This window comes from Bradyrhizobium sp. CCBAU 53340, assembly GCF_015291645.1.
Taxonomy (GTDB): Bacteria; Pseudomonadota; Alphaproteobacteria; order Rhizobiales; family Xanthobacteraceae; genus Bradyrhizobium.
Window position 1 is genome coordinate 1,359,767 of record NZ_CP030055.1, and the last position, 56,388, is coordinate 1,416,154.

The 56,388-nt window shown below is 64.7% G+C and carries 52 protein-coding genes and 1 pseudogene (2 of these 53 only partly in view); 27 read left to right on the forward strand and 26 right to left on the reverse strand.

All coding sequences use genetic code 11. From position 1 onward, the window contains the following. On the forward strand, positions 1-602 hold the 3' portion of the coding sequence (gene aqpZ, locus XH89_RS06365) for an aquaporin Z (protein ID WP_194466255.1). The gene continues 121 nt to the left of window position 1, outside the view; the window shows 602 of its 723 coding nt (coding positions 122-723); its start codon lies off the left edge, out of view; its stop codon occupies positions 600-602. A 37-nt stretch (positions 603-639) separates the two neighbouring features. Here aqpZ and XH89_RS06370 read toward each other — a convergent pair whose 3' ends face one another. Beyond that, entirely contained in the window at positions 640-1,746 is a 1,107-nt protein-coding gene (locus tag XH89_RS06370) for a 5-(carboxyamino)imidazole ribonucleotide synthase (RefSeq protein WP_194466256.1), read from the reverse strand. Beyond that, positions 1,743-2,231 carry a 5-(carboxyamino)imidazole ribonucleotide mutase gene (gene purE, locus XH89_RS06375; protein WP_194466257.1) on the reverse strand — a complete coding sequence of 163 codons (489 nt, stop codon included), beginning with the start codon at positions 2,229-2,231 and terminating at the stop codon, positions 1,743-1,745. The genes XH89_RS06370 and purE overlap by 4 nt, the downstream gene beginning before the upstream one ends. A 141-nt stretch (positions 2,232-2,372) precedes the next feature. On the opposite strand from purE, the gene XH89_RS06380 reads away from it, so the two are divergent. Beyond that, positions 2,373-3,092, forward strand: a complete 720-nt coding sequence (locus XH89_RS06380) for a GGDEF domain-containing protein (protein WP_194466258.1) — start codon at positions 2,373-2,375, stop codon at positions 3,090-3,092. Positions 3,093-3,094: 2 nt separating this feature from the next. Here the strand turns inward: XH89_RS06380 and XH89_RS06385 are convergent, their stop codons facing one another. From XH89_RS06385 to XH89_RS06395, 3 genes are all read right to left on the reverse strand, one after another. Then, positions 3,095-3,346, reverse strand: a complete 252-nt coding sequence (locus XH89_RS06385; protein ID WP_148753968.1) for a hypothetical protein — start codon at positions 3,344-3,346, stop codon at positions 3,095-3,097. 19 nt (positions 3,347-3,365) lie between these two features. Then, on the reverse strand, positions 3,366-3,584 hold the full coding sequence (locus XH89_RS06390) for a hypothetical protein (RefSeq protein WP_194466259.1): 219 nt from the start codon (positions 3,582-3,584) through the stop codon (positions 3,366-3,368). Between the two features lie 119 nt (positions 3,585-3,703). Beyond that, complete coding sequence (locus tag XH89_RS06395; RefSeq protein ID WP_018641547.1) at positions 3,704-3,910, reverse strand: YdcH family protein; 207 nt, start codon at positions 3,908-3,910, stop codon at positions 3,704-3,706. Between the two features lie 328 nt (positions 3,911-4,238). Here XH89_RS06395 and XH89_RS06400 point away from each other — a divergent pair, with 328 nt between their 5' ends. After that, positions 4,239-4,421 carry a YdcH family protein gene (locus tag XH89_RS06400; protein ID WP_057757317.1) on the forward strand — a complete coding sequence of 61 codons (183 nt, stop codon included), beginning with the start codon at positions 4,239-4,241 and terminating at the stop codon, positions 4,419-4,421. A 175-nt stretch (positions 4,422-4,596) separates the two neighbouring features. Here the strand turns inward: XH89_RS06400 and XH89_RS06405 are convergent, their stop codons facing one another. Then, positions 4,597-5,700 (reverse strand): NAD(P)/FAD-dependent oxidoreductase, encoded by a 1,104-nt coding sequence (locus tag XH89_RS06405; RefSeq protein WP_194466260.1) that lies wholly within the window; start codon positions 5,698-5,700, stop codon positions 4,597-4,599. 205 nt (positions 5,701-5,905) lie between these two features. Here XH89_RS06405 and XH89_RS06410 point away from each other — a divergent pair, with 205 nt between their 5' ends. Genes XH89_RS06410 through XH89_RS06435 form a run of 6 tightly spaced genes read left to right on the forward strand, consistent with a single transcriptional unit; the run spans position 5,906 to position 13,545 of the window. Further along, the gene (locus XH89_RS06410) at positions 5,906-8,584 is read left to right on the forward strand and encodes an EAL domain-containing protein (RefSeq protein WP_194466261.1); all 2,679 of its coding nucleotides are present in this window, start codon (positions 5,906-5,908) and stop codon (positions 8,582-8,584) included. 33 nt (positions 8,585-8,617) lie between these two features. Further along, positions 8,618-10,087, forward strand: a complete 1,470-nt coding sequence (locus tag XH89_RS06415; protein ID WP_194466262.1) for a glycerol-3-phosphate dehydrogenase — start codon at positions 8,618-8,620, stop codon at positions 10,085-10,087. A gap of 52 nt (positions 10,088-10,139) precedes the next feature. Next, positions 10,140-11,309: an ABC transporter ATP-binding protein gene (locus tag XH89_RS06420; protein WP_194466263.1), complete on the forward strand. Its 1,170-nt coding sequence runs from the start codon at positions 10,140-10,142 to the stop codon at positions 11,307-11,309. Further along, entirely contained in the window at positions 11,306-12,217 is a 912-nt protein-coding gene (locus tag XH89_RS06425; protein WP_194466264.1) for an ABC transporter permease, read from the forward strand. Before XH89_RS06420 ends, XH89_RS06425 begins: the two co-directional genes overlap by 4 nt. 1 nt (position 12,218) lies before the next feature. Beyond that, entirely contained in the window at positions 12,219-13,031 is an 813-nt protein-coding gene (locus XH89_RS06430) for an ABC transporter permease (RefSeq protein ID WP_194466265.1), read from the forward strand. A gap of 13 nt (positions 13,032-13,044) precedes the next feature. Beyond that, positions 13,045-13,545 carry a DUF6622 family protein gene (locus XH89_RS06435; protein ID WP_194466266.1) on the forward strand — a complete coding sequence of 167 codons (501 nt, stop codon included), beginning with the start codon at positions 13,045-13,047 and terminating at the stop codon, positions 13,543-13,545. On the opposite strand, the gene XH89_RS06440 is transcribed toward XH89_RS06435, so the two are convergent. From XH89_RS06440 to XH89_RS06455, 4 genes are all read right to left on the reverse strand, one after another. Further along, the gene (locus tag XH89_RS06440) at positions 13,542-14,408 is read right to left on the reverse strand and encodes a carbohydrate ABC transporter permease (RefSeq protein ID WP_194466267.1); all 867 of its coding nucleotides are present in this window, start codon (positions 14,406-14,408) and stop codon (positions 13,542-13,544) included. The genes XH89_RS06435 and XH89_RS06440 overlap by 4 nt on opposite strands. After that, positions 14,405-15,277, reverse strand: a complete 873-nt coding sequence (locus XH89_RS06445) for a carbohydrate ABC transporter permease (protein WP_194466268.1) — start codon at positions 15,275-15,277, stop codon at positions 14,405-14,407. Before XH89_RS06445 ends, XH89_RS06440 begins: the two co-directional genes overlap by 4 nt. 96 nt (positions 15,278-15,373) lie before the next feature. Beyond that, complete coding sequence (locus tag XH89_RS06450) at positions 15,374-16,759, reverse strand: ABC transporter substrate-binding protein (protein ID WP_194466269.1); 1,386 nt, start codon at positions 16,757-16,759, stop codon at positions 15,374-15,376. A 273-nt stretch (positions 16,760-17,032) separates the two neighbouring features. Then, positions 17,033-18,013, reverse strand: a complete 981-nt coding sequence (locus tag XH89_RS06455; RefSeq protein WP_194466270.1) for a LysR family transcriptional regulator — start codon at positions 18,011-18,013, stop codon at positions 17,033-17,035. Between the two features lie 118 nt (positions 18,014-18,131). On the opposite strand from XH89_RS06455, the gene XH89_RS06460 reads away from it, so the two are divergent. Beyond that, entirely contained in the window at positions 18,132-19,205 is a 1,074-nt protein-coding gene (locus tag XH89_RS06460; protein ID WP_194466271.1) for a 4-oxalomesaconate tautomerase, read from the forward strand. A gap of 67 nt (positions 19,206-19,272) precedes the next feature. Next, positions 19,273-20,646 (forward strand): C4-dicarboxylate transporter DctA, encoded by a 1,374-nt coding sequence (dctA, locus tag XH89_RS06465; RefSeq protein ID WP_194466272.1) that lies wholly within the window; start codon positions 19,273-19,275, stop codon positions 20,644-20,646. Here the strand turns inward: dctA and XH89_RS06470 are convergent. Next, positions 20,643-22,535 carry an AsmA family protein gene (locus tag XH89_RS06470; RefSeq protein ID WP_194466273.1) on the reverse strand — a complete coding sequence of 631 codons (1,893 nt, stop codon included), beginning with the start codon at positions 22,533-22,535 and terminating at the stop codon, positions 20,643-20,645. The genes dctA and XH89_RS06470 overlap by 4 nt on opposite strands. A gap of 304 nt (positions 22,536-22,839) precedes the next feature. Between XH89_RS06470 and XH89_RS06475 the strand changes: the two genes are divergently transcribed. Together XH89_RS06475 and XH89_RS06480 are read left to right on the forward strand one after the other, a co-directional pair. Continuing rightward, the gene (locus XH89_RS06475; RefSeq protein ID WP_194466274.1) at positions 22,840-23,577 is read left to right on the forward strand and encodes a CoA transferase subunit A; all 738 of its coding nucleotides are present in this window, start codon (positions 22,840-22,842) and stop codon (positions 23,575-23,577) included. Next, the gene (locus tag XH89_RS06480) at positions 23,577-24,227 is read left to right on the forward strand and encodes a 3-oxoacid CoA-transferase subunit B (RefSeq protein ID WP_194466275.1); all 651 of its coding nucleotides are present in this window, start codon (positions 23,577-23,579) and stop codon (positions 24,225-24,227) included. Before XH89_RS06475 ends, XH89_RS06480 begins: the two co-directional genes overlap by 1 nt. Before the next feature lie 182 nt (positions 24,228-24,409). Here XH89_RS06480 and XH89_RS06485 read toward each other — a convergent pair whose 3' ends face one another. From XH89_RS06485 to XH89_RS06495, 3 genes are all read right to left on the reverse strand, one after another. Beyond that, positions 24,410-25,288, reverse strand: a complete 879-nt coding sequence (locus XH89_RS06485; protein ID WP_194466276.1) for an SUMF1/EgtB/PvdO family nonheme iron enzyme — start codon at positions 25,286-25,288, stop codon at positions 24,410-24,412. 52 nt (positions 25,289-25,340) lie between these two features. After that, complete coding sequence (gene nirK / locus XH89_RS06490; RefSeq protein WP_194466277.1) at positions 25,341-26,438, reverse strand: copper-containing nitrite reductase; 1,098 nt, start codon at positions 26,436-26,438, stop codon at positions 25,341-25,343. A gap of 250 nt (positions 26,439-26,688) precedes the next feature. Continuing rightward, positions 26,689-26,883, reverse strand: a complete 195-nt coding sequence (locus XH89_RS06495) for a hypothetical protein (protein WP_194466278.1) — start codon at positions 26,881-26,883, stop codon at positions 26,689-26,691. A 161-nt stretch (positions 26,884-27,044) separates the two neighbouring features. Here XH89_RS06495 and hemN point away from each other — a divergent pair, with 161 nt between their 5' ends. Further along, positions 27,045-28,397 (forward strand): oxygen-independent coproporphyrinogen III oxidase, encoded by a 1,353-nt coding sequence (gene hemN / locus XH89_RS06500; RefSeq protein ID WP_194466279.1) that lies wholly within the window; start codon positions 27,045-27,047, stop codon positions 28,395-28,397. A 99-nt stretch (positions 28,398-28,496) separates the two neighbouring features. Continuing rightward, positions 28,497-28,694, forward strand: a complete 198-nt coding sequence (locus XH89_RS06505) for a DUF1858 domain-containing protein (protein WP_194466280.1) — start codon at positions 28,497-28,499, stop codon at positions 28,692-28,694. A 133-nt stretch (positions 28,695-28,827) separates the two neighbouring features. On the opposite strand, the gene XH89_RS06510 is transcribed toward XH89_RS06505, so the two are convergent. Beyond that, entirely contained in the window at positions 28,828-29,538 is a 711-nt protein-coding gene (locus XH89_RS06510) for a Crp/Fnr family transcriptional regulator (protein ID WP_194466281.1), read from the reverse strand. A 128-nt stretch (positions 29,539-29,666) separates the two neighbouring features. On the opposite strand from XH89_RS06510, the gene XH89_RS06515 reads away from it, so the two are divergent. Then, the gene (locus XH89_RS06515) at positions 29,667-30,878 is read left to right on the forward strand and encodes an NnrS family protein (protein ID WP_194466282.1); all 1,212 of its coding nucleotides are present in this window, start codon (positions 29,667-29,669) and stop codon (positions 30,876-30,878) included. A gap of 105 nt (positions 30,879-30,983) precedes the next feature. Continuing rightward, positions 30,984-31,301, forward strand: a complete 318-nt coding sequence (locus tag XH89_RS06520) for an antibiotic biosynthesis monooxygenase (protein ID WP_194466283.1) — start codon at positions 30,984-30,986, stop codon at positions 31,299-31,301. Positions 31,302-31,313: 12 nt separating this feature from the next. On the opposite strand, the gene XH89_RS06525 is transcribed toward XH89_RS06520, so the two are convergent. After that, the gene (locus XH89_RS06525) at positions 31,314-32,351 is read right to left on the reverse strand and encodes an AraC family transcriptional regulator (RefSeq protein WP_194466284.1); all 1,038 of its coding nucleotides are present in this window, start codon (positions 32,349-32,351) and stop codon (positions 31,314-31,316) included. 204 nt (positions 32,352-32,555) lie between these two features. Here XH89_RS06525 and XH89_RS06530 point away from each other — a divergent pair, with 204 nt between their 5' ends. Both XH89_RS06530 and XH89_RS06535 read left to right on the forward strand, forming a co-directional pair. After that, positions 32,556-33,176, forward strand: coding sequence for a response regulator transcription factor (locus tag XH89_RS06530; RefSeq protein ID WP_194466285.1), 621 nt, complete (start codon positions 32,556-32,558; stop codon positions 33,174-33,176). A gap of 170 nt (positions 33,177-33,346) precedes the next feature. Further along, positions 33,347-35,032, forward strand: coding sequence for a mucoidy inhibitor MuiA family protein (locus XH89_RS06535; protein ID WP_194466286.1), 1,686 nt, complete (start codon positions 33,347-33,349; stop codon positions 35,030-35,032). Between the two features lie 149 nt (positions 35,033-35,181). Here the strand turns inward: XH89_RS06535 and XH89_RS06540 are convergent, their stop codons facing one another. From XH89_RS06540 to XH89_RS06555, 4 genes are all read right to left on the reverse strand, one after another. Continuing rightward, a complete protein-coding gene (locus XH89_RS06540; protein ID WP_194466287.1) occupies positions 35,182-36,078 on the reverse strand; it encodes a carbohydrate ABC transporter permease in 897 nt (298 codons plus the stop codon). After that, positions 36,071-37,027 (reverse strand): carbohydrate ABC transporter permease, encoded by a 957-nt coding sequence (locus tag XH89_RS06545; RefSeq protein WP_194466288.1) that lies wholly within the window; start codon positions 37,025-37,027, stop codon positions 36,071-36,073. Before XH89_RS06545 ends, XH89_RS06540 begins: the two co-directional genes overlap by 8 nt. A gap of 136 nt (positions 37,028-37,163) precedes the next feature. After that, positions 37,164-38,504: an ABC transporter substrate-binding protein gene (locus tag XH89_RS06550; RefSeq protein WP_194466289.1), complete on the reverse strand. Its 1,341-nt coding sequence runs from the start codon at positions 38,502-38,504 to the stop codon at positions 37,164-37,166. A gap of 91 nt (positions 38,505-38,595) precedes the next feature. Then, positions 38,596-39,639: a C-terminal binding protein gene (locus XH89_RS06555; protein WP_194466290.1), complete on the reverse strand. Its 1,044-nt coding sequence runs from the start codon at positions 39,637-39,639 to the stop codon at positions 38,596-38,598. A gap of 245 nt (positions 39,640-39,884) precedes the next feature. Here XH89_RS06555 and XH89_RS06560 point away from each other — a divergent pair, with 245 nt between their 5' ends. Further along, entirely contained in the window at positions 39,885-41,570 is a 1,686-nt protein-coding gene (locus tag XH89_RS06560) for a methyl-accepting chemotaxis protein (protein ID WP_194466291.1), read from the forward strand. Positions 41,571-41,707: 137 nt separating this feature from the next. On the opposite strand, the pseudogene XH89_RS06565 reads toward XH89_RS06560, so the two are convergent. Both XH89_RS06565 and XH89_RS06570 read right to left on the reverse strand, forming a co-directional pair. Next, a pseudogene (locus XH89_RS06565) lies at positions 41,708-42,096 on the reverse strand (Bug family tripartite tricarboxylate transporter substrate binding protein); the annotation flags it as partial. Positions 42,097-42,213: 117 nt separating this feature from the next. Then, positions 42,214-43,149 (reverse strand): DMT family transporter, encoded by a 936-nt coding sequence (locus XH89_RS06570; RefSeq protein WP_194466292.1) that lies wholly within the window; start codon positions 43,147-43,149, stop codon positions 42,214-42,216. Positions 43,150-43,254: 105 nt separating this feature from the next. On the opposite strand from XH89_RS06570, the gene XH89_RS06575 reads away from it, so the two are divergent. Continuing rightward, complete coding sequence (locus tag XH89_RS06575) at positions 43,255-43,644, forward strand: DUF1330 domain-containing protein (protein ID WP_194466293.1); 390 nt, start codon at positions 43,255-43,257, stop codon at positions 43,642-43,644. A 60-nt stretch (positions 43,645-43,704) separates the two neighbouring features. On the opposite strand, the gene XH89_RS06580 is transcribed toward XH89_RS06575, so the two are convergent. The 4 genes from XH89_RS06580 to mgtA form a co-directional block, all read right to left on the reverse strand. After that, positions 43,705-43,941 (reverse strand): hypothetical protein, encoded by a 237-nt coding sequence (locus XH89_RS06580; RefSeq protein WP_194466294.1) that lies wholly within the window; start codon positions 43,939-43,941, stop codon positions 43,705-43,707. A gap of 97 nt (positions 43,942-44,038) precedes the next feature. Then, entirely contained in the window at positions 44,039-44,971 is a 933-nt protein-coding gene (locus XH89_RS06585) for a DMT family transporter (protein ID WP_194466295.1), read from the reverse strand. A gap of 129 nt (positions 44,972-45,100) precedes the next feature. Further along, positions 45,101-46,690 (reverse strand): NAD(P)/FAD-dependent oxidoreductase, encoded by a 1,590-nt coding sequence (locus tag XH89_RS06590; protein ID WP_194466296.1) that lies wholly within the window; start codon positions 46,688-46,690, stop codon positions 45,101-45,103. Between the two features lie 172 nt (positions 46,691-46,862). After that, positions 46,863-49,361: a magnesium-translocating P-type ATPase gene (gene mgtA, locus XH89_RS06595; protein WP_194466297.1), complete on the reverse strand. Its 2,499-nt coding sequence runs from the start codon at positions 49,359-49,361 to the stop codon at positions 46,863-46,865. A gap of 179 nt (positions 49,362-49,540) precedes the next feature. On the opposite strand from mgtA, the gene XH89_RS06600 reads away from it, so the two are divergent. The 6 genes from XH89_RS06600 to XH89_RS06625 form a co-directional block, all read left to right on the forward strand. Then, entirely contained in the window at positions 49,541-50,809 is a 1,269-nt protein-coding gene (locus XH89_RS06600) for an efflux RND transporter periplasmic adaptor subunit (protein WP_194466298.1), read from the forward strand. Beyond that, on the forward strand, positions 50,806-52,032 hold the full coding sequence (locus tag XH89_RS06605; protein ID WP_194466299.1) for an ABC transporter permease: 1,227 nt from the start codon (positions 50,806-50,808) through the stop codon (positions 52,030-52,032). Before XH89_RS06600 ends, XH89_RS06605 begins: the two co-directional genes overlap by 4 nt. Then, positions 52,025-52,708, forward strand: coding sequence for an ABC transporter ATP-binding protein (locus XH89_RS06610; RefSeq protein WP_194466300.1), 684 nt, complete (start codon positions 52,025-52,027; stop codon positions 52,706-52,708). Before XH89_RS06605 ends, XH89_RS06610 begins: the two co-directional genes overlap by 8 nt. A gap of 252 nt (positions 52,709-52,960) precedes the next feature. After that, positions 52,961-54,253: an adenylosuccinate synthase gene (locus XH89_RS06615; protein WP_194466301.1), complete on the forward strand. Its 1,293-nt coding sequence runs from the start codon at positions 52,961-52,963 to the stop codon at positions 54,251-54,253. 37 nt (positions 54,254-54,290) lie between these two features. Continuing rightward, positions 54,291-55,886, forward strand: coding sequence for a hypothetical protein (locus tag XH89_RS06620; RefSeq protein ID WP_194466302.1), 1,596 nt, complete (start codon positions 54,291-54,293; stop codon positions 55,884-55,886). Between the two features lie 156 nt (positions 55,887-56,042). After that, positions 56,043-56,388 carry the beginning of a sulfatase-like hydrolase/transferase gene (locus XH89_RS06625; RefSeq protein WP_194466303.1) on the forward strand. 1,094 nt of this gene lie beyond the right edge of the window, so only the first 346 of its 1,440 coding nucleotides appear in the window; its start codon is at positions 56,043-56,045; its stop codon lies off the right edge, out of view.

Below are 56,388 nucleotides of genomic sequence, written 5' to 3' on the forward strand. Positions count from 1 at the left end.
CCCTGGCCTTTGGCCTCAGCGTCGTCACCATGGCCTATGCGATCGGCCATATCTCGGGCTGCCACCTCAACCCGGCCGTCACGGTCGGCCTTGCCGCGGGCGGGCGGTTTCCCGCGGGCCAGATCCTGCCTTACGTGATTGCGCAGGTCTGCGGCGCCATCGTTGCGGCCGAGCTGCTCTTTGTGATCGCGAGCGGCGCGCCCGGGTTCGACGTCACCAAGGGCTTTGCCTCCAACGGCTATGATGTGCATTCGCCTGGCCAGTACAGCATGGTCGCCTGCTTCGTCACCGAGGTCGTGATGACCATGATGTTCCTGTTCGTCATCATGGGCGCGACCCACGGCCGCGCGCCCGCGGGTTTCGCGCCGCTCGCGATCGGACTTGCGCTGGTGATGATCCATCTCGTCAGCATCCCCGTCACCAACACGTCGGTGAACCCGGCGCGCAGCACGGGCCCCGCACTGTTCGTCGGCGGCTGGGCGCTGTCGCAGCTCTGGCTGTTCTGGATCGCACCGCTGATCGGCGGCGCGCTGGGCGGGGTGATCTATCGCTGGCTCAGCGAGGAGCCCGCGGGCGTCGTCGCGGGCGTGAAGACGGCGTAGCTGACAGGCGGGATCGCAGCACGAAGCTGCGGTCCCGCTACTTGAACTTCGGCGGCCTGACCTCGGTGACGTGGCCCATCTTGCGGCCGGGGCGCGGGGCGCCTTTGCCGTAGATGTGGACGGTCGCGCCCGGCACGCTCAGCCACTGCTCGTAATCGTAGATCTCGTCGCCGATCAGATTGGTCATGGTGACGATCTCGCCGTGGCGCACCGGCTTGGCGAGCGACCAGCCGGCGATGGCGCGGATGTGCTGCTCGAACTGGGAGACGGACGCGCCGTCGAGCGTCCAGTGTCCGGAATTGTGCACGCGCGGAGCGATCTCGTTGACCAGCACCTTCGATCCGCCGCCGTTGGCGAGGACGAACATCTCAACCGCGAGCACGCCGACATAGTCGAGCGCGGTTGCGATCTTGCCGGCGATGCTGCGCGCCTCTTCGGCTAGCGCGTCTGGAATCGGCGCGGGCGCGCGGGAGATCTTCAGAATGTGGTCGCGGTGCTCGTTCTCGGTGACGTCGAAGCACTCGACCTGGCCTGTGGCCGAACGCGCGGCGATCACGGAGATCTCGCGCTCGTACGGAATGAAGGCTTCCAGGATCGCCGATTTGGTGGCGAGGCTGGTCCACACTTTCGCGATGTCGTCGCCCTCGCGGATGATGGCCTGGCCCTTGCCGTCATAGCCGAAGCGGCGGGTCTTCAGCACCGCGGGAAGGCCGATCCTGACGATCGCCTCGCGCAGCGATGCGACTGACGTCACGTCCGCATAGGCTGCGGTGCCGATGCCGAGCCGGGTGACAAAATCCTTCTCCGCGAGCCGGTCCTGGGTGGTCTCGAGGATCTTGCGGTTGGGCAGAACCGGGCGGCGCGCGTCAAGCACCATGGCGGCTGCGGCCGGCACGTTCTCGAATTCGTAGGTGATGACGTCGACGTCGTGGGCGAATAATTCGAGCGCCTCGACGTCGGCATATTCGGCACAGGTCGCGTTCAGCACGACGTCGAAGGCCGGCGAATCCGGATCGGGGGAGAACACCTGGCAGCGCAGGCCGAGCCGTGCGGCGGCCATGGCCAGCATCCGACCGAGTTGTCCGCCGCCGAGGATTCCGATGGTGTCGCCGGGCTTCAGCTTCACCTGCTTTGCGTCAGTCACGCCTTGTCCTCCGGGCGCTCGGCAACGGCCTCGGTCTGCGCCTTGCGCCAGGCGGCGAGGCGCTCGGACAGCGCGGGATCGGACAGGGCCAGCACGGCCGCCGCCAGCAGCGCCGCATTGATCGCGCCGGCCTTGCCGATCGCGAGCGTGCCGACCGGAATGCCGGCAGGCATCTGTACGATCGAATAGAGCGAATCGATGCCCTTCAGCGTCCTGGACTCGACGGGCACGCCGAACACCGGCAGTTCCGTCAGCGCCGCGGCCATGCCGGGCAGGTGCGCAGCGCCACCGGCGCCGGCGATGATGACCTTGAAGCCCTCGGCCTTGGCGCCCTTGGCGAAGGCAAACAGCCGGTCGGGGGTGCGGTGGGCCGAAACGATGCGGGTGTCGGTGGCAACGCCGAGGGCGGCAAGCGTGTCGGCGGCGTGCCGCATCGTCTCCCAGTCCGACTGGCTTCCCATGATGATGGCGATCGGCGCGGTCATGACGTCAATTGTGCTCGGAAAACAGGAAGATAGGCCAGATTAACGGTTCCGGCCGGCGGCTCGCAAGGCGGTGGCAAGGAGAAGGGAATGCACTATCCTGTCTTGGTGAATCCCCGCAAGCCTTCATTGAGCAGGATGCCCATGAAGAAACCAAAAAGGGCGACCGCTGCGAAGGCCAAAAAGGGCCGGAAGGCCAGCGGGAGCCGAACGAAAACTGCACCCAAGCCGGCCGCGGCGCCGCCCCGCGGGTCCGTCGCCCGAGTCGCCAAGACCGCCAGCAAGGACAGCAGCAAGGCGACCATCCGTGGCCTGCGGACCAAGCTCACGAAGGCGCTGCGACGCATCGCCGAGCTCGAGGCGGCAGCCGACACCGATTTCCTGCTGGATATACCCAACCGGCGCGGGTTCGAGCGCGAGCTCCAGCGCGCCGTCGCCTATATGAAGCGCTACCGCGCCAGCGGCGCGCTGATCGTGCTCGACGTCGACCGGCTGAAGCCGATCAACGATGCCTTCGGCCATGCCGCCGGCGACGAGGTGCTGAAGGCGATCGCCGCGACACTGACGCGGCAGATTCGCGCCTCCGACGTGGTCGGCCGTCTCGGTGGCGACGAGTTTGCCCTGCTGCTCTGGAATCTCAGCGAGACCGACGCAAAGGCGAAGGCCGCCATCTTCGAGCAGGCGATCGACGAATTGTCGTTTGTCTTTCGCGGCCAGCATGTGACGGCGGGCGCGTCTGCCGGTGTTGCGCTGCTCGGCGCGCAGTCCGATCCTGTACGCGCACTGGAGGAGGCTGATGCCGCCATGTATGTGCGCAAGGCGCATCGGCGGCACGAGCCGCGGATCAGGCTCGTGAGCAGCTAACTTTACAGCGTGGCCAGATCTTCCGGCACGTTGCCGAATTTGCGCAGCAGCGTGGCGTCACCGAATTCGCCGGTCATGGGATCGCCGCTACGGCTGAACGCGACCGCGCCGATATGGCCGGCACCGTGCGCCAGAGCCTCGGCGCGCCGCAGCGCGGCCGTTGAGCTCTGGCATTCCTCCGCGGCGCCCGCGACAGGCGATCCGTCGGCATCGATCAGGAAGGGCATTGCAACGTAGTAGGTCACGTCGGACATGGCGTTGCTCCTGTAATACTCAGGCGGCGCTGCTCTTGCCCCGCATCTTGCTGAGTGATGCCTCGGGAATGCAGCCGGCCGAAATCGCCGCCTGCAATTCTTCCAGCTCGGCTTCCAGATATTCGTTGGCCATGATCAGCGCCTTGATGGTGCTGCGCAGATTGCCGTCGCACATCGCAATCGCCTGGTCGCAGGCCTGTTCATAGTGGCTGTTGTCGAGAAGGGCTGGGACTGACATTTGCGGTGTCCTTGCGGGTTGTTCTTGGACGTTTCCTGGGCGTCGGGGTGGACTTATGTTCTTCTTTTGTTCTTTTTGAGTCAAGCGGATTCATCGCGGCGATCCGCAACCGCTGTGGGTCAGGCGATGATGTCGGGCGTGATCTGGTCTTCGATGAAGGCGATACGGTCGCGCAACAACAGCTTGCGTTTCTTCAATCGCTGCAGCCGCAACAGGTCGGGGGCGGGCGATTGATGCAGTGCATCGATCGCCGCATCGAGATCTCGGTGTTCCTGCTGCAACCGGGTGAGCTCGGCTTCGAGCTCACGCTCGTCTTCATGGGTCATGTCTGCGGTGGCCGAAAACCGATAGGCTTGAGATTAAGGCTGTGGATGCCCTGTGGAAATTATCGTCCTTGCGCGGCGTGATCGCAAGCGATCTGCGACCTTCGCGCACCGCTCCCTCGCAAGATATTTCAACGATTCGCGAGCGCGTGGCGCAAGCGCATTGATATCATGGAATTTTCGCCGAGTGGTTCCTTACTCACGGTTCGTTACATATGATTTTTCAAAAATGACGGTGCGACGACGGATACATATCGACAGAACGAATCGGTGATGTACACTTCGCTGTCCGGATCGAATCCAAGGTTCACCCCTGCCGAGGAGGTTTCGAATGACAATTCAGGCACATCTGGTTGAATTGGAACGGAAGCACAAAACTCTCGAAAACGAATTGCACGAAGCTCTCGTGCACCTTTCAACAGACGACCTGCAAATTGTTGAGTTGAAGCGCCGCAAGTTGATGGTCAAGGACCAGATCGAACGACTGAAGCAAACCGGCGACACGCTTCACTAGTAACCCCCGTAACAGCGTAGAGTTTGATCATATCCTTTCAGGCAGGGATGGGAGCTTTTGCGCTCATCCCTGGCTGTCAGATGTACACTGCGCGATCATCATTGCGCGGTGGAGGATCTCTATTCGGGCGCGTCTTCCTGACGCGAACCGGCATCCGCTTCGCTCGAAAGCGGCGCTAGATTTCTGCGAGCTCAGCAACGTGGTCCGCGATCGCGAGTGAGGATGTCAGTCCCGGCGATTCGATACCGAACAGATTGACCAGACCCGCGACGCCATGGTCGCGTGGACCCTGCATCAGAAAATCCTGCGTGGCGACTGCGGGCGGCACGATCTTCGGGCGGATGCCCGAATAGCTCGGCATCAGCGCGCCGTCGGGCAGCGTCGGCCAGTATTTGCGGATCGCCGGATAGAAGCGCTCGGCGCGTGACGGATCGACTTCGTAGTCGATCGTCTCGATCCATTCGACGTCGGGGCCGAAGCGCGCCTGGCCTGCCATGTCCAGCGTCAGATGCACCCCTAGCCCGCCGGGCTCGGGCACGGGATAGATCAGGCGCGAGAACGGCGCGCGCGCATTGCAGCTGAAATAATTGCCCTTGGCGAGATAGGCCGGCGGAATCCGGTCGATCGGCATGCCGTCGATGTGGCGTGCCACGGTCGTGGCCGAAAGCCCGGCGGCGTTGACGAGCAGGTCGCATTGCAGCGTCATCGGCGCTTCGCCGCCGGCTTCGATCTCGATCACGCCGGCCTCCGCCTTGGCGCGGATCAGCGGCGTGTGAAACGCGAAGGCCGCGCCCGCTTCCTCAGCTTCGCCGCGCAGCGAGAGCATGTAGGCATGGCTGTCGATGATGCCTGTCGACGGTGACAGCAGCGCGGCGTCGCAGGCCAGTGCCGGCTCCAGCGCACGCGCGGCCTCGCCGGAGAGCAACTGCATGTCGAGCACGCCATTGGCCTCGGCGTGCGCCTTGATCGATTGCAGCTTCTCGGTTTCCTTCGGATTGGTCGCGACGATCAGCTTGCCGCAGTTCTTGTGTGGGATGCCGCGCTCGCCGCAGTAGCGGTAAAGCGCATGCTTGCCGCTGACGCACATGCGCGCCATCCAGCTTCCGGCCCGGTAGTAGATCCCGGCATGGATCACCTCGCTGTTGCGCGAGGAGGTGACGGTGCCGATGGCCTCGGCCTCTTCGAGCACGATCACCTCGCGTCCCGCCTGGGCGAGCTTCCGGGCCACCGCGAGCCCGACGACGCCGGCTCCGATGACGACGCAGTCGACCCTATCCATGGTTTTGCAGAAGTCCCGCTGAAGGGGCCGATGGCGCCGGGTTGCCTGGAAAACGTGCTACGCGGCCGATTTCCGTTAAGGAAGCATTTATCATGTCAGGGCAATTGCCGTATTTCACGTCACATTTTTCTGTTGGACGTACAGGCGTTTACCCGATCCAAACCCGTGAAGCCAGACAATCCGCAGTTGAAATCGCGGGTGGCTGATGGCTGAGAAGAACTGGCACGAAGGCAGCATGCTTCCGATTGCTGTGCAGGCCGTCGTGTGCCTGACCAGCGCGGTCGCGCCTTCGCGCGCCTATGCGGACGGCCTCACGCCGCCGAGCCATCTTGGCGATATCGATCCCAATCTGATCTGGGAAGCCCTGATCGGGGGCGTTGCCGTCTGTGCGTTCCTGGTCGCCATCGCGCTGTGGATCCATTCCGCGCTGCGCCGGAGCAAGCGGGCACAGTTGCGCCGCAACGCGTTCATCTCCTCCGCCATGAACAATCTGAACCAGGGCGTGGTGATGACGGATGCGCAGCGGCGCATCATCTTCTGCAACGACCGCTATCTCGAGATCTACGGGCTGGCGCGCTCGGACCTGTGGACCGGCATGACCGGCTATGACATCCTCGGCCTGCGGCGCAAGCGCGGGGTCCTCGGCGTCTCCGATGACGACTTCTACGAGAAGGCGGCAAGTCCCAACGGCCTGATCACCGAACTGCCCGACGGTCGCGCCATCCTGGTCAAATATTTCGTGCTGCCCAATGGCGGGTCGGTGGCGTCCCATCTCGACGTCAGCGAGCAGCGCGCGCTGTCACGGCAGCTCGCCTCGACCAAGCAATTCCTGGAAACGGTGCTGGACAACGTGCCGGCCTGCGTCGCCGCAAAGAACATCGAGGACGGCCGCTACATCTTTGCCAACAGCGCCTATGAGCGCTTCTGGGGCTTTTCGCGGGACCAGGTCGTCGGAAAGAACGCGCGCGAGCTGTTCTCGTCCGATTCCGCCTCCTCCATCGAGGCGACCGACAGCGCCGCGCTTGCGGCGCCCGATGGTCAATATCGCAACGAGTTCGAGGTCGAGCGCAGCTCGGGACGACGCCGGGTTGCCTCGATCCGCATCGTGGTCCGCAACGAGAGCGACAAGCCGCAATTCCTGCTGATCGTGTTCGAGGACATTACCGATCGGCAATCGCTGTCGATGGAGCTGGAGAGCACCAAGAAGTTCCTTGAGCTCGTGGTCGACAACATTCCGGTCGCGTTGATCGTGGAGCAGGTCAAGGACGGCCGCTACCTGCTCGCCAACCGCAGCGCCGAGACGATTCTGAACCGCCGGCGCGAGGAAGCCACCGGCCTGACAGCCTCCGACATCTTCAATGCCAAGGAAGCCAAGCTGATCATCGCGCGCGACGAGGCCGCGATCAAGAAGCGCGGGGTGATCACCGAGGAGCATCCGATCTCCACCAAGGACGGCCTGCGCCTGTTCCTGACCCGGCGTGCCACGGTGCTCAACGACGCCGGCGAGCCGCAATATCTGATCAAGACCCACGAGGACGTCACCAATCGCCGGCAGACCGAGTCGCGCATGGCGCACATGGCCTACCATGATGGACTCACTGACCTGCCGAACCGGGCCGCGTTCCTTCAGGCACTGAACCAGATGATTGAGGCCTGCGAGGGGACTGACGAGGAATTCGCCGTTCTTTGCGTCGATCTCGACGGCCTCAAGGAGGTCAACGACGTGTTCGGCCATGCGCTTGGCGACAAGCTGCTGGTCGAGGTGGCCCAGCGGCTCCAGGACACCGCACGCGGCGGCCTCGTGGCGCGTCTGTCCGGTGACGAATTCGGCCTGATCATCGACGGCAAGCAGCCCGACATGGGCCTTGCGCTGGCGCAGCAGCTTGGCGAGGCACTGGCGCCGGAATTCCACATCGACGGCCGCGCCGTCCGCGCCGGCATCACCACCGGCATGTCGATCTTCCCGCATAATGGCCCCGACGGTGCCGCGCTGCTCGCCAATGCCGGCGCCGCCCTGTTCCGCGCCAAGCAGAAGTCGCGCGGAACGATCAGCCTCTACCAGCCCGAGATGGACCAGCAGATCCGCGACCGCCGCGTGCTGCACCAGGACCTCTCGATGGCGATCAAGAATGGCGAGCTCTCGCTTGCTTTCCAGCCGCAGGGTATCGCGCGCAACAGCGTCGCCGAGAGCGAGATCATCGGCTTCGAGGCCCTGGCGCGCTGGCAGCATCCGGTGCGCGGCCAGGTCTCGCCGGCCGAATTCATCCCGATCGCGGAGGAAAGCGGCCTGATCGTCGAGATGGGCGAGTGGATCCTGCGCGAGGCCTGCCGCGAGGCGGCGTCGTGGCCGAAGCCGCTCCAGGTCGCGGTCAATTTGTCGCCGGCGCAGTTCATGCACGGCGACGTGGTCGGTCTCGTCCATTCGATCCTGATCGAGACCGGACTTGCGCCCGGCCGGCTCGAGCTCGAAATCACCGAGGGCGTCCTCATCGAGGACTTCGATCGCGGTCTGGCGCTGTTGCGCCGGCTCAAGGCGCTCGGCGTGCGCATCTCGATGGATGATTTCGGCAGCGGCTATTCCTCGCTGAGCTATCTGCAGGCGTTCCCGTTCGACAAGATCAAGATCGACCGCGCCTTCATCATCAATCTCGGCCGCAACCCGCAATCGGCCGCGATCGTCCGCGCCGTGATCGATCTCGGCCACGGCCTCGAAATGTCGATCATCGCCGAGGGCGTCGAGACGGTCGACCAGCTCACCTTCCTCGCTCGCGAAGGCTGCGACGGTGTGCAGGGCTATCTGCTCGGCAAGCCGCTGCCGATCGGGCAATATGCCGGCCTCGTCGGCCGCGCCGAGGCCATGGAGCTTGCGCTCAAGACCGGTTAATGAAGAGGGCACTTCGCTCGCTTCGACGGTTTCATGGCAGATTACGACCTCGCGATCATCGGCGGCGGCCTGAACGGTGTCAGCCTTGCGCGCGATGCGGCCGGGCGCGGTCTGCGGGTCATTCTCATCGAGCAGGGCGATCTGGCTGCTGCGGCCTCATCGGCGACGCCACGATTGATCCATGGCGATCTGTCGGTGCTGGAGCGGCGCGGCTTCCGGCGGGTGCGCCGGGCGCTGGCCGAGCGGCGGACCTGGCTCCGGATCGCGCCGCATCTGGTGCGGCCGATGCGCTTCGTGATCCCCGCCCATTCCGACGAGCGTCCGCCGTGGCTGCTGCGCGCGGGGCTATATGTCTATGACGCACTGACGAGCCGGGGCGGCTTGCCGGCATCGGCCACGCTCGACATCACGCATCATCCGGTCGGCAATGCGCTGAAACGCCCGTTCGGCATCGCCTTTGAATATGCCGATTGTGTCGTCGACGATTCGCGCCTGGTGGTGCTCACGGCGCTGGATGCCGCCGAGCGTGGCGCCGCGATCCGGACCGGGGCGCGCTGCGTGCGCGCCGACCGGACCGACATCTGGCGCCTCGCGCTGGTCGATCGCGGCCATCGCCGGGTGATCACGGCGCGTGCGCTGGCCAATGCCACCGGCGGCTGGACGTCGATGGTCGCAGAGACCGTGTTGCGGCAACCGCAACCGGCCCTGGCCGCCATGCAGATGAGCCAGATCATCGTGCCCAGGCTGTTCGATTCCGACAACGTCTATGTGTTCCAGAACCATGACGGTCGACTTATTTTTGCCAGCCCGTTCGAGCGCGACTTCACCCTGATCGGCACTGTCACGCATGAATTTACCGGTGATCCCGCTGTTGTTGCGATGCCCGGCGCCGATGTCAGCTATCTCTGCGAGGCGGCAAGCCGTTATTTCCGCGAGCGCGTCGCTCCGACCGACGTGGTGCGCACGGTATCCGGCGTCAATCTGACGCCCGCGTCCGCGCGGCGACGCGACGGGACGACGTTGTTCCACGCGCGCCGGCGCAAGGCACCACTGCTGACGATGTTCGGCGGCGATGTCACGACCTCGCGCTTTCGCGCCGAGCGGGCGGTGACGCGGCTGACGCCGTTCTACCCGATGTCGCGGCCATGGACTTCAGGCGCGGCACTGCCCGGTGGCGATTTCGCCTGGGATCGTTTCGAGACCGAAGTTGATCTTGCGTGCCACCGCTGGCGCTTTCTCTCCGAATCACAGGCCCGGCGCCTGGTTGCGGCCTATGGCTCGCGATTGCCGGCCGTATTGGGCGAGGCGAAGACTCGCGACGAGCTCGGTCCCGCTTTCGGTCCCGACCTGACCGGTGCCGAGGTCCGCTATCTCATGGCAAGCGAATGGGCGCGCTTCCCCGAGGACATCCTGTGGCGCCGCTCCAAGCTCGGCCTGACCATGCCCGCGGCGGACCGCGATGCGCTGGCAGCGTTCATGGCGGATCCGTCTCGAACCGGTTGAGCAAAGGCCGATCCGCCGCTAGCGTGCGGCGGCATTGGGGTTGGCAGGGACCATGATTGACGAGTTGCCGAGAGCGGATGCCGGGGAGAAAACGGCCGGAGATGCGTATCCGGCCGCGGGTGCGCCCTTGCTGCGCATCGAGAGCGTGGCCAAGACGTTCGGAACCTTCCGTGCCGTGGACGGCGTGTCGCTCGACATCAAGGCAGGCGAGTTCTTCGCGCTGCTGGGGCCGAGCGGCTGCGGCAAGACCACGCTGCTGCGCATGCTTGCCGGCTTCGAGGCGCCGGATGAAGGTCGCATCCTGCTCGGCGGCAAGGATATCGCGCAGGCGCTGCCGCACGAGCGGCCCATCAACATGATGTTCCAGAACTACGCGCTGTTTCCGCATCTGTCGGTGCGCGACAACATCGCCTTCGGCCTCAAGCGCGCCGGCATGGCGCGCGCCGAGATCGCAACGCGTGTTGCCGAGATGGTCGCGCTGGTGAAGCTCGAGGGGCTGGAGAAACGTAAACCGGATCAGCTCTCCGGCGGCCAGCGCCAGCGTGTCGCGCTGGCCCGCGCGCTGGCGCGCCGGCCGCAATTGCTGCTGCTCGACGAGCCGCTCGCAGCCCTCGACAAGAAGCTGCGCGAGAGCACGCAAGGAGAGCTCATGGAGCTGCAGCGCCGGCTCGGCATGACCTTCATCATCGTCACCCACGACCAGGAAGAGGCGATGACGATGGCTGATAGAATCGGCGTGATGAAATCGGGCAAGCTCGCCCAGGTCGCTGGCCCCCGCGACCTTTATGAAGCGCCGCGGTCGCGCTGGGTCGCGGAGTTCGTCGGCGACATCAATCTGTTCGACGCCGAGTCCAAATTGCGCGACGGCCATCGCCTAATCATTGGCACGCGTGATGCGGGCACGCTGGTGGTGGCCGAGCCGCGCCAGCCCGTCGGCGAGAGCAGATTTTCGGTCGCGATCCGCCCCGAGAAGGTCAAGCTGTCGCGTCGTGGTCCCGCAAGTGAGGCCGGTCATGAAACCGCGATCAACCAGCTCGACGGCGTGATCGCCGACATCTGCTATCTCGGCGGCACCACCACCTACAAGGTGAGGCTCGATACGGGCGGAATGGTGCAGGCCTCGGTCGCCAACAGCGCGCGCCTCGACGTCGATGCCTACAGCCTGAACCAGCAAATCGTCGCCTGGTTCACGCCCGACGATTGCATGGTGCTGCCGTCATGAGCGCGCGCCGGATATTTGCGCGACCGGCGCGCTTTGCCGCGATCGCGCCCTATGTCTGGATGGTGCTGTTCTTCCTGGTGCCGTTTGGCTTCGTGCTGAAGATCAGCCTGTCGCAGACCGCGATCGCGCAGCCGCCCTACGAGCCGGTGTTCGACCTGACGGCGGGCTGGTCGGCGATCCGGGCGGCCTTTGCCGCGCTCTCGATCGACAATTTCAGGCTGCTCGCCTCCGACGACATCTATGTGTTCGCCTATCTGCGCAGCCTGACCGTTGCCGTGACGGCGACCGCTCTGTTGCTGCTGATCGGCTATCCCATTGCTTATGGCATGGCGCGGCTGCCGAAGCGCTGGCAGGCGGTGGCGATGGTGCTGGTGATCGTGCCGTTCTGGACCTCGTTCCTGATCCGCATCTATGCCTGGATCAACATCCTCCAGCATGACGGCCTGCTCAATCAGATCCTGCTGGCGCTGCATCTGGTCAGCGCGCCGGTGGTGTGGCTCTCCACCGACACCGCGATGTATATCGGCATCGTCTATTCCTATCTGCCGTTCATGATCCTGCCGCTCTATGCCACGCTCGCCAAGATGGAGCCGGCGCTGGAGGAAGCGGCCGGCGATCTCGGCGCGCCGCCGTGGCAGGTGTTTTGGCTCGTCACCTTCCCGCTATCGCTGCCGGGCGTCGGCGCCGGCGTGCTGCTCTGCTTCATCCCGATCGTTGGCGAGTTCGTGATCCCGGATCTTCTCGCCGGCTCCAACTCGCTGATGATCGGCCAGACGCTGTGGCTGGAATTCTTCACCAACAAGGACTGGCCGGTTGCCTCCGCTGCGGCGATCATCCTGCTTGTGGTGCTGCTGCTGCCGCTTCTGCTCTATGAGCGACTGCAGCGGCGGCAGCTGGAGGAGGGGTGAGATGCGCAAAATCTCCCGCCTGTCCCGCTTCAACATTGCCTCGCTCACGCTGGGGCTGGCCTTCCTCTACTTGCCGATTCTCATTCTCGTCATCTACTCCTTCAACGCCTCGCGGCTGGTGACGGTGTGGGGCGGCTGGTCGCTGCGCTGGTATCACGAGTTCTTCGCTGACCGCGCCATGATCGAGGCGTCCTGGATGAGCCTGCGGGTCGCGGTCTCATCCGCGACCATCGCCACGCTGACCGGCACGCTGGCGGCGGTGGCACTGTCGCGCGGGGAGCGCTTTCGCGGCCGCACGCTGTTCTCCGGCATGCTCTATGCGCCGCTGGTGATGCCGGAGGTGATCACGGGATTGTCGCTGCTGTTGCTGTTCGTCGCGCTGAATGCCGAGCGCGGCTTCTGGACGGTGACGATCGCCCACACCACGCTGACGATGTGCTTCGTGGCCGTCGTCGTGCAGTCGCGCCTCGGCTCGCTCGACCGGTCGCTGGAGGAGGCTGCGATGGATCTCGGCTGCGCGCCCGTCCGCGCCTTCCTGTCGGTGACGCTGCCGCTGATCGCGCCTGCGATCGTCGCCGGATGGATGCTCGCCTTCACGCTCTCGCTCGACGACCTCGTGATCGCGAGCTTCACCACGGGACCAGGCTCGGCAACCCTGCCGATCCGGATCTATTCCGAGGTGAGGCTCGGCGTGAAACCGGAGATCAACGCGATCTGTACGCTGGTGATCGCCCTGATCGCGGTCGTCATCGTCATCGCCTCGCTCGCTTCAAAGCTGTCAAGCTCGCAAGGCGAGAGCGCGGCGCCGTTGTAAGTCGGAGGCCATTATGACATTTGCTTACCAGATTCTGATCCACACCCCCTTCTGGGTCTGGGCGTTGCTTGCCTATCTGGTCTGGCAGGGAATCAAGGCGATGCAGCCGCGCAAGGCGCCGATCTGGCGTGCGTTGATCGTCCCCGTCGTTTTCGTCGTCTGGGGCGTTTCGAGGATCGGTTTCGGACATCAGGACAGCCAATGGCCGCTCGTCGCATGGGTTGTCGCGGCGCTCGTTCTGCTGCCGCTCGGGGGGCTGACACCACGTCCGTTCGATGTCGATCACAAGACGGGAGAGATTATCCGTCCAGGCAGCGCGTTCGCCCTGATTCGCAATCTCGCCGTGTTCACCCTGCAGTACGCGGTAGGCGTGATCTCCGCTATCGATGCCGGCGATCGAGCCCTCGCAATCATCGTCGGCCGCGCCATCTCGGGCGCGACCGCCGGCTACTTCTTCGGCTCGATGATCGCGCTGCTGCTCGCCTATCGCAGGAAGCGCGCCGAGGATGTTTAGGACTTCACCGCACCTGCCGTCAGCCCGCCCACCATGTAGCGGCGGAAGGCGTAATAGACTGCGGCCGGCGGCAGCGCATAGATGAAGCCCGTGGTCATAAGCAGCTCCCACGGCGAATCGTCCGCGGAGAGGAAGTTGCCGAGCGCTACGGGCAGCGTGATGTCCTGATCGTTCGAAAGCAGCAGGAACGCGTAAAGATATTCGTTCCAGGCGAGCAGCACCGCGTAAGTGCCGATCGCGACCAGCGACGGCATCATCAACGGCAGATAGACCAACCGGAAGATCTGCAACGTGGTGGCGCCGTCCATCACGGCGGCCTCATCCAGCTCGACCGGCAGCTTGTCGGAGGCCTGCTTCAGCACCCAGATCGCGTAAGGCGAGGCAATCGTCACCATGGCGAGGATCAGCGACCAATGATTGTTGAGCAGACCGTAATTGCCCATGGTGCGGTACATCGGCACGGCAAGGAATGCCGCGGGGATGAAATAGGTGAACAGCGCGAGATTCAACACTACGCGTCCGCCCGGCACCTTCAGCCGCGAGATCGAGAACGCCGCGGCCGTGGCGACGACCAGTGTCAGCGCGCCAACGGCGGCCGCAATCACCACCGAATTCCAGAACTGCACATAGAAGTCACGCAGGAAATAGTGCTGCTGTTTGAACACGATTTCGAAGTTGTGCAGCGTCGGATGGTCCGGCCACAGCTTGCCCGAGAACGCGTCTTCCTTCGGCGAGATCGCGAACAGGAACATGTGATAGATCGGAATCATCGTCCACAGGAAGACGGGAATGCCGATCAGCAGCAGCCGCGCTTCGGTCGCGACGTCGCGCCAGGAAAATTCACTTACGCCGGGAAGCTTCATCGCGACAACCGTTTCATCATGAAGTACACGAGCGGCAGGACGAACGGCATCGCGCAGACGATGGAGGCCATCGCGAGCGAGAGCTGGTCGAGCCGCAAATAGCGGATGCCGAGTGTCGACAGCACATGTGTGAGGTCGGCCGGGCCACCGCCGGTGAGCAGATAGACGCTGTTGAAGTCGCCGAGCGTCCAGATCATCGAGAGCAGCGTGCAGGTCACGTAGAGTGTCTGCATCGACGGCCAGGTGATGAAGCGGAATTTCTGCCACCAGCTGGCGCCGTCGACCTCGGCGGCCTCGAACAGATCATGCGGGATCGCAAGGCGGCCGGTGATCAGGATCAGCGTCCAGAACGGCAGCGACTTCCAGATGTGCACGGCGATCGCCATGGTCAGCGCGATGGTCGGGTCGTTCAGCCAGTTCGGGCCGTCGTCACCGGTGAAAGTGAAGATGAAATGGTTCACCATGCCCCATTCGGGGTTGAGCATGAACCGCACCGACAGGATGGTCGGAATCGACGGCACCGCCCAGGGCAGGATGAAGATCACCGACAACCATTTGATCCAGGTGCGCTGCTGGGCGAAGAAGCCGGACAGGACCAGCGCGATCAACATCTTGATGTTGATGCCGATGACCAGGAAGATCAGCGTGTTGATTGCGGCACGCGCGAACACGGGGTCGTTGTAAAGCTCGACATAGCTCGCCGGATGGCGCGCCAGCCACAGGCCGTAGCTGACGGGATAGACGACGAAAGCGAGGAACACGAGCAAGTAGGGCGCGAGCAGCACGATGCCCCAGACCTGCGCCGGGGTCAGCCGCGACGACAAGGGTGGCGCGGGGACTGCTTGATCACCAGAGAGCGTAATCGCCATTCTTTTCGGACTCTTCAAAGAGAAGCCGGCCGCAAAGCGCGGCCGGTGTTGTTCTTATACCTCTCCCCGCCGAGCGGGGAGAGGGAGGGATAGAACTTAGCCTGCGACTTGCTTGATGCGGGCGATCATCTCGTCGACGGCCTTGTCGACCGGGATCTTCTCGCTGACCACCCGGTTCATCGCCTTGGCAAACACGTTCTCGTTGTTCAGGATCGTGAACTTGTAGTTCTTGGTGAAGTCGAACGGAATCGTGCCACCGGTGAACTGCGTGTAGGCTGCCTTGCGGTGCTTGTCGGCCTGCCAGAACGGGCTTTGCTGACTCGCCTTCGTGACCGGGAACCAGCGTCCGAGTCCTCCTTCGACATAGGGCTTCAGGTTCTCTTCCTGCATCAGGAACTTGATGAACTCCTTGCCTTCCGCCTTGTTCTTGGAGGCCGAGAAGATCACACCCGTCTTGACGTCGGAGCGGTACTTCATCGGCGTGCCGTCCGGCTTGTTGGGGAATCCGGTGGTGATGATGTCCTGCTCATAGGCCTTCTTGCCCGCGTCGCGCTGCTCTTGCGTGAGTGCCGGATTGATCGAGTCCTCATACCATTTCGCCGGAATCGAGATCGTAAAGTTGTGAGTCATCACGATCGTCTTGTTATGGAAGGCGACGTTGTTGTCGGGGTCCTTCCAGGTGGTCGAAGAGGGCGGCGTACAGCCCCTGGTGTAGATGTCCGTGTAATCCTTGAGCGCATGGATCAGGCCGTCGCGGACCTTGGGATCGTCGACCGTGATCTTGCCGTCGTCGTCGACCAACTTGACGTTATAGGCGTCCATGAAAGTGTAGAACGACTGGAATGCGTCGGTGGACTCCACACCCATCGGCTGTCCGATCGCGTAGAGGCGCTGGCCAGTCGCCTTGCGGATGCCCGGCTGGACCTTGTCGCACCAGAACGACCAGTAGTCATTCCATTTGGTCGGGATGTCGCTCTGCTTGAAGCCGGCCTTCTCCAGCATGTCGTTCCAGATGTTGACATGCATGGTCTGCTGCTTGAGCGGGAAGCCGTAATAGCCCTTCTTCTTGGTTTGGTCGTTGTAGAGGAGGGCCGTCTCCAACGTGTTCGGTGCAAACGCGTCCTTCATGGGCAGCAGAATGTCGGAGAGGTCTTCGAGCTTGCCTTCGAACGCCCACTTGCCGGCCGCTTGCACGTCATATGTGTCGGAGTAGGCGACGTCAGGCACCGTGCCTGAATCCAGTGCTGCGACGGTCTTCGGAATCATGTCCTGAACCGCATATTGCGACAGTTCGACCTTGATGCCACTCTTGTCTTCGAACTTCTTGATCGCTGCGAGCAGCGCGTCATCCTCGGATTTGTAAAAACCCTTCACCCACCAGACCGTGATCGTCTTCTGCTGCGCAAAAGCGGGTGCGGCGGCTGCAAACAGTCCGACCGCAGCGACCGCCAATGAAACTGCGCCAATAACCTTGGATCTCACGTTTTTCTCCCTCAAACGGCCGGTGTTTTTAACCGGTCGTATAAAACACTAGCGCATGGCGGAAGTCCGATCTAGCGCCATCTTGTCAGACCAATGTCGTGGGGACAGGGCTCGCACAAATGCTTAACGCGCGCATCGATCCAATCGCCGCATCAATTCGCGGCAATCAATTCGCCCCGTGAGGTGCGGCTTCGGCCTGACGCACCTGGACGGATTGATCCGAGGAACTCCGCTTCGAGCGGGAATTGCCTGCCCGGCACTCTGCCGCGGCTGTCAGCGTTTCCGCCTCACGCCCGCCGAAGCTGTGTTCGAACTTGCCTCGGCGGATCGGGAGCGCGGCTTGCCTTGTCCGTTGGTCGGGGAAGGAGAGCGCCATGCCTCCAGCAGCATCTTGAGGAATTGGCTGGAATGAGGGGATAGCGTCGCCCCGCGCCTGCGTACGATGCCGATCGTCCGCGACACTTCCGGCTCGGTCAAGCTGACGGTGTGAATGATCGGATGGCCGGCGGCAGGCGTTGCCAGCCTCGGCAGCACGGCGATGCCGAGGCCCGCTTCGACCAGACCAAGCGAGCCGGAGAGGTGAGCGACTTCGTAGGACCAGTTCAGCTGCAGGCCGTGTCGCGCCAGCGCATTGTCGATCAACGCGCGATTGCCACTGTTGCGACCGACGGTGATGACCCGGTGCGGCGCGATCTCCCGCCAGCTCACCTGTTTGCGGGAAGCCAGCGGATGGTCATGACGGCAAGCCAGCACGAAAGGATCCTCGACCAGTTTCTCGAATTCGATCTCGGCATGCGAAGCTCCAATGAAATTGATGCCGAAGTCGACTTCTCCGCGCGCAACCGCTTCCAGTCCTTCGTTGGCACCGATGTCCAGAATCCGGATGCGAATGCGCGGATACGCTTCGGCAAACCGGCCGATCGCACGCGGCAGGAAGTAGAACACCGCGGTCGGGACCGCGGCCACCGAGACCAGGCCTGAACTTCGCGCGCCGATATCGTGGATGGCCAGCACCGAGGTCTCGAACTCGTCGATGAGGCGCCGCACTTTCGGCAGCAAGTCGCGGCCGGTCATGGTGAGATTGACGTGGCGTGTCGACCGCTCGAGCAACGGTGCGCCGAGACTTTCCTCCAGCTTCTGAATGCGGCGGCTGAGCGCAGGCTGCGACAGGTTCACCGCCTTGGCGGTCCGGACAAAGCTGCCCGTCTCTGCGACGGTGATGAACGCCTTGAGGTCGAGCAGTTCTGCGTTCATGGCGGGGCTCCATTATTTCGATAATTGAAACATTACATCAGATATTTGCATTTCACAAAAGAGTTGGGAGGGTGGATGTTCCGGTGCGGGCGAAGATGTCGCCGAACGGAACAGCGCCATGAACGATCAAATTGCCATTCCCTGTGTGGTCATGCGCGGGGGTACCTCGCGTGGGCCGTTTTTCCTGGCCCGCGATCTTCCGGCCGACCCCAGGATGCGCGATGAGCTCCTATTGTCGGTGATGGGAGGCGGGCACGATCTTGGAATCGATGGAATCGGTGGCGGCAATGCCGTCATCAACAAGGTCGCGATCGTCGGACCCGCATCAGTACCGAACGCCGATGTCGACTACCTGTTTGCCCAGGTCCGTGTCCGCGAAGGGATCGTCGACACCTCGCCAAACTGCGGAAACATGCTGGCGGCCGTGGGACCGTTCGCAATCGAAGCCGGCCTGGTCGCCGCGACCGCCGATCGCACCCATGTGCGCATCCACAATGTCAACACCGGCAAGCTGATTGATGCCACGGTTGCCACTCCCGGCGGGCGGGTGACTTACGAGGGTGAGGCGCGGATCGACGGCGTGCCGGGAACGGCCGCGCCCATCGAGCTGTCCTTTCCCAACGCGGCCGGCGCGCGCACCGGTCGCCTGCTGCCGACGGGACGACCGGTCGACCGTATCGATGGGATCGAGGTGACCTGCATCGACGCGGCGATGCCGGTCATGCTGATCCGCGCGGCGGATCTGGGATGGACCGGCCGCGAGGCGCCATCGGATTTCGTCGACAGCGGCTTCCGCGCGCGTCTCGAAAGCCTGCGCGTCGAGGCCGGACGCCTGATGGGTTTTCCAGATGCCGCGAACATGGTGATCCCGAAGCCGGTTCTGATTGCCTCTGCCGGCGAGGCGACGTTGAACGTCAGATACTTCATGCCGCACGAGTGCCACAGCGCGCTGGCGGTGACCGGCGCCGTCGCGATTGCAACCGCGTGCCTCACGCCCGGAACCATCGCCGCAGAGATGGTTGGACCCCTGGCGCCGCCGGTGCCGATCACGCTCGCCCATCCCTCCGGCCAGCTCGTGGTTCGGCTGGAGCCCGGGCCGGTCGCCCGGGTGCAGCGGACAGCCCGGCGGATCTTCGAGGGCCAGGTCTTCGCGCGCCGGTCGCACGTGACCCACTCGGTCCTGGCGGCCTGACGTCCGCCGCCTCCGCAGCCATCAAGAAAATCAGAGTCATAAAATCAGAGTCATGGGAGAAGCGAGAATGCACAGGGAAGCGCGGGTTGGAGACGAGACCGCCCAGGCGCGGAAGCCGTTCTACCGGATCCTCTACGTCCAGGTCCTGATCGGCCTCATGCTGGGCGTCGTCACGGGCCATGTCTGGCCCGAATTCGGCGCCGCGCTGAAGCCCTTCGGAGACGGCTTCGTCAAGCTGGTCAAGATGATGATCGCACCGATCGTGTTCTGCACCATCGTCAGCGGCATCAACAGCATCAGCGATTCCCGCGAGGTCGGTCGCACGCTGGTGAAATCCATGGCGCTGTTCTATCTGCTGACCGTGCTCGCCCTGCTGGCCGGGCTGATGGCTGTTTCGTTGATCCAGCCGGGCGTAGGCATGCATGTTTCAGTCAGTACGCTGGATCCGTCGGTGGCTGCGAAGTTCACCAAGCAGGCGGCTGCGACCGGATTTGCGGACTTCATGCTCCACATCATCCCGCATTCGTTTTTCGGAGCGTTCGCGGACGGCGAAGTGCTGCCGGTCCTGCTGGTCTCCATCCTGATCGCCTTTGGCCTCAGCCGTGCCGGTGACGGCGGCGCCGCGGTGACCAAGGCAATCGCCTCGTTCTCGCACGTGCTGTTTGTGTCCTTCGGCTTTGTCATGAAGCTCGCGCCGCTCGGGGCCTTCGGCGCCATGGCGTTCACGGTGGGACGCTACGGCGTCCGCTCGATTGGCTCGCTCGGACTGCTGATCCTGACCTTCTACGTCGCTTGCTCCGTCTTCGTGGTCGTGGTGCTCGGGACTTTGGCACGGCTGAACGGCTTCAGCCTGTGGAGGACCATCCGCTACTTCAGGGAAGAATTGCTGATCGTGCTCGGCACGTCCTCGTCGGAGCCGGCGTTGCCCGGCGCGCTGCGCAAGCTGGAGCAGCTCGGATGCCGGAAAGGCGTGTCGGGACTCGTGCTGCCGATGGGCTACTCGTTCAATCTGGACGGCAGCGCCATCTATCTCACCCTGGCTTCCATCTTCATCGCGCAGGCTTGCGACATTCACCTGTCATGGGGGCAGATCGCGGCAATGCTCGGACTGATGCTGCTGACGTCCAAAGGGGCGGCCGGCGTCACCGGCAGCGGCTTCGTCGCGCTTGTCGCGACCCTGTCCGTCATGCCGGATCTGCCCGTGACCGGCGTGGCGCTGCTGGTCGGCATCGACCGCTTCATGTCGGAAGCGCGGGCCCTGACCAGCATGATCAGCAACTGTGTCGCGGCCATAGCCGTTTCGCTGTGGGAGAATGCCTGTGACCGCGAGGTGTTGGCGCGCGAACTGGGGCAGGGCGAAACCTCGACCGGAACGAAAATCGGCGAGGGGACGGTGCGTGAGGACAAGAGCTGGCTCGCGACCACGCGATCGGCAGCTTAGTTGGACTTCGCGCCCTCTTTGGCGTTCTCGGCCGTCGGCGATTCAGCCGATGGCGGTCGCTTTCCGCCGCCGGTGATGCGCTGCTTCAGCAGGTCGAGGAAGGGAGATGCGGCAGGCGAATGCCGGATCAGGGCCTCGGGATCGGGGAAGATCAGCGGATCGTCCCAGGGACCCTGCACCATGAAGGGCAATTGAAAGCCTGACGTCGTGTTGAGACTCGCCACGCCCTTCATGTCGTATTCGCGCGTCGGCACCGAGGCGGTGCCGGTCAGCGTGATCTTCGCCGAAGGCCCCTCGATGCGGATGTCCTCGGCGGTGGCGATGCCGTCGGCGAATTTCACCGCAATGGTGAGGTTGTCATAGGGCGTCGTGCCGTTGCGGAAATTGCCGCCGCCGGACAGCGGCCGGCGTTCGAGCCGCTTCAAGAGCTGCTCGGCGTTGAAGCCCGAGATCGCGCCGTCATGCCCGGTCACCGTTGCGGTGCCGTCGAGCGACTGCATCAGGCCGAACGGGCTCGAGCCGGAGGCGACAAGGGACACGCTGATATTGCCGCGGCCGGACAGCTTGTTGAGGCCGAACAGCTCGGTGGCACAGGCCTGGAGGTCGACGTCGGTGAACTGGAATTGCGCCTTGATGTCGGCGACGGTGTCGGAGCGCGCAATGCCGAACGAGCCCTTCGCGATGCCGCCATAGACCTGGGCCTCGCCGACCGAGAGCGCCAGCGTGCCGTTGCGCAAATTGGCGCCGATCGCGGTGCGGCCGAGCTTGGTCGGGCCGACCGTCAGCCTGGCTGCGGACAGGCGCATGTCGAGGTCGGTGGTGGAGAGGCCATTGAGGTCGAACAGCTGCCTGTTCCAGTCGCGCGCGCCGCTCGCGAGCAGGCGGAAGGTCGAGATGTAGGGCGTGAAGTCGAGCGCATCGGCGGCGAGCGTCGCCTGCAGCGTCTGCCGGCCGTTATTGGCATAGGTCATCACGCCCTCGGCGGCGTTGCCGTCGAGCTCGACATTGACGTTGGTGAGCGCGATCGAGGCGCCCACGACATTGGCGCGCGCCTTCAGCGTGAAGCGGCCGAAGCCGCCGCTGCCGGGCTGCGGCTGCCCGGTCCAGCGCAGCGCGTTGCGCAAGGATGGGCTGTCGATCGTGAGGGTGCCTTCCATCATCGGGCTGGTGCGGTTGGCGACGCTGCCGTCAAAGGCAAGCTTGAGCGGCGCGCTCGCGATCCGCGCCTTCAGCCCGGAACGGTCGCCCGACAGGGCGGCGACGAAGTCGGCAAAGCCTATCGAGCCGTCGACGCGCTCGCCGCGCCAGTCGAACTGGCCGGTCGCGGCGAAGGAGCGCGAGATCGAGGGCCAGGCCAGCGACAGGTCGATGTCCTCGAACTTCTCGGTGGCGTGCGTGGCGGCGTCCTCGTAATTGAGCACGCCGTCCTGGATCCTGATCTCGGAGAACGAGACCTGGTTGTCGGCGCCGGGCTTCATCGTCCGCGCGATGGTCTGGATGAAGGGCGTCCAGTTGCTCTCGCCATCCGGCTTCAGGCTGACATGGATGTGCGGCCGCAGCAGCGTCAGGTCGGCGATCTCGAACCGTTGCAGCAGCAGGGGCAGGAGGCGGAGATTGGCGGTAAGCACGTCGACATGGAGCGCGGGGTCGCTGGTGCCGCCGCCCTTGAGGCCAACGTCATGGAAGGAAATATAGCTTGCCGGCAGCACGGAAATGTCGATGCTGCCCGCGACATTGAGCTCGAGCCCGGTGACGTCGCGGATCTGCGCTTCCACCGCCTTGCGCAGCGCGTCGCGGTTGATGAGCCAGGAAGTCGCGATCAGGGCGATCAGCGCGACGCCGAGCAGCGCCGCGATCGGCGTCCCGAGGCGCTTCATTCCTTGGGCCATGGTCAATGGCATGTCCTGATCGGGTTGGTCGTTGGAGCCAGAGGGCGGGCCGGGAAACCTGCGCGCCCCACGCCCAAGCCTTTGTTAGGTTACAAGTCTTGTTACGTTAAGTGCCGCAACTTGATGGGTTTTCTTGTCGCTTTCAAGGCCGCGGACGGGTCTGCCCACGGCGTGGGCAGCTTCTAGCACCGGCGCTCGGAGCGGAGAACCCCGTATCATTGACGGCTTCGGACGATTTCGCCTAATAATCGCCGCCAATAGGGCGCGACGCCTTCAGGCCGCAGCTTCAGTTGAGGTTTTTTGCATGAACAAGGTCTATCCCGACGCCAAGTCGGCTCTTGAGGGCGTTCTCAGGGACAACATGATGATCATGTCGGGAGGCTTCGGCCTCTGCGGCATCGCCGAGGCGCTGTCGGATGCGATCCGCGACTCCGGCGTGAAGGGGCTGACGGTCGTCTCCAACAATGCCGGCGTCGACGGTATCGGCCTCTCCCGCCTGCTTGAAACCCGGCAGATCAAGAAGATGATCTCGTCCTATGTCGGCGAGAACAAGCTGTTCGCCCAGCAATTCCTCGCCGGCGAGCTGGAACTGGAATTCAACCCGCAGGGCACCCTGGCGGAGCGCATCCGCGCCGGCGGCGCTGGCATCCCGGCCTTCTACACCAAGACCGGCGTCGGCACGCTGATTGCCGAAGGCAAGGAAGTGAAGGAGTTCGACGGCGAGAAGTATCTGATGGAGCGCGGCCTGTTCGCCGACCTCGCCATCGTGCATGCCTGGAAGGGCGACACCGCCGGCAACCTGATCTACCGCAAGACTGCGCGCAACTTTAACCCGATGATGGCGACCGCCGCCAAGATCACGGTGGCCGAGGTCGAGCATCTGGTTCCGGCCGGTGAACTCAATCCTGATCACATCCACACGCCCGGCATCTTCGTGAAGCGTATCATCGAGGTCGGCACGGCCAAGAAGCGCATCGAATTCCGCAACACCCGTCCGCGCTCAGCGAGTGCGCCGGCGGCCGGCACTGGAGTTGAAGTCTGATGGCCTGGACCCGTGAACAGATGGCTGCGCGCGCCGCGAAGGAATTGCGTGACGGCTACTACGTCAATCTCGGCATCGGCATCCCGACGCTGGTCTCGAACTACATCCCCGACGGCATGGATGTCAGCCTCCAGAGCGAGAACGGCATGCTCGGCATGGGCCCGTTCCCCTTTGAGGGCGAAGAGGACGCCGACCTGATCAACGCCGGCAAGCAGACCGTGAGCGAGTTGCCCTCGACCTCGTATTTCTCGAGCGCCGATTCGTTCGGCATGATCCGCGGCGGCCACATGGATCTGTCGATCCTCGGTGCCATGCAGGTGGCCCAGAACGGCGATCTCGCCAACTGGATGATTCCCGGCAAGATGGTCAAGGGCATGGGCGGCGCGATGGACCTCGTCGCCGGCGTCAAGCGCGTCGTCGTGGTGATGGAGCATTCCGCCAAGGACGGTGCCAAGCTGTTGAAGAAGTGCAACCTGCCGCTGACCGGCGAGCGCGTCGTCGATATGGTCGTCACCGATCTTGCCGTCTTCACTATCGACAAGCATGGCAACGGTGGCATGGCGCTGATCGAGCTCGCCGACGGCGTCACGCTCGACGAGGTCAAGGCCAAGACCGAGGCCGAATTCCGCGTCGCGCTGAAGAACACGTAAGGTCGCGATTACGAACGATCAGGATGGCCGGGCTTCGTCCCGGCCATTTTTGTTTGGCGCCCTGCAAGTCGTGAGGCAGCAGGTCGCTTCCACATCCCCGGTCTCGTCCTGACCTGGTACGCAATTGCGCACTAGGCCAGTACGACATTGGAGAGGCCCGAGCGCGCTCCCGGTGCCATCGGTCAAGATCGTACAGGCCACACCTTGCTCCACCGTGCCGACACGCTCGCCATCCACGACCGTTCCTCCCGCACCAGGCGGAAGCCGAGATTGGCGGGCGGTACGCCCTGCGCGCAGCCGCCAGCGCGGGCGTCGCGGATGAAGTCGGTGACATAGGCGCGGTGCGCGCCTTCGGCGACGCGCACGCCGCAATTCACCGTGGGCCGGGCGGCGCTGCCTGATGCGTCGACACGCGAGCGCACGAAGCAGGTTGAGGTCCACTCCCAGACATTGCCGGCGAGATCGGAGACGCCGCGCTCGTTCAAGCCGAACTTGCCGAACGGATAAGCCGTGGTGTCGGAGAGATCGCGCTCGGATTCGCGCTCGTAGCGGCTGATCCAGCGCTTCGCCGGATCATTCGCGTCGACCGGCACGCCGTCATCCTTGAACCGGGAGCCCGCGGCGAACGCCCATTCCGTATCGCTCGGCAGGCGGTAATGATGGCCGGTCTTGCGCGACAGCCAGTCCGCATAGGCCTGCGCATCGTGCCAGTTCACCTGCACGACGGGACGATCGGGTGCGATCGCCGCGTCGCGATCGAGCGCGTGGCACCCGCCGTCCTGGACGCAAAGCTGGTAGTCGGCCGAGGAGACCTGCTCGCGCATGATGTGAAGCGGGTGCGTGAACTGCAACGCACGTAGCGGTGCCTCGGCCTGCTGCCCGGCCCGCGTGAAGTCGCCGGCCTCGCGATAAGCGAAGCTGCCCGCGGCGATCTCGACGATCGCAGGCTCGCCCAGCGTGCCGCGCGTCGTCATCTCGGAAACCAGCGGTGCGACAGCCAGCGGTCCTGCGAAGCCGGCGGCGCAGGCCAGTGCCAGTTTGAGCTTGAATGCAATCAGCATGGTCGTCCCCCGAAAGAAGAAGGGGCCGGTCGTCGCCGGCCCCTTCTCACCTCTAGTTGGTGTTGGCGGGCGGTATTTCTGCAGGCGCCTTCACCTGGGTCATCAGATCGTCGTTCCACTTGCCTTCGACCTTGAAGTGCGCGGTAGCGCCGAGGTCGGCGGCTTCGATCAGATTATGCGTGACATACGCGTAGATGCCGGGCTGCAGGAACTTGTACATCGCAGCTCCCGCCGAGCCGCCGCGGATGAACCAGGTCTCGAGTCCGGTTTCCGGCGGGTTGGAGAACTTGCCGGTCTCCCAGACATAGTCGCCATGGCCGCCGATCAGATGCGGACGGCTGTCGCGGTTGGCCTGCGAATGCACGATCAGCACGTTCTCGCCGACATTGGCGGTCAGCGCATTCTTGCCGGTGAGTGCGCCGACCTTGCCGTTGAACACGACATGGGTGGGGGTCAGCTTCTTCATGACCTCTTCGGTGTCGGTGAAGGCTTCGCCCGGCGAGTCGTAGGACTTGAAATTGCCCTTCTCGTCGCGCGGCACGTACATGTCCTGCTCGCCGATATAGTAGATCTTGTCGTATTTCAGCGCGTGGCCCTTGCCGTCGTTGAGGCCGTCACGCGGCAGCACCATCACGGCGCCGTTCATGCCGGAGACGACGTGCCAAGGGATCATCGGGCCGCCCGGCGCGCAGTGATAGACGAATACGCCGGTCCGCGTCGCCTTCCAGCGCAGCACGACCTGCTCGCCGGGATTGATCAGGGTGAGCGCGCCGCCCCCGAGTGCGCCGGTCGCGGCATGGAAGTCGATGTTGTGCGGCATCGTGTTGGTCGCGGGATTGACCAGCGTCACTTCGACGTAGTCACCCTCATGCGCGACCATCAGCGGACCAGGCATGGAGCCGTTGAAGGTCATGGCCTGGAACGTGGTGCCCTTCTCGTCGATCACGACCTTCTTCTCCTGGATCGTGAGCGTGAACTCGAGGATCTTGGGACCCTGCTTGGTCGCCTGTTCGTGCGCATGCACGAAGGGCGGCGCGACCAGCTCGACCTTCTGGCGCGGCAACTTGAGATCCTCGGCCGCGAAGGCGGGCACTGCCAGCATCAAGGCGGTCGCGGCGGCACTGATCAATGCGGCTCTGCGGGTGAACATCGGAAGCATCCTTCATCTGAAATGGTTTTGATGACGGATGCAGTGTGCGCCTGTTGCGGCAAGAGTGTTTGCGCTGCGACAAGCTTTTGCCGGATTCGCCTCCGGTAAACTCCCTAAGGGTTGCCGAAGGATCGGAGGTACGAAAGGCGCGACGGCAAGTCACGCAACACGAGTCGCGCCATCAGCCGCGTCAACGGCAAATCATTCGCATGTTCAGTTGCGTTCGATCGTGAATGATCCGTCGCGTCGATCAGAGAAAGTCGATCGCGACCCAGACTGCAAGCGAGAGTCCGGCGAGCACGGTGGCCCCAACGGCCAGCACGCGCATGAGTTTGCCTGCGCCGGTGGCTGGCGCGACGGGAACGGGACGAAAGTCATCGAAGCGCGGGATATGGCCGCGAATATCGGCAAGCCAGAGAATGAGATCGAGCGCGAACGGCGCCATGGCCTATCTCCCAAGGGGGCGATGATCAAACATTACCATGGGCCCAATCCGGCGCTCGGACTTTGAGCAAGCGCAAGGTCATCATGCGGGAAACGGGTAATCTAATGCCATCCGGATTCCGCCGCGACCGTCAGCGGCATCAATTTACGAATGGGTAAGACATGAGGATCGATCTCGCAGCCAACTATGGCGAGGAGCGTCTGCCGCGCTACACGAGCTATCCCACCGCTCCGCATTTTTCGCCGGCCATCGGCGCCGAGACCTATGCGCGCTGGCTGTCCGAGCTTCCCGGCGACGTCAGTGCGTCGCTTTATCTGCACGTGCCGTTCTGCCGCGAGATGTGCTGGTATTGCGGCTGCCATACCCAGATCGTCCGCCGTGACGGACTGATTGCGGGATATCAGCGGACGCTGTGTAGCGAGATCGCGCAGGTCGCCGAGACCATCGGTCGCCGTATCAAGGTCGAGCACATCCATTTCGGCGGCGGCACGCCGACGATCATGGCGCCGGATGCTTTTGCCGAGCTGATGGCGACGATGCGCCGTGCCTTCTTCGTGCTGCCCTCGGCTGAGATTGCGGTCGAGATCGACCCGCGGACTCTGACTGCAGAGATGGTCGAGGCCATGCGGCTCTCCGGCGTCAACCGCGCAAGCCTCGGGGTGCAGAGTTTCGATCCCACCGTGCAACGCGCGATCAATCGCGTGCAGAGCTATGAGCAGACCGCTTCCGTCGTCGACATGCTCCGCAATGCCGGGATCAAGGGACTCAATTTCGACCTGATCTACGGCCTGCCGCATCAGACCATTGCGTCCTGTCTGGACACGGTGCGGCGTTCGCTCGCGCTCGCGCCGGCCCGCTTCTCGGTGTTCGGCTACGCGCATGTGCCTGATTTCAAGAAGCATCAGCGCATGATCCATGAGAGTCATCTGCCTGATAGCCTCGCGCGACACGACCAGGCCTGCGCCATCGCCAACGCGCTGAAGGAGGCCGGTTATGTCCAGATCGGCCTCGACCATTTCGCGCGTCCCGATGATGCCATGGCCGTGGCCTTCGAGCAGGGGACGCTGCGGCGCAATTTCCAGGGCTACACCACCGACCAGGGCGAGGTGCTGCTTGGCTTCGGTGCCAGCGCGATCGGGCATCTGCCGCAGGGCTACGTTCAGAACGCGGTGCAGATCGGCGCTTATCAGCACAGCATCGCGGATGGCCGGTTCGCCACGGCGAAGGGCTATCGGCTCACCGACGACGACCGGCTGCGCGCCGACATCATCGAGCGGATCATGTGCGAGTTCGGTGTCAATCTCGGCGACATCTGCGCCCGCCATGGCGTAGAGCCGGAGGCGATGTTGCGGTCGGCCCCGCGGCTGAAGTCACTGATCTCCGACGGAGTGGTGAGATTGGAGGGCGACCGTATTGCGGTTGCGAACGACTCGCGCTTCCTGGTCCGCAGCGTCGCCGCCGCGTTCGATGCGCATCTGGATCCTGGAAAGCAGTTGCATAGCCGGGCGGTGTAATTCACCTCGCGCCGCGCGCCGAGAAGCAGCGATCAGCTTGCGCTTCAACAAAGAAAATCCGGCCACCTCCGCTATCTTCAATTCGGAACGGAGTTGTCCATGCCTTTCCGATCTGACGATTTGGTCGACGACATCATGCGTACGGCGCCGCACACGATCCGCGTGTTCCTCGCCTTCAAGATGGCCTGTGTTGGCTGTCCGATCGCAACCTTCCACACCGTAGACGACGCCTGCCGCGAGCATGGCATCGACCGCGACAAATTCCTGTCTGCGCTGGGCGATTGCGTGCCGGCATGAGGGGAATCGGAATCTGCGCGGGGGGCGCGCGGATTCCCGGGTGAGGGAGTGCTTTCGCCGCAAGCGAAAGCGCCCTCACTCCTAATTTTTGTGTTCGCCTCTCCCCGTAAGAACGGGGAGAGGGAGCGGATAGCTACGCCGCGCCGCCGTCCGGGCTTCGCTCGGCCAGCACGACGATCCGGTGCGGTTCGCGCAGGATGATGCGCTGACGGCCGCTCTCGACAAGCCCCTGGCCCTCCCAGCCGCTGAGGATGCGGCTCACCGTGTGCAACGTGGTGCCGGTCATCTGGGCAATGTCCTGGCGGCTGATCGGGAAGTCGATCTCGACGCCGTGCTCCAGCTTCTTGCCGGATTGGTTGGCGAGCCGCAGCAGCGCATGCGCAACGCGCTGCTCGACCTGCTGGGTCGACATTTCCAGGATGCGGGTATGGCTCTCCTGCAGCCGCTTGCCGACGGTCTGCATCGTATTCGCCGCGAGCGCGGGAAACCGTTCGATCAGCCGCGGCCAAGCCGAGGTCGGCCAAATCAGCACCACGCTGTCATCGACCGCCATGGCGGTCGCCGGGTAACGCGCGGCGCCGATCGCCATCGCGAGCCCGAAAGTCTCGCCGGGCGCGACATAGCGCACCACGATCTGCTCGCCGGTCGGCGTGGTCTTGGCCGCGCGGACATGGCCGTGCAGCAGCAGGAAGAAGGACTGCGCGTCCGCGCCCTGCTCGAAGATGGCGGTGTTCTTGGGATACCGCACTGAACGGGCCTCGCGCAGGATCTCGTCGAGATCGTCAGGCTTGACGCCTGAGAACAGCGGCAAATGCGCAACCAGCGATGTGTCGACCTTGGCCATTCTGCCTCCTTGGCATCAGGGAGTGTGATGGCACCTGCAATCGCCCTGCAGTTTGCGATAGCGCAAAATCAGCGAGGCGGACGGCAGTATTTTTCCAGACAACAACTTGAGTTCACAGGAGTTGCCCTATGGCTGGTGCCCGATCCCGTAATTTTGCGGGCTGGCCGTTGTTTGCGAACAGTTTCCGGCCCTTCTTCCTGTTCGCTGCGATCCAGGCCGGGCTGTCGATACTGGTCTGGCTGCCGATGTTCTATGGCGAGCTGTCGGTGACGTCGGCCTTCGCCCCGCGGGACTGGCATGTCCACGAGATGCTCTATGGTTTCCTGCCCGCGGTGATCACGGGCTTCTTGTTCACGGCGATCCCGAACTGGACCGGGCGGCTGCCGATCCAGGGCGGGTCACTTGGGGCACTGCTGGTGGTCTGGCTCGCAGGGCGTGTCGCAGTGGCACTGTCCGCCGAGATCGGCTGGGCGGTCGCGCTTGTCGTCGACGCCGCCTTCCTGGCGCTGGTCGTCGCGGCCGCAACCCGCGAGATCATCGCGGGCAGCAACTGGCGCAATTTGCCGGTGGTGGTGCTCGTGCTCTTGCTGCTGTCAGGCAATGTCGCCTTCCATCTTGAAGCACATTATGAAGGCGCGGCCGATGTCGGCATTCGCGTCGGGATCAGCGTGGTCGTGCTGCTGATCTCGCTGATCGGCGGCCGCATCATCCCGAGCTTCACCCGCAATTGGCTGGTCAAGTTCAACACCGGCCGCTTGCCGGTGCCGTTCGGACGCTTTGATGGCGCGGTGATCGGATTGAGCGCGCTCGCGCTGATCGGGTGGATCGTGGAACCGCTGAACATGATCACCGGCACCGTCATGGCGCTGGTCGGCGCATTGCACCTCGTGCGGCTTGCGCGCTGGGCCGGTGACCGCACCGCGGGCGAGCGGCTGCTGCTGATCCTTCACGTCGGTTACGTCTTCGTGCCATCAGGCTTCCTGCTGAACGCCCTGGCCGGCTTCGGCGTGCTGCCGCCGAGCGCCGGCATTCACGCCTGGATGACGGGGGCGGCTGGTATCATGACGCTTGCTGTCATGACGCGCGCAAGCCTCGGCCATACCGGGCAGGCGTTGACGGCCTCACCCGTCACGCAAGGCATCTACGCTGCGATCATCGTCGCCGCGCTGGCGCGGGTCTCCGCGGTGCTGCTGCCCGCTCATAGCGATGTGCTCTTGCATATCGCGGCCTGTGGCTGGATCGTCGCGTTCCTCGGCTTTGCCGCCGCGTTCGGCCCGCTGCTTGCCGGCAATCCCCGGCGCGCGCTCGCCATCATGGGCGTGGCGGCCCCGGCACGTTGAAATTTCTTGCCGGCGTAACAAACGTCGTGGTCGATCCGAAACTATCTTTCGAGCTGCGTCTGCTGTTAGCTTGGCGCGGAAAAGCGATTGAGGAATGGATCGAAAATGATCGGCGAAGTCGTTGTGATTGGCGGTCTAAAGCTGCGGGATGGCGTTCCGCTTGAGGAGTATGATCGACTGGGCGAGCGCATGTACGATATTGTCAGCGCCATGCCAGGCTTTCAGTCGGTTAAGTCATTCAAGGCCGAGGATGGCGAGGAGCTGACCGTGTTTCGTTTTGCGTCGGAGGGCGCACTCGAGGCTTGGCGTACGCATCCGGAACACATCGAGGCGATGAAGCGCGGGCATGCCGAATTCTATGCCAGCGGCCTCTTGCAGATTTGCAAGGTTATCCGCGAAGTCGGTCCCTTCGAGCACGCCTAATTTGAGTGTGAGCTAGGCCGCGCTGGCCGACGATGCGCCGGCGGGTTGCGCCAGCGGGCGCGCGCCTTTGCGCCAATCGGTGATGGTGCAGCCGAAGCGGCCGCGAAACCAGCGGGCCATGGCGCTCTGCGCGGAAAAGCCGAGCTGTGCGGCGATATCCGCCAGCGGCCGGCCGGGGTCCCCGATCAGCTGGATCACGAGATCGGCGCGCTGCGCGTCAAGGATGGCCGAGAAGCTGGTGCCCGATGCGGCCAAATGCCGGTGGATGGTGCGGCGGGTGCAGGCGAGATGCTCGGCCACGCGCTCGACGGTGCAGTCGCCGGTCGCGAGCAGGCTGCGCACGACCTCGTCGACCTTCTCGTCCCAGCTTGCCGGCCGGGTTTCGATCGCCTCGATGCGCTTGCGCAAGTAGCTCGCGATCAGGGGATGCGCGCTTGGAATCCGCCGCTCCATGTCGTGCGCCGACAGCAGGATCGCATCCTCCTCCGCGTTGAAGATCACGCGGCAGCCGAAGAAGTCGCGGTAGCGCTTGCGGTCGTGCGGAGGCGGGTAGCGCAGGTGAACTTGCTGCGGCCGCCAATCGCTGCCGAACAGTGACTGGATGATACGGTGGACGCTGCCCAGCGCCATGTCGATCGACTGGCGCGACGCGGTCGGTCGCCGCCCCCGCAGATGCAATCTGACCGCCACGGTCTGCCTGTCCCTGACGATCTCGAGCTTCATGCCGTCATGATAGACATGGATGAAGCGAGAGAACGCTTCGATGGCCTCGCCAACCGTCGCCTGTTCGCGCACGATTAGGCCGACCGCACCGAAATTGGTGAGCCCGCCACGCTCGGCGAGGCGCAGGCCGAAATCGTCGACACCGGATTCCTCCGCCGACATTTCGAGCAAGCGACGCAGACTTGCAACGGCGATGGGGGTGTCAGGCTCGTCGAGCACGGCCAGCGGTAGCCGCGTCTTGCGCATCATCTGCTTGGGGTCGAGCCCGACCGACCGGGCGACCTCCGGGTAGTAGCTCAGGCCTGCGCTGCGAATGAGGTCGGTCATGCGACCAGTTCCTGTCGGCCATTCCCGCAGATGTCCCGAAATGTAAAGCTTCTGTCCCGATCCGTCAAATCCGGGAACAGGACGGAACATACATAAGGGACAGCGACGCACCGGCGGGAATGCCGTGGGCATGACGGCGCAGCAGGGCGGTGGGCCCCGCAGCCGTCTCGTATCATTTGACCAAGACATTGCTGGATCGGGATTATGCCGGGGAACACGTTTTCCAAGGGCGAGGTATTCGTCATCGACACTGACGCTGCCTGCCGCGAAGAACTGTCCAGTGCGCTTCAACAGAGCGCCTATGACGTGATTTGCTTTGCCGACAGCGCATCGCTTCTATCGGAGGCAAAGGCGAGGATGCCGGCCTGCGTGCTGCTGGAGATGCCGCCGGATCGCTCCGCCCTCGACATGCTCAGGCGTCTGCGCGAGGCGAATTGCATGGCGCCGGTGCTGGTGACCTCGGCGAACGGCAGCATCGCCATGGCGGTCGACGCGATCAAGAGCGGCGCGGCGGACTTCATCGAGAAGCCGTTCCGCACCCACGACATCATCGGCCGGATCGACGCTGCGATCGACGAATACATCCAGCCCGACTCGAGCCGGCAGCGCTGGCTGCCCGGTTGCGCCCCCCTGACCTTGCGCGAAGGTGACGTGCTGGCGCATCTCGTTGCTGGCCGGACCAACAAGGAGATCGCCCGGCGGATGCATCTGAGCGCGCGCACGGTCGAGGGCTATCGCGCCAGCATCCTGAAGAAGGCTGGTGCCAAGAACGTGACCGATCTGCTCCGCCGCATCTTCGGCCAGGGCTCGCCCACGCAGGTCTGACGATCTCCGCCGGGGGGACGGCGCGTTCCACGGCCATGGTGCCGCCGCAGCTGCGCCCCACGGAAACCCCAATCGAACCAGTTCCTTCCCTGCCGCGTCTCACCACGATGGCGTGGCATGTTTTCGCGCGTCCGGCTGGCGGCGCGGCGATATCGGCAGGGAGAAATTTGATGCGCATGATCGCAAGATGTCTGGCGACGACGAGCCTGGTCCTGATGACCGCAACGCTCGCTTCGCCCTCATGGGCCGCCGATGTGGATGCCACATCGGCTATCGACGCCGTCACCGTCTATCCTGATGGCGCCACCGTCACCCGCGTGATTGCGATCGACCTGGCCTCCGGGGACTCGACGCTGGTTGCCAAGGATTTTCCGCTCTCGCTCGACCCATCCTCGCTCCGCGTCGAGGGCGAAGCGACTGCGAAACTCACCATCGGCACGATCGATGCGCGGCCGCCCCGCGCAGCGGCGCCGGTCAATCTGCCCGAGCTCGACAAGCGTATCGAGGCGCTCAACGACGAGCGCGCCGACCTGCAGGGCACGATCGATGCCGCGTCCTCCAGGCGCAAATTCGCGGAGCGCTTTGCCGAAGCATCTCCCGCCGGCCTTGGCGAGAAGGGCGAAGCGCGCCCGATCACCGAATGGCGCGCGGCGTTCACCGCCGTGGCGGAGGAAGTCGCGGCCGCCGACACTGCGATCCGCGATGCGACGCGAAAGCAGCGCGAGATCGATCGCCAGATCGCGCAGCTCGAGGCCGACCGATCCGCCAAGCCGCCAAGCAAGCTCGAGGTGCGCATCGACGTCGCCTCGGCCGCCGCGACGAAGGCGACGCTGCGGGTCACCTACACGGTGCGCAACGCGCGCTGGCTGCCGCTCTATGACGCCCGGCTCGACACCGGCGCCAAAGATCGCAAGCCGCAGCTCGAACTGGTCCGCCGTGCGGAAGTAACGCAGTCGACCGGCGAGGACTGGTCGAATGTCGCGCTCGGCGTTTCCACGGTCCGTATCGCCCGTGGCGGCAGCGCGCCAGAGCTCGGCTCGCTGGTCGCGCAATATCCGCAGGTGCCGAAGCCGTTGGCGGCGAGCTCGATGCCGGACAGCGCGCGCTTGCGCTCCGCGCTGGCGCCTGCCCCGGAGCCTTCGCTAGCCGATAAGGTCCAGCGGTTCAAATTTGGCCCAGGAACGACCTTCGCCGAGCTGGAGGCAACCCCCGAGATCGGTGACTTCCAGGCGACTTTCAAGATTCCCGGCCGCGTCAGTCTCGGCGCCGCCGAGGGCGCCAAGAGCCTGCGCATCGCCTCCATGAGCGTGCCGGCTGATCTTGCGGTGCGCGCCGCACCGGTGCAGGACCCCACCGCCTTCCTCGAAGCCAGCTTCAAGCAGACCGACGACACGGCGCTTTTGCCGGGCAAGGTCGCGATCTATCGTGACGGCGTTTTTGTCGGCCGCGGCAAGCTCTCGGCCTCGGCCAAGGACGATATCGTGCGGCTCGGCTTCGGCGCCGACGACAAGGTCAAGGTCGAGCGCGCGGTGCTCAAGCGCAACGAAGGTTCGGCCGGCCTCTTGGTCACGACGTCGAAGACCGACGAGCGCGCGTTCAAGACCACCGTGCGCAACGGTCATGATTTCCCGATTCACGTCGCGATCGAGGATCAGCTGCCGGTCAGCGAAAACGAGGACATCATCGTCGAGATGCTGCCCGCGACCACGCCCCCCACGGCAAAGGACATCCGCGACAAGCGTGGTGTGCTGGAATGGTCGTTCGATGCCAAGCCCGGCGAGGTCAAGGACATCAACTTCGCCTGGCGTGTCCGCTGGCCCAAGGACAAGAGCATGGTGATCGTGCCGTCGGGCTAGATTGCAAGCCACGACAGCGGTTCACTCCCTCTCCCGCTTGCGGGAGAGGGTTGGGGTTGAGGGCTTTCTCCTCTGGGAGAGCCTTCGTCGTCGAGACACCCTCTCCCGACCCTCCCCCGCAAGCGGGGAGGGGAAGGAGAGGAGCGCGGTTACTCCTTCACCGCGCCAGTCAGCGATGACACGTAATAGTCCACGAACAGCGAATAGAAGATCGCAACCGGCAGCGAGCCGAGCAGCGATCCCGCCATCAACGCGCCCCATTGGTAGACGTCGCCGGTGACGAGCTCGGTCAGGATCGCGACCGGCACGGTCTTGTTGGCGCCGCTCTGGATGAAGGCGAGCGCGTAGATGAACTCGTTCCAGGACAGCGTGAAGGAGAAGATGCCGGCCGAGATCAGGCCGGGCACCGCGAGCGGCAGCGTGATCCGCCGCAGGATCTGCAGGCGCGTGGCGCCGTCGACCAATGCGCATTCCTCGAGCTCATAGGGGATCGACTTGAAATAGCCGATCAGGAGCCAGGTGCAGAACGGCACCAGGAAGGTCGGATAGACCAGGATCAGCGCCATCGGCGAGTCGAACAGGCCGAACTGCACCACCACGGTCGCGAGCGGGATGAACAGGATCGACGGTGGCACGAGATAGGCGAGATAAATGCCAAGGCCGACATAGGGACTGCCGCGGAAGCGCAGGCGCTCGATCGCGTAGGCGGCAAGCGTGCTCGCGATCAGCGACAGCGTGGTCGCCCCGATCGCGACCAGCATCGTGGTCCACAGCCAGCGCGGATAGGCGGTCTCGAACAGGAGGTGCTTGATATGCGCCAGCGTCGGCGAGGAAATCCAGAACGGGTTGTGCTCCTTATAGTTCATCAGCTCCGCGTTCGGCTTGAACGAGGTGATCGCCATCCAATAGAACGGAAACAGCAGGATCAGCACAAAGCAGCCAAGCGGCAGATAGATCATCATCAGCCGCCGCAGCCCGGAATCCCAGGCCATGGTGTCGGGGGCTGCTTTCGCGTCGACTGAGACTTGCGCGACCGTATCAGTCATTGGCTTCTCCCTGCTGCCATTTGCGGCGCGCCAAGCCGAAATAGGAGAACAGCGTCGCGAACACCAGGAACGGGATCATCGACACCGCGATCGCCGCGCCTTCTCCGAGCTCGCCGCCGGCGATGCCGCGCTGGAACGCCAGCGTTGCCAGCAAATGCGTCGAATTGCCCGGCCCGCCGCGGGTGATGGCGTAAACCAGCTGGAAGTCGGTAAAGGTGAAGATGATCGAGAACGTCATGACGATGGCGAGGATCGGCATCATCATCGGGAAGGTGATGTAGCGGAAGCGCTGCCAGGCGCTGGCGCCGTCGAGCATCGCGGCCTCGTAGAGCGAGGGCGAGATGGTCTGCAGGCCTGCCAGCAGCGAGATCGCGACGAAAGGAATGCCGCGCCAGATGTTGGCGGCGATCAGCGAGAACCGCGCCGGCCAAGGCGAGCCGAGGAAGTCGACATTGCTCGACTTCCAATGCAGCACGTCGACCAGCAAATAGGAGATGATCGAGAACTGCGGATCGTAGATCCACCAGAACGCCAGCGCCGAAAGCACCGTCGGCACGATCCAGGGCAGCAGGATGATCGCGCGCAGCACGCTCTTGAACGGAAAATGGTTGTTGAGCAGCAGCGCCAGCCAGAAGCCGAGCGCGAACTTTCCGAAGGTCGCTATGCCCGTGTAGACCACGCTGTAGAACACCGCGTTCCACCACAGCGAATCGGTGAGCAGATACTGGAAATTCTCGAGGCCAATGAACTCGCCCTTCCGCCCGATCGTGGTGTCGGTGAAGGCGAGCCAGATGCCGAGCCCGAGCGGATAGGTCAGGAACACCGCAAGCAGCCCGAGCGCGGGCGCGAGGCACATCGCGACCAGGAAGGGCTTGTAGTCGAACAGGCGAACGAGCCAGTTCGGTTGTCGCTGTGCCAGCGCGGGAGAGGAGAGGGTCGTCACGGACATCAGGGCTTTGGCCTCCTCTTGAAAGTCGCTCCACCGTCATTGCGAGGAGCGGAGCGACGAAGCAATCCAGGCTGTCGCCGCGTAGACGGACTGGATTGCTTCGCTCCGCTCGCAATGACGGCGGCGCTGTCAGTGCTTACTTCTGCCGCCGGAAATACCGCTTGCAGCGCTGCTCGGCTTCCGCGGCCGCGGCCTCGGGCGTGGCCGCGCCGGTCGCAACGGAGGCGAACATCTGGATCAGCACGTAGTCGGCGCTGACGGCACCGGTCGCCGTCGAGATCGGACCGGCATAGCCGTCGTAATAGGTGCTGTTCATCGTATCCTTGAAGATCGCGACCTTGGGATCACCTTTCCACACGGCGGCCTCCGCGTAGGCGGCGAGCGGCTGCGCCCAATAGCCGGAATTGGCATTGAGCCACGGCTCGTACTGGTCCTTCTCCAGCATGTACTGCAGGAACGCCTTTGCGGCGTTGGGATACTGGCTGTGCTTGAACACCATGGCGTTCAGCGTCAGGCCCGCCATCGGCGAGACCTTGGCGACGCCCTTCGGCAGCAATTGATGTTCGCTGTCGTCGGCGATGGCCTTGGTCGCGGGATCGTTCTTCAGCGAAAAATACAGCGAGACGCCGTTGGCGGTCAGCGAGATCTCCTGCGCGGAATAGGCGCGGTTGTTGCTGACGTCGTTCCACGACGTCGTGCCGGCGATGAAGGTCGGGTAGAGCTGCTTGACCCAGTTCAGCGCGGCAATGGTCTCCTTGCTGTTGATGGTGACGTTGCCATCCGGATCGAGCAGGGCCGCGTTGTGCGACCACAGCGCCCAGCTCGCAAAGCCGTTGCCGTCACCCTTGGCGTTGCCGAGCGCGAAGCCGGCGGGCTTGCCGGCCTTCTGCAGCTTCTGGCAGAGGTCGAGAATGCCGGCATGGTCTTCCGGCACCTTGTCGAAGCCGACCGATTGCAGGATCGATTTGCGGTAGATCAGGGGGCCAGCGGACGCGCCGAACGGCAGGCCGATCCAGGTGTCGCTCTTGTTCTTCTTGCCGTAGCGCTGCGCCAGCGGCAGCCAGCCGCCGTAGCGCTTGCCGACATAGTCGGCGACGTCGGTCAGCTCGATCAGCTTGTCGATATAGATGTGCGGCGCATCGGAGAAGCCGATGATGATGTCGGGGCCGGCTCCGGAATTGGCGGTCACGGCGGTCTGCTGGTTGATATCCTCCCAGCCGACGAAGTCGACCTTGACCTCGACGCCGGTCTCCTTGGTGAACTTCGCCGCATTGGCGCGGAACACGTCCTCGTCGGCCTGGACGAAGCGGACCGGCCGCAGCATGCGCAGGCTTGCGCCCTTTTCGATCTCGCGTTTGGGCGCCGGGACGTCGGCGGCTTTGATGTTTGAAGTTTGCGCTGCAGCACCAGTGGCGGCGAACGTCGCAGCAGACAGGCCCAGCGCCAAGGCATCACGACGTGTGATGTCATTCCTCATCAGTTCCTCCCTATGATGTCTCCCTTCCCGGCGTTGATCGCCGGTGAAGGGCCGTTTCGGTCTTTCGGCGCGCGATTTGCGGCCTGCCGCCTTAGCTGTTCGGGCCGCGATCCATGCCGACGGGTTGCCAGCGGCGGAGCGCGGTGTCTTGCAGCACCGACGGGTTGACGCAGCTTACCGGCCACATGCCCTGAAGCACCAGTGACAATTCGTAGCCCACCCGGCGCTTGCGCGCCTCGTCGAACCGTGCCGAGGCCGAGGCGACATGGGCGGTCAGGGTCACGTTCTCCATGCCGAGCAGCGGGTTGTTGTGCGAGGGCGGTTCCTTCTCCAGCACATCGAGCGCGGCATGCGCGATCCAGCCCTCCTGCAGCGCCTTGATCAGGCTTTCCTCGTCGACGGTGGCGCCACGCCCGGTGTTGATGAAGATCGAGCCCTTCTTCATCTGCCGAAAGTGTTTCTCGGTGAGCATGTGATGCACTTCGGGCCGGGCGGGAGCGTGCATCGAGACGAAGTCGGATTGCGACAGCACTTCGTTCAGCGTCGCCGGAATGACGCCGTGGTCCCACATCAAGGTTTCCTGGATGAAGGGATCGTATGCCATCATGCGCAGGCCGAAGGGAGCTGCGCGCTTCGCAACCGCGCGCGCGACGCGGCCGAACGAGACGAATCCGAGCGTCTGTCCCATCAGTCGCGGAATCTTGAGCAGCGCCGGCCGGCCCTCGGCCCAGCGTCCGGTGCGCACCATCTTGTCCTGCTCGACCAGGCGGCGGAAGCCTGACAGCAGCAGCATCATGGCGTGGTCGGCGACCTCCTCGATGAAGGTGTCGGGGATGTTGGTGACGGGAATGCCACGCGCGGTCGCCGCCTTGACGTCGACGCTGTCGACGCCGACCGAGCCGAGCGTGATGACCTTGCAGCTCTGCAAGCTGTCGATGATGGTCTTGGTGATCGGGATGCCCTTGGCGTAGATCGCGTCGGCATTCTTCGCGGCGGCGATGAACTCGGCCTCGTTGGCCGGCGCCTCGACGATCTCGGCATCGATCGGATCGAGCGCCTCGCGCTCGTAGGAATAGTCGCTGCCGGCGACCGTGAAGCTCGCGCCCTTCGGCGTCACCACCCTGTATTTCGGCATGTCCTGCTCCCGATTTGTTTTGTCGGTTCTTGTTGCGGGCCCGGCCTTCTGGCGGGCCTTTGCGTCTTTTACGCGAAATCGGTGCGGTCGCGTACAATTCACGGTTGCCGGTGCGGTGATTTATTTGCCGGGCTTGGGAGCAGCGTCCGGGCTTCTACGGAGGCATGTAAGGAACTTGCTAAGGGGTCCGACAATAAAAGTTGATCCAAATCAAAAGGCCTGCGCTGCCACCTGAGGAGCCCATCGTGAAGTTGAGCAACCTGAAGATCGCCCCGAAGCTTGGCATCCTTGTCGGGGTCACGCTGCTTGGCCTGTGCATCTCCGGAGTCCTGGCCGGTTACCTGATGAAGCGCGCCATGATCGATGCGCGCATCGATCAGACCAAGGCGATCGTCGATCTCGCCCGCAACTATGCGGCTGCGCTGAAGAAGCGTGTCGACGCCGGTGAGCTGACGAAGGATGCGGCCATGGCCGAGCTTCGTCGCTACGGCAATGCGATGACCTACGATAACGGCTCGGGCTATCTGTTCGGCACGTCTTACGACGGTATCACCCAGCTCGCGCCCGATCCGAAGCAGATCGGGATGAACCGCATGGACGTCGTGACCAATGGTCGCAAGCTCTCGGTCGAGCTGATGGAAGGCGTCAAGGCCAACGGTTCGATCCTGCTGTACTACGAATATGTGAAGCCCGGTCAGGAAACGCCGATCCGCAAGATCGGCTACGCGGTGGCCGTTCCCGGCTTCGACATGTATCTCGGCACCGGCGCCTATCTCGAGGACATCGATGCCAAGATGAGCCCGGTCTACTGGCTGCTCGGCCTTGCCATGCTCGGCATCGTCATCGTCGCCGGCAGCGTCGCCTGGATGATCGGCCGCAGCATCAGCCGTCCGCTGGCGCTGCTCGGCACGCGCATGAAGGATCTCGCCGAGGGCAAGCTTGACGGCGACATCCCCGGCGTCGGCCGCGGTGACGAGGTCGGCGCGATGGCGTCGACCGTCCAGATCTTCAAGGACAACGCGGTCCGCATCCGCGAGATCGAGAAGAGCGAGCTGGACGCCAAGGATCGGGCCGCGACGGACCGTCGCCGCGCGATGGAAGATATCGCCAACGACTTCGAACGCAGCGTCAACGGCATCGTCCGCTCGGTCTCCTCGGCTGCGGCCGGCATGCAGTCGACCGCGCAGTCGATGACCGCGACCGCCAGCGATGCCTCCTCGCGCGCGGCAACGGTCGGCGCGGCCTCGCAAAAGGCCTCCGGCAATGTCGGCACGGTTGCGGCGGCCGCGGAAGAGCTGTCGAGCTCGGTTGCGGAAATCTCCCGCCAGGTGACGCGTTCGACCGAGGTCGCGGGCCGTGCCGTCAGCGATGCCGAACGCACCAACGCCACGGTGCAGGAGCTTTCGACCGGCGCCGAGAAGATCGGCGAGGTGGTCAAGCTCATTCATTCGATCGCGGCGCAGACCAATCTGCTCGCGCTCAACGCCACCATCGAGGCGGCGCGCGCCGGTGAATCCGGCCGCGGCTTCGCCGTCGTCGCCTCCGAGGTCAAGGCGCTGGCCAACCAGACCGCCAAGGCGACCGAGGAAATCTCCGCGCAAGTGGCGGCGATGCAAACCTCGACCAGCGACGCGGTCGCCGCGATCGGCGGCATCACCCAGACCATCGCCGAGATGAGCGAGATCACCGCCGGCATCTCGGCCTCGATCGAGCAGCAGGGCGAAGCGACGCGCGAGATTGCGCGCAACATCCAGTCGGTCGCGGCCGGCTCGAGCGAGATCAATGCCCATATCGGCAGCGTCACCTCGGCCGCGGAAGCGACCGGCACGGCGGCCGGCGACGTGCTGACCAACGCCCGCGAGCTGGACCACCAGTCCGGCGCGCTGCGCAGCGCGGTGGACGGCTTCCTCGCCAAGGTCCGCGCGGCGTAAGACGGGTCCGTGCCCCGGGCGCAGCGCAGCACATAGTGATGCGTTGCTGAACCGGGGCCCATGCTGGCGGCATTCTGGGTCCCGGCTCTGCGTCGCGTCATTTCATGCCGCGCCGCGTTCCGGGACAAGAGAGCGTCCTACTGCTTCTCGATCCCGGCGTCCCGGATCAGCCGCTCCCACAGCACCAGTTGCTCGTTCACGAATGTGCCGAGCTGTTCCGGCGTGCCCGAAAACGCATCCATGCCGAGGGTGGCAAGCTGGGTCTTGATCTCCGGCTTCTCGACGATCTTGCGGATCTCGGTGTCGAGCCGCGTGACGATCTCCCTGGGCAGGCCGGCTGGTCCGAAGTAGCCCTGCTATGGCCGGCCTCCTGCATCGAGGGCAGGTTCGGCACCAGCGGCGAGCGGTCCTTGGTGGTGACGGCGAGCGCCCGCAGCGCGTTGCCGTTGACGTGGGGCAGGCCGGTCAGAATGTCCACGAACATCATGGAGACGCGTCTGCCCATGACGTCGTTGAGCGCCGGCGGTTGGCGTGGAAGCTAGCCGGTCCACGTTGGATTCGGAAGGAGCTCTCGTGCCCCGGGCGCAGCACGTAGTGGTGCGCTGCGCCCGGGACACGAGAGCAGTGCGTCCGCGATACGGAATTACTTCACCGCCGAGCCCTGGCGCGAGGCGATGACGACGCCGGCGAGCACCAGCGCGTAGCCGATCAGGTGGAACGGCTGCAGCTTTTCGCCGAGCAGCAGGATCGCCATCGCCGAGCCGAACACCGGCACCAGGTGGAAGAAGGGCGCGGCGCGGTTCGGCCCGATCAGCGCGACGCCGCGATTGAAGAAGAGATAGGCGAGCGTGGACGGGAAGATCAGGATGTAGCCGAGCGTCATCAGCGTCACGGCGTCGAACTGGATGACATTGCCCTGCCAAGCCTCCCAGACCGCCGCCGGCAGCAGGATCGTGGCGCCGCAGCAGGTGGTGAAGGACAGGAACGACAGCTGGTGGATTTTCGGCCGGCGCGGGATGAAGGCGGAGTAGAGCCCGAACGCCACCAGCGAGGAGGCGAACATGATGTCGCCCCGGTTGAACGAGATGCCGGCCAGCGCCGCGAGATCGCCGCGCAGAATGATGACCAGCACGCCGATCAGCGAGATCGCGATGCCGCCAAGCTGGCCGCCGGTCAGTCGCACGCCGAACAGCACCAGAGACCACAGCGCCACGAACAGGGGACCTGCTGACTGGATCAGCAGCGCGTTCAGCGCCTCGGTATATTGCATCGCCCAGTAGGAGATCGCGTTGTTGAAGGCAAAGCCGACCAGCGACAGGAACAGCATCAGGGGCAGGCTTTTGCGCAAGGCTGGCCAGTCGCGCTTCAGATGTGGCCATGAAAACGGCAGCAGAATCAGGAATACGCCGAACCAGCGGATCGTGGTCACCGTCAACGGCGGCACATGCGCGCCGACATGGCGCGCGATCACGATGTTGCCGGCCCAGAACAGCGAGCTCAGGCTGAGCAGCAGATAAGGCTGGTTGTTGAGCCAGCTGGCCGGGTTCGAGGCAGGTGGCGCGGGCGAAGCAATCGTCATTGGCGTCGATTGCGAGCTTGCGCCGGATCGCCCTCGTGGCACAAGTCACGCCGCCGCAATGCTACAATGCAGGCAAGACCCGAGGAGGTGCCTTTGGCGGTCAATATGTTGAACATTCAGGGGCTCGAAGCGCTCGAGCCGCATGCGCCGGTGGTGATGCTCAACCTGATGCGCTTTCACCCGCACTCGCTCGACGGCGATGGTTCGGGGTGGGATGCTTATCTTCGTTACAGTGCGATCACCGTGCCAATGATCAAAGCGCGTGGCGGCACCTTGCTGTGGACCGGTGAGGCCAAGGCGGTCGCGCTTGGACCTTACGATGGCAACGCGTGGGACTTCGTCGCGCTGGTCTATTATCCCTCGGTCGCAGCTTTCCTGGACATGATGACGTCGGAGACCTACGAGACGCGGGCCGATCCGCATCGCATCAACGGCTGTGCCGAGCACGTCATCATCGCGTTGAACGAAGCCTACAGCAAGTTCAGGACGACATAAGGCGCGCTCTTCCTGCTCCCGCGGGGAGAGAAGGAAGAGCTGAGCGCGAGACGCCTGGTCTCAGTGCCCGGGGTCGCCCTTTTTGGGCTGTTTCATCGGTTTCGGTTTGGATTTCTTGCCCGAGGTGCCGTCCGAGGTCCGCGGCATGTTGGGCGGTTCAGGCTGCGGGTTGAGGGCAAGCTGGATGGCCTGGGCCGTGGTCGTGCTGGTCGCGTCGTGTCCGGCCTGGTTGGACGCGGTTGAAGGCAGGATCGAGAGCAGAAGCAGCACAGCAGTCGTGGTCAGAACTCTGGGCATGGTGTCTCTCCGTGATATCGAAGCTCCGTCAATATGAACGTCATGTACGGCAGCCACGATAGCAAAGGCCGCGTCCGGCCGGAAGGGATTGCCCCGGTCAGCTCGTCTGCTTCCTTGACGCCACGAATACGCCCGACAGAACCAGCGCGAAGCCGATGAGGTGGAAGGCCTGCGGGCGCTCGCCCAGGAAGACCATCGCCATGATCGAGCCGAACACCGGCACGACGTGGAAGAACGGCGCGGCGCGGTTGGCGCCGATCAGCCTGACGCCGCGGTTGAAGCAGAGATAGGCCAGCGTCGAGGGAAACACCGCGACATAGAACAAAGTGAGCAGGTTCGGCCCGTCCAGCTTCATGACGGGGCGCGCCGATATTTCCCAGATCTCCAGCGGAATGAGGCAGGCGGCCCCGGCGCCGAAGGTGAAGGCGAGGAACGACAGGCCGTGGATCGGCGGCCGCTTCAAGGTCAGCACCGAATAGAGCGCGAAGATGATCAGTGCGACGATGAAGATCAGGTCGCCCTTGTTGAAGGCGATGTTCGACAGCGTGGTGACATCGCCGTGCAGAAGGATGATCAGCACGCCGCACATCGAGAGCAATACGCCGAAGGCCTGCGCCGCGGTGAGACTGACACCGAGGATGACCAGCGACCACAGCGCCACGACCAGGGGCGCGGCCGACTGCAGCAACAGGGTGTTGAGCGCCTGGGTATGCTCCAGCGCCCAATATTGCAGGGTGTTGAAGGCGCCGATGCCGGTGATCGACAGCGCGACCATCAGGCCAAGCTTGCTGCGGATCGCGGACCAGTCCTGGGCAAGATGCTTCCAGGCGAATGGCAGCACCAGCAGGAAGGCGAAGAACCAGCGCAGGAAGGACAGCGTCACCGGTGGGATATGGCCGGCGGCAAGGCGCCCCACGACGGCATTGCCGGCCCAGCACAGCGCGGTGATGCTGAGCAGGAGGTAAGGCTGGTTGGCAATCCAGTGCTGGCCGGACGCTTCGGCGCTCGAGGTGTGGCCGGTGGCGGACATTGTGGTTGTTGTGGCCCCGCTTGCAGTGCGCAAGGCCACCAGCCCGGCTCTGTCCGGGCCGGTCGAAACCCGGCTCCATTCAAAGACACCGAAATGCGGCCGATATCAATGCCGCGAGGCGCATCGCCATCATGCGCCGCACGACGTGGCGGAACTTCTCGAAGCCGTCGGCGCAAAGTGTGGCACGGCTTCCGAGCGCATTGCCGCGCGTGCGGCCCATCCGCCTCCGAGAATCGCTCCGGTGAAGCCTCCGCCGCCCGTGAAGGCCGAGGCGAGATAGACGCCGTCGATGGCCGTCACGGGCATCGGCATGAAGCCGCGCGACTGCGGTGCGAAGCCGTAGACTGCGCCACCCGGCGTGTTGAGATAGTGCGCAAACGTTTCGGACGTGGACATCTCGCGCTGCACGACAGCGCCGGCGATGCCGGGATATTGGCGATCGAGATCGGCAATGATGAGATCCATCCAGCGTTCCTTGCGGGAGCGCTTGGCGTCGGCAGAAAGGCCGGTCCAGTTCGCGAGCCGGTCGACCCCGACGAGTGCGCCGAGATGAGGCGGCCGCTTGTTCAGGCCGGAATCGATCTGATCATAGGCGACGAAGCCATAGGGGGTGAGACGTGCCGGCGGATCCTCGCCCAACAGTGCGGCCGCCTCGCAGAATCCCGACAGGCGCGTCAGCCATGGCGGCAGTACGCTGGTCGAGTAGTGCCTGACACCGAAATCGCGGGACGGGCGATCGAGCCCGATCGCAATGCTCCACAGCGAGATCGAGGGGCGTCGGCTGTCGTAGCGCGACATGAACGCCGCGCGTTTGTCTTGCGGCAGCATCGACGCCAGCACGGAGGGGGCCGCGTTGCCCAGCACGATAGGCGCCAGCTCTTCGCGCATATCGTCGCTTCCTGGCGCGCGATGACGCACACCGCGAGCGCGGTTGCCGTCGAGGAGAATGGCCTCGACCTCGCGTCCTGCCTCCACCGCCCCGCCCGCATCGCGAATGATTGCCACCAGGCGATCGCTGAGCGCCTGCGATCCGCCGCGGACATAATGTCCGCCGCCAACGAGATAAGAGGCCTGCGGAATCGCAAATTGGATAAAGGGCATGGTGTCGGGATCGTCGGTGTAATAGCCGAGGTTCGAAGCGAGCGCGAGCTTGACCGCCTCGTTGTCGCCGAACAGGCGCGCGAGCACCTCGCTCAAGGTCGTGTGACGGTCGCGGATCAGCGGCCACAAGCGCCACGGCAGAGTGGGCGCGTTCCAGAGCCACCAATGGCGATCGTCCTGATGCTCGCTCATCAACGCCACCGCCCGGCGGACCGCATCGATGCGTTCGAAATATTGCGCGATGCCGCGGCTCTGCGCTGGAAACTGCGATTTCGCCGCAGCCGCTGCGGCGTCGAGACCGTGCGGCATCACGAAGGGTCGCTCGAACAGAGGGCTGCGCACCTCATGCAGCGCGCCGACATCGACGAACGGCAAATCGCGATCGATGCCGAGCGCGCGCAGGATCGTTAGCTTGGGATCGAAGGCGTCCAGGCCGTCGATCTCGTGAAGCGACGCTTCGATCGAGAGCTGGCCATGACGATAGATTGTGGCGGCCCCGCCGAAGCTCTGGTTGCGCTCGAGCACCAGCACCCTGTGGCCGGCGCGGGCGAGCAGCGCTGCAGCGGTCAGGCCACCGAGGCCGGATCCGATCGCGATGGCGTCGAAGCTGCGTGTCATCCCGGGGGACCTCGCTGGAGCATCGAGGCAAGCGCCTGGCCTCTACAGGTCTGGATTGATCGCAATCCATACTAGGAGAACGCGGTGGCGGGGGCCGTTGACCTGCATCAAGCGCAGCCGACGGGGATTCATGCCGGTCAGACGAGCGCTTAAATATCGCGGTGGCAACCCCTCAACGCCTGCGTCCCGCGCGGGTCGCGAACGGCTTCAACAGCTCGGCGCAGGCGAGATAGGCGACGACGAGAAGCGCGATGCCGGCCATCATGATCGGCGGCGGCGCGACGAAGCCGAACCAGGCGCCGAGCGGCGTGAACGGCAGCACCATCGCGACGAGTAGCGCGACCAGCGAGGAGGCGGCGAGCACGGGATCCGGCCAGTTGCGCCACGGCCGGCCGTTGGTGCGGATGACGAAGATGACCAGAATCTGCGTCGCCATGGATTCGACGAACCAGGCGGTGCGAAACTCCTCCGGCGAGGCCTTGAACAGGTACAGCAGCGCGCCGAAGGTCAGAAAGTCGAACATCGACGACAGCGGCCCCATGATTGCGGCGAAGCGCGCCAGCCGCGACATGCTCCACACCTGCGGCCGCGCCGTCGCCCGGGCGGAGACGCGGTCGAAGGGGATGCCGAGCTCGGAGAGGTCGTAGAGCAGGTTGTTGAGCAGGATCTGCGTCGGCAGCATCGGCAGGAACGGCAGCGCGATCGAGGCCACCGCCATCGACAGCATGTTGCCGAAATTCGAGCTTGCGCCCATGCGGACATATTTGAGGATGTTGGCGAAGGTGCGCCGGCCTTCCTCGACGCCGTCGGCGACGACTTCGAGATCCGAGGCAAGCAGGATCATGTCGGCGGCGGCCTGCGCCACGCCCGTGGCGCCGTCAACCGACAGCCCGACATCGGCGAGCTTCAGGGCCGGCGCGTCGTTGATGCCGTCGCCGAGAAAACCGACCACCTCGCCGCGGGCCTGCAGCGCCTTCACGATCCGCGACTTCTGGTCCGGTGCGAGCCGGCCGAATGCGTCGACCGAGCGCACCTGAACGGCGAGCGCCTCGTCGCTGAGCTCGGCGACATCGGCCCCCGACAGGACGCGCGCAGGATTGAGTCCGACCAAGCCCGCGAGCCGCTGCACCACCACGGGGTCGTCGCCCGACAGGATCTTCAGGCTTATGCCGCTCGCCGCCAGCCGGGCGATTGCAGCCGCGGCCGTCGGCTTCGGCGGGTCGGCGAAGGCGCAGAAACCTGCGAAGACGAGGCCGGTTTCGTCGTCCGTCTCCACATCGCGCAGCTCGCCGCTCCAGGCCCGCGAGGCGATGGCGACAGTGCGCAGGCCTCCGGTCGCAAGCTCGTGCACACGGGCCATCGCCGCTTCGCGCGCAGCCTCGTCCATCGCGCATAATGCGAGCACCGCTTCCGGCGCGCCCTTGACGATCAGCAGCGGGCCTTCGGGACCGGTTGCGAGCACCGATCCAAGCCGGCGTGAGAAGTCGAAGGCCTGTCGTCCGGCCAGCGTCCAGCCCTGGGCGGCGTCCGGCCGGCCGGCGATGAGCGCGGCATCGAGCGCGCCGCGGTCGCCGCCGAGCGAGGCCGCGATGGCGCCGAGCTGCGCGGCTCGGACGTCGTCCTTGCCTGCGGCATCGAGGCTTTTCGCAAGCGTGATCTCGGCCGAGGTCAGCGTGCCCGTCTTGTCCGTGCACAGCACGGTCATGGCGCCGAGGTCGTGGATCGCGGCAAGCCGCTTCACGATCACCTTGCGCCCGGCCATGCGCAGCGCGCCGCGCGACAGCGTCACCGTGGTGATCATCGGCAGCAGTTCCGGCGTTAACCCGACCGCGAGCGCGACGGCGAAGAGCAGGGAATCGAGCACCGGGCGGCCGAACACGACGCGGACAGTGAGCACGACCAGCACCAGCGCGAGCGTTGCGCGCGCGATGACGAGGCCAAACTCGCGCAAATCGCGCTCGAAGGGCGAGGGCGCCTGCGTCTCCGCAAGAGCGGAGGCCGCGGCCCCGAACACGGTGTCGCGCCCGGTCCTGACGACGAGCGCGATCGCCTCGCCGGTCTGCGCCACCGCGCCGCGGAACAGCGCGTTCGAGGTGTCGTTGGGGTCGGTGGCGTTGCCGGCACGTTTCGGCACCGGATAAGGCTCGCCGGTGAGTGCCGCCTCTCCGGCCGTGAACGCCGTGCTCTCCAGAACCAGCGCATCGGCCGGGATGATGTCGCCGGAGCGGACGCGCAGGAGATCGCCGGGCACCACCCTGTCGACGTCGATCTCGACAAAGGCGCCGTCGCGCCTTACCTCGGCCTTCAGGGCCACCGAGCGGCGGAGAATTTCGGCGGCGCGGACCGCCTGACCTTCCTGGATGGTGTCGAGCCCGATCGAGAGCGCGAGGATCAGCACGATGATCAGCCCGCCAATGTCGTCTCCGGTCAGCATCGAGACGATGCCCGCCACCAGCAGGATCAGCGACAGCGGCTCCAGCAGCCGGCGCAGGATCGCGCGCATCGCGCCCTCGATGCGCGCTGGTGCATCGCTGTTCGGCCCGAAGCGGTTGAAGCGTTTGGCGGCCTCGGCCGCAGTCAGGCCGGTCTGGCCACAGCCGAGCCTGTTGCAGAGTTCAAGGGGGGACAGGCGCCAGAACTTGGTGTCGGCATGAGTTGGACTTTCCAGCAAGCGAAGCTCCCGGTTTCTGGACGTCTAGCGGCGGCAGATGCCCCTAAATTCGGCGTAACCTCTTGACCTAGAACAAGCTCGATTTCCGACCGCAGGTTAGCGTCGCGACGAATGAACCGGGCGATGCCGGATCCATGGGATCGGGATTCAGCTGCCGGTGCGCGTTGCGGGACGATGTCATGGTCGAGCAAGCTATCGTCCTGACACGGCACAGGCGATGGTTTTCCGTCGCCACGCTGTGGTCGGGACTTCTCAGTCACAAATGGTTCATCCTCGCGGTGACGGTCCTGCTCGGGCTCGGCATCTGGCAGGGCGTGCGGGTGCTGCTCGGGCCCGCTGTTGTCGTGGACCAGGTCAAGCTCGGCCGTCTCGTCGAGACCGTCGTCGCAAGCGGCCATGTCGAAACGCCTTACCGCGTCGAGATCGGCAGCCAGATCACCGGCACGGTGGAGGACGTGCTGGTCCAGGAGGGTGAAAAGGTCACCAAGGGCCAGCCTTTGATCTCGCTGGAATCCCGCGAATTGAGAGCGACCATGGTGCAGGCGCAGGGCGCGGTGGCGCAGGCGGAGGCACGCATCAAGCAGCTCGACGAACTGACGCTGCCATCTGCCAGGGAGGCGTTGACCCAGGCGCAGGCGACGCTGCTCAACGCCCAGCAGACCTATGACCGGACCGCCCAGCTCGAACGCAACGGCTACGCGACACGGGCCGCACTCGATGATGCCCAGAAGACTCTCGACGTCGCGCGCGCGGCGATGCGCTCGGCACAATTCCAGGTCTATACCGCCAGCCCCGGCGGCAGCGACTATGTGATGGCGCAGACCCAGGCCAACCAGGCGCGCGCCAATCTCGACACCGCGGAGTCCCGGCTCGGCTATGCGACCATCACGGCGCCCCGCGACGGTGTCCTGATCTCGCGCAGTGTCGAGCGCGGCACCGTCGTGCAGCCCGGCAAGGCCCTGCTGGTGCTTGCGCCGGCCGGCGACCTGCAACTGGTGTTGCAGATCGACGAGCGCAATCTCGGCAAGATCTCGCTGGGGCAGAAGGCGCTTTCTTCTGCCGACGCCTATCCGGACCGGCGTTTCCCGGCCACCATTACCTATATCAATCCCGGCGTCGATATTTCGCGCGCCTCGGTCGAGGTCAAGCTGACGGTCGCCGATCCGCCGGATTATCTGCGCCAGGACATGACCGTCTCGGTCGATGTCGAGGTCGCCGCACGCGACAATGCGCTGATCCTGCCGCTACGCTCGGTGCACGAGGTCCTGTCGGGAAAGCCCTGGGTGCTCGGCATCAAGGACGGACGCGCCAGTCAGCGGCCGGTGAAGATCGGGCTGCACGGCAACAGCCAAGTCGAGATCACCGACGGTCTTGCGGCCGGTGACGTTGCGATCCCGCAGAGTTCCGGCGTTCTGACCGGCCAGCGCCTGCGGCCCGTGCTGCAATGAACCGCTGGCTGCCGATCGAATGGACCATGGCGGTGCGCTTCCTGCGCGAAGGCCGGCTCCAGACCATCTTCATCATCGGCGGCATCTCGATCGGCGTCGGCGTCATCGTCTTCATGTCGGCGATGCTCGCCGGGCTTCAGGCGAACTTCATCAAGCGTGTCTTGACCTCGCAGCCGCAAATCCAGTTGCTCTCGCCGGATCAGATCGCGCGCCCGCTGCGCAATGCCGCAGGCGAGGTCGAGGACGCGGTGGTGCAGCGTCCGAGCCAGCGGGTGATCTCGATCGATCAATGGCCGAAGATCAGGGCGCAGATGCAGGCGATGCCCGAGGTGGTCACGGTCTCGCCGACGATCCTGGGCTCGGTGCTCGCGGTGCGCGGCGATGCCAGCCGTTCGGTGAACCTGTCGGGTGTCGAGCCGGACTCCTATTTCAGGATCGTCAGGATTCCCGACTACATCGTCGCCGGCGAACCGCGCCTGACCAGCGAAGACATCATCATCGGCACCGAGCTTGCGAAGGATCTCGGCGCGACCGTCGGCGACAAGCTCAACGTTCGCGCCGCGTCCGGCGCAACGCGCGTGCTCACGATCTCGGGCATCGTCGATCTCGGCAACAAGGGCGTCAACCAGCGCGTCTGCTACGCCGCGCTCCGGACCGCGCAGTCGCTGCTCGGCATGATCGGCGGCATCACCACGATCGATATCACGGTCGGTGACATCTATGCGGCCGAGGACATCGCCCAGCGCATCCAGGCCGCCAATGTGGTCGAGGCCGACAGCTGGATCAGGACCAACGCGCAATTCTTCACCGCGGTGCAGGCCCAGCAGAATACCAACACCCTGATCCGCCTCTTTGTCGGTCTTTCCGTGGCGTTCGGCATCGCGGCCGTGCTCATCGTCTCGGTGATCCAGCGCTCCAAGGACATCGGGATCCTGCGTGCGATGGGGACCTCGCGCGGCCAGATCCTGCGCGTGTTCCTGGTTCAGGGCGGCCTGCTCGGCTTCGTCGGCTCGCTGTTCGGCGCGGCCATGGGCGCGTTTGCGCTGGTCTATTGGCATTCGGTGGCCCGCCAGGCCGACGGCACCGAATTGTTTCCACTGATCCTGGAACGATCCCTGTTCATCTATACGGCCTTGCTTGCCACCGGCACCGGCATCCTGGCTGCGATGGCGCCGGCGGTTCGCGCGGCAAAACTCGATCCGGTGGTGGCGATCCGTGGCTGACGCGATCCTGAAGCTCGAACGGGTATGCAAGGCCTATAATGTCGGCCTGCCGACCGAGACCGAGGTGCTGCACGACATCGATCTCGAGCTCGACCACGGCGAGTTTCTCGCTTTGATTGGCCCATCGGGCTCCGGCAAGAGCACGCTGCTCAACATCGTGGGCCTGCTCGATCGCCCGACCTCGGGCCGGCTCTCGATCAAGGGCCACGACACCGCTGCGCTCGGCGATGCCGAGATCACCCGCCTGCGCGGCCACACCATCGGGTTCGTCTTCCAATATCACCTGCTGATCTCGGCGTTCACGGCGCGGGAGAACGTCATGATGCCGATGCTGGTCGATCGCGGCTTTCCGGGCGCGGAGATCGAGGCGCGGGCGGATCGGCTGCTGGCGCAGGTGGGATTGGAGAAATTCGCCGGCAACCTCGCCAACAACATGTCGGGTGGCCAGCAGCAGCGGGTGGCGGTGGCGCGCGCGCTCGCCATGGGTCCGGACCTCGTGCTGGCGGACGAGCCGACCGGCAATCTCGACACCAAATCGGCCGATGCCGTGTTCGAGCTGATGCGGCGGGTCAACCGCGACAGTGGAACGAGCTTCCTGCTCGTCACCCACAATATGGAGCTGGCGCGGCGCTGCGACCGCATCATCGAGGTGATCGACGGCCGCATCCGATCCTAAGGTCTAAGGAACGGCAGGCGAGGGGATTTTTAGGGGATATCAAGGGCTTGTATCGGGCATTGGGTCCTCAAAAAGCCCCGTTCTTGCTTGCCTAGAGAGGCTGCTTCCTTTATCCGGTTGGCTGCCTTGCTACGACCGGCCCTGGGGCCGGGAATTGGGCTGGGCGCGCAGGCATGATCCCGGACAAGCGGGTCCCGGTTTTCCGTTTGGATCGTGCCTTTTACAGAGAATTCTTCGAAGGATTACCCGCGAATGGCCAATGTTGTCGTCGTCGGCGCCCAGTGGGGCGACGAAGGAAAGGGCAAGATCGTCGACTGGTTGTCGGAGCAGGCGGACATCGTCGTCCGTTTCCAGGGCGGCCATAACGCCGGCCATACGCTGGTGATCAACGGCGCGACCTACAAGCTGGCGCTGCTGCCCTCCGGCGTGCTGCGCGACCAGAAGCTGTCGGTGATCGGCAATGGCGTGGTGTTCGATCCCGCCGCCTTCCTCGACGAGGTGACCAAGCTGCGCTCGCAGGGTGTTGCGGTCTCGCCGGACAATCTGCGCGTCGCCGAGAACGTCACCCTGATCTTGCCGCTGCACCGTGAGCTCGATGCCTTGCGCGAGTCCTCGAATGCGGCGACCGCGATCGGCACCACCCGCCGCGGCATCGGACCTGCCTATGAGGACAAGGTCGGCCGCCGCGCCATCCGCCTGATGGACCTTGCCGACCTCGACACCCTGCCGCACAAGATCGACCGGCTGCTGGCGCACCACAATGCCTTGCGCCGTGGTCTCAATTTGCCGGAGTTCGACGGCAAGGAGATCCTGAAGGAACTGAGCGCGCTGGCGCCGCAGCTTTTGCCCTATGCCGAGACCGTATGGCGGCTGCTCGACATCGAGCGGCGCGCCGGCAAGCGCATGCTGTTCGAGGGCGCGCAAGGCGCGCTGCTCGACGTCGATCACGGCACCTATCCCTACGTCACGTCGTCCAACACGGTGGCGGCGCAGGCCGCGACCGGTGCCGGCCTCGGACCCGGCGCGGTCGGTTATGTGCTGGGTCTGTGCAAGGCCTACACGACCCGCGTCGGCCAGGGCCCGTTCCCGACCGAGCAGGACAACGAGATCGGCCGCAAGATCGGCGAGCGCGGCCGCGAGTTCGGCACCAATACCGGCCGTCCCCGCCGCTGCGGCTGGTTCGATGCCGTGCTGGTTCGCCAGGCGGTCCGCACCTGCGGCATCAATGGCCTCGCGCTGACCAAGCTCGACATCCTCGACGGCTTCGACACGATCGAGGTCTGCACCGGCTACAAGCTCGACGGCAAGGAGATCGACCATTTCCCGGCGGGTGAGGGCGCCCAGGCCCGGGTCGAGCCGATCTACGAGACCATCGAGGGCTGGAAGGAGCCGACCGCCAACGCCCGGTCCTGGGCCCAGTTGCCGGCCCAGGCGATCAAATATGTCCGGCGGATCGAGGAACTGGTGGGGTGCCCGGTCGCGCTGCTTTCCACCAGCCCCGAACGCGAGGATACTATCCTGGTGCAAAATCCGTTTGAGGCTTAACGATCTCTTACCAGGACGCGGGTATAGTTGAGTAGAAATGGCTGATTACTATCCGCTGATCGCCCGCGCTATTGCCGCCCTGGACCCCAACGCTCCCGGCGAAAGCCGGCGCGCGCTCTATGAACGGGCGCGCACGGCCCTGATCGCGCAGCTGCGCAGCGTGCAGCCGCCGCTCTCCGAATCCGAGATCACCCGCGAACGGCTGTCGCTGGAAGAGGCCGTCCGCAAGGTCGAATCGGAGGCCGCCCAGCGTGCCCGCGAGGCCTCGCGCCCCGGTGGCGGCGCCCGCGCCGGAGGCGGCAGCGGCGATGCGTTCCGAAGGGCCAGCGCCCGTGCGGCCGAGAACAATCCGTCTGCATCGGCTCAGCCGGCCGGGCCGCCCCGGGCCCGTCCCGCCGCGCCGCCGCCCCGCAACGATCGTCCATCGCCTGGCGGTGACGACCAGGGCGATGCCCCGCGTCCGCCGCGCGCCCCGCGTTTCGACGCGCCGCGCCAGCCTGCTGCTCCCGAGCCGCCGGCCGGGCGCGATCGCTCGCCGCCGCGCCGCCCGTCCGATGGTGGACCGCCGCCGCCGCTGCCGCCGTCACCCGGCGTGCGCGGCTTCCGTGACATCACCGCCGACGTCAACGATCTCGGCGGCGCCGCCGCGCAGGCCAATCGCGCCGCGCGCCGCACCTACGCCAACGTGCCCTCGCCCTCCCCGGAATTCGACCGGCTCGAGCCGAGCCTGGAAAACCGCGCGGCTGAAGCCGAGGTGCCTTATTCCTATGACGAGTCGATGGAAGAGGCCGAGCGCTACTCGCCGCAGCCGCCGTCGCAGCGTCCGCGCATCGCGCCCAATCGCGACGCCAAGAAGCGCGCCCGCACCGGCTCCATCTTCCCGTTCAAGAGCGCGATCGCCATCGGCATCGTGCTGATCCTGATCGGTGCCGGCCTGCTGTGGGGCAAGCAGCTGGTCCAGACCGCGACCAATCTGCTCAAGCCATCGCCCACCCAGGTGGTGGAGGCGCCGAAGGACACCTCGCAGCCGCAGCCCAAGCCGAAGATTCCGGATCGTGTCGGCCAGCCCTCGAGCGACCAGCCGGCTCTGCCGGTCACGCAGAAGGTCGTGCTCTATGACGAGGATCCGTCCGATCCGAAGGGCAAGCAATATGTCGGTTCGGTGGTGTGGCGGCTCGAGCCGATTAAGGCGTCGGGCAACCAGAAGGCCGATGTCGCCGTGCGCGCCGACATTGAGATCCCCGACCGCAAGTTCAAGATGACGATGTCGTTCCGCCGCAACACCGATTCGTCGCTGCCGGCGAGCCATACGGCGGAGCTGACCTTCATCCTGCCGCCGGATTTCCCGGGCGGCAGCGTCTCCAACGTGCCGGGCATCCTGATGAAGTCGAACGAGCAGGCACGCGGCACGCCGCTCGCAGGCCTGGCGGTCAAGGTCACCGACGGCTTCTTCCTGGTCGGTCTCTCCAACGTCGACGCCGACCGCAGCCGCAACGTCCAGCTCCTGAAGGAGCGCTCGTGGTTCGACGTGCCGCTGGTCTACGCCAACCAGCGCCGCGCCATCATCGCCATCGAGAAGGGCGCCCCCGGCGAGCGCGCCTTCAACGACGCCTTCGCGCAGTGGGGCGACTGAGCCTCCATCTCTGACTGAGCGACGTGCTCCCTCGCCATAGCCGCGAGCTATGGCGGTCCGGCATTTATTTCGATGCCGCCGCTCCCACCCGTGTGGCAATGCGGATCACCCGCAGAAAACGCGGGCAAGCAAAACAAAATAAATGGGAGAGCGCCGGTGAAGCCCCAAAACCTTCTCATCCTGATGTCGGACGAGCACAACGCGCGGATGATGGGCTGCGCGGGTGATGCCCTGGCGCAGACGCCCAATCTCGATGCGCTCGCCGCGCGTGGCACCCGCTTCACCGACGCCTATACGACCTGCCCGATCTGCGTGCCGGCGCGCGCGAGCTTTGCCACCGGCCGCTACATCCACGACATCGGCTATTGGGACAATTCGATCGCCTATGACGGTCGTGTGCCGAGCTGGGGTCACCGCATGCAGCAGGCCGGGGTGCGGGTCGAATCGATCGGCAAGCTGCACTATCGCAGCGGCGAGGATCCCTCCGGCTTCGATCGCCAGC

Bases quoted from the DNA above. Each gene is read 5' to 3' on its own strand.
- purE (WP_194466257.1), bottom strand. From the start codon at position 2,231: ATGACCGCGCCGATCGCCATCATCATGGGAAGCCAGTCGGACTGGGAG.
- XH89_RS06380 (WP_194466258.1), top strand. From the start codon at position 2,373: ATGAAGAAACCAAAAAGGGCGACCGCTGCGAAGGCCAAAAAGGGCCGG.
- XH89_RS06385 (WP_148753968.1), bottom strand. From the start codon at position 3,346: ATGTCCGACGTGACCTACTACGTTGCAATGCCCTTCCTGATCGATGCC.
- XH89_RS06390 (WP_194466259.1), bottom strand. From the start codon at position 3,584: ATGTCAGTCCCAGCCCTTCTCGACAACAGCCACTATGAACAGGCCTGC.
- XH89_RS06395 (WP_018641547.1), bottom strand. From the start codon at position 3,910: ATGACCCATGAAGACGAGCGTGAGCTCGAAGCCGAGCTCACCCGGTTG.
- XH89_RS06400 (WP_057757317.1), top strand. From the start codon at position 4,239: ATGACAATTCAGGCACATCTGGTTGAATTGGAACGGAAGCACAAAACT.
- XH89_RS06405 (WP_194466260.1), bottom strand. From the start codon at position 5,700: ATGGATAGGGTCGACTGCGTCGTCATCGGAGCCGGCGTCGTCGGGCTC.
- XH89_RS06410 (WP_194466261.1), top strand. From the start codon at position 5,906: ATGGCTGAGAAGAACTGGCACGAAGGCAGCATGCTTCCGATTGCTGTG.
- XH89_RS06415 (WP_194466262.1), top strand. From the start codon at position 8,618: ATGGCAGATTACGACCTCGCGATCATCGGCGGCGGCCTGAACGGTGTC.
- XH89_RS06420 (WP_194466263.1), top strand. From the start codon at position 10,140: ATGATTGACGAGTTGCCGAGAGCGGATGCCGGGGAGAAAACGGCCGGA.
- XH89_RS06425 (WP_194466264.1), top strand. From the start codon at position 11,306: ATGAGCGCGCGCCGGATATTTGCGCGACCGGCGCGCTTTGCCGCGATC.
- XH89_RS06430 (WP_194466265.1), top strand. From the start codon at position 12,219: ATGCGCAAAATCTCCCGCCTGTCCCGCTTCAACATTGCCTCGCTCACG.
- XH89_RS06435 (WP_194466266.1), top strand. From the start codon at position 13,045: ATGACATTTGCTTACCAGATTCTGATCCACACCCCCTTCTGGGTCTGG.
- XH89_RS06440 (WP_194466267.1), bottom strand. From the start codon at position 14,408: ATGAAGCTTCCCGGCGTAAGTGAATTTTCCTGGCGCGACGTCGCGACC.
- XH89_RS06445 (WP_194466268.1), bottom strand. From the start codon at position 15,277: ATGGCGATTACGCTCTCTGGTGATCAAGCAGTCCCCGCGCCACCCTTG.
- XH89_RS06455 (WP_194466270.1), bottom strand. From the start codon at position 18,013: ATGAACGCAGAACTGCTCGACCTCAAGGCGTTCATCACCGTCGCAGAG.
- XH89_RS06460 (WP_194466271.1), top strand. From the start codon at position 18,132: ATGAACGATCAAATTGCCATTCCCTGTGTGGTCATGCGCGGGGGTACC.
- dctA (WP_194466272.1), top strand. From the start codon at position 19,273: ATGCACAGGGAAGCGCGGGTTGGAGACGAGACCGCCCAGGCGCGGAAG.
- XH89_RS06470 (WP_194466273.1), bottom strand. From the start codon at position 22,535: ATGGCCCAAGGAATGAAGCGCCTCGGGACGCCGATCGCGGCGCTGCTC.
- XH89_RS06475 (WP_194466274.1), top strand. From the start codon at position 22,840: ATGAACAAGGTCTATCCCGACGCCAAGTCGGCTCTTGAGGGCGTTCTC.
- XH89_RS06480 (WP_194466275.1), top strand. From the start codon at position 23,577: ATGGCCTGGACCCGTGAACAGATGGCTGCGCGCGCCGCGAAGGAATTG.
- XH89_RS06485 (WP_194466276.1), bottom strand. From the start codon at position 25,288: ATGCTGATTGCATTCAAGCTCAAACTGGCACTGGCCTGCGCCGCCGGC.
- nirK (WP_194466277.1), bottom strand. From the start codon at position 26,438: ATGTTCACCCGCAGAGCCGCATTGATCAGTGCCGCCGCGACCGCCTTG.
- XH89_RS06495 (WP_194466278.1), bottom strand. From the start codon at position 26,883: ATGGCGCCGTTCGCGCTCGATCTCATTCTCTGGCTTGCCGATATTCGC.
- hemN (WP_194466279.1), top strand. From the start codon at position 27,045: ATGAGGATCGATCTCGCAGCCAACTATGGCGAGGAGCGTCTGCCGCGC.
- XH89_RS06505 (WP_194466280.1), top strand. From the start codon at position 28,497: ATGCCTTTCCGATCTGACGATTTGGTCGACGACATCATGCGTACGGCG.
- XH89_RS06510 (WP_194466281.1), bottom strand. From the start codon at position 29,538: ATGGCCAAGGTCGACACATCGCTGGTTGCGCATTTGCCGCTGTTCTCA.
- XH89_RS06515 (WP_194466282.1), top strand. From the start codon at position 29,667: ATGGCTGGTGCCCGATCCCGTAATTTTGCGGGCTGGCCGTTGTTTGCG.
- XH89_RS06520 (WP_194466283.1), top strand. From the start codon at position 30,984: ATGATCGGCGAAGTCGTTGTGATTGGCGGTCTAAAGCTGCGGGATGGC.
- XH89_RS06525 (WP_194466284.1), bottom strand. From the start codon at position 32,351: ATGACCGACCTCATTCGCAGCGCAGGCCTGAGCTACTACCCGGAGGTC.
- XH89_RS06530 (WP_194466285.1), top strand. From the start codon at position 32,556: ATGCCGGGGAACACGTTTTCCAAGGGCGAGGTATTCGTCATCGACACT.
- XH89_RS06535 (WP_194466286.1), top strand. From the start codon at position 33,347: ATGCGCATGATCGCAAGATGTCTGGCGACGACGAGCCTGGTCCTGATG.
- XH89_RS06540 (WP_194466287.1), bottom strand. From the start codon at position 36,078: ATGACTGATACGGTCGCGCAAGTCTCAGTCGACGCGAAAGCAGCCCCC.
- XH89_RS06545 (WP_194466288.1), bottom strand. From the start codon at position 37,027: ATGTCCGTGACGACCCTCTCCTCTCCCGCGCTGGCACAGCGACAACCG.
- XH89_RS06550 (WP_194466289.1), bottom strand. From the start codon at position 38,504: ATGAGGAATGACATCACACGTCGTGATGCCTTGGCGCTGGGCCTGTCT.
- XH89_RS06555 (WP_194466290.1), bottom strand. From the start codon at position 39,639: ATGCCGAAATACAGGGTGGTGACGCCGAAGGGCGCGAGCTTCACGGTC.
- XH89_RS06570 (WP_194466292.1), bottom strand. From the start codon at position 43,149: ATGACGATTGCTTCGCCCGCGCCACCTGCCTCGAACCCGGCCAGCTGG.
- XH89_RS06575 (WP_194466293.1), top strand. From the start codon at position 43,255: ATGTTGAACATTCAGGGGCTCGAAGCGCTCGAGCCGCATGCGCCGGTG.
- XH89_RS06580 (WP_194466294.1), bottom strand. From the start codon at position 43,941: ATGCCCAGAGTTCTGACCACGACTGCTGTGCTGCTTCTGCTCTCGATC.
- XH89_RS06585 (WP_194466295.1), bottom strand. From the start codon at position 44,971: ATGTCCGCCACCGGCCACACCTCGAGCGCCGAAGCGTCCGGCCAGCAC.
- XH89_RS06590 (WP_194466296.1), bottom strand. From the start codon at position 46,690: ATGACACGCAGCTTCGACGCCATCGCGATCGGATCCGGCCTCGGTGGC.
- XH89_RS06600 (WP_194466298.1), top strand. From the start codon at position 49,541: ATGGTCGAGCAAGCTATCGTCCTGACACGGCACAGGCGATGGTTTTCC.
- XH89_RS06605 (WP_194466299.1), top strand. From the start codon at position 50,806: ATGAACCGCTGGCTGCCGATCGAATGGACCATGGCGGTGCGCTTCCTG.
- XH89_RS06615 (WP_194466301.1), top strand. From the start codon at position 52,961: ATGGCCAATGTTGTCGTCGTCGGCGCCCAGTGGGGCGACGAAGGAAAG.
- XH89_RS06620 (WP_194466302.1), top strand. From the start codon at position 54,291: ATGGCTGATTACTATCCGCTGATCGCCCGCGCTATTGCCGCCCTGGAC.